This window comes from Paenibacillus sp. P13VS (assembly GCF_015143645.1).
GTDB lineage: Bacteria > Bacillota > Bacilli > Paenibacillales > Paenibacillaceae > Paenibacillus > Paenibacillus xylanilyticus_A.
The window spans coordinates 1-57,671 of sequence record NZ_WYEV01000016.1 but is presented as its reverse complement, the minus strand read 5'-3'; the positions used below and the strand labels follow the sequence as shown (position 1 = coordinate 57,671).

Below are 57,671 nucleotides of genomic sequence, written 5' to 3'. Positions count from 1 at the left end.
ATTCGGAAGCTGGGCTGGCTTTGCCAGTGGGTGGGTGTATTGGTTTTCCGAGCTGCTAATTATGGGAAGTCAGTTGACGGCCTTGTCCATTTTTTCGCGTTTTTGGTTCCCGAATGTTCCTCTCTGGATATTTGCAGCCGGATTTGGAATTGTAGGGCTATGCATCGTGTTCTTCGGAAATAAAGGGTTTGACCGGGTTGAAAATGTACTTGCCATTATTAAGATCGCAGCCATTCTTATGTTTCTGGTACTTGCTATCGCGCTTCTCGCAGGGTGGATTGGGGGAACGAAGTACGAGCATAACGTACCGCTGAGCATGACTGAAATTTTCCCGAAAGGTGGGATCGGTCTGTGGTCTGCATTCCTATTTGCTTTTTATGCCTATGGGGGAATTGAGGTACTCGGAATTATGTCCTACCGGCTTCAAAAGCCGGAAGAGGCTCCCAAGGCAGGCAAAGTGATGCTGATCTCGCTTTCAACGGTTTACGTTGTGTCGATCGGACTTGCTTTGACCATGGTTCCGCTTGGTGCCTTTAATCCCAAAGAGAGTCCCTTTGTACTGGCACTGAGCAGTGATCATTTGGCATTTGTTCCGCATTTGTTCAATGGAGTGTTGATTGTAGCAGGTTTCTCTACCATGACGGCGTCACTTTATGCGGTGACCTCCATGATGCTGACATTGGCACAGGAAGGAGACGCTCCGCGGTTGTTCTCGCGAAAATGGAAGAAGAAGTATCCATTATCCGCACTCTCACTGATCGGATGCGGCCTTATCGCAACCATCGTCATGTCTTTGCTGCTTCCTGGCAAGGTCTATGAATATGTAACAACTGCGGCTGGATTGATGCTCATGTACAATTGGTTGTTCATTTTGTTATCTTCTGGCCGCCTTCTGAAAGCAGGGAGGTTCAGCGTTGTCAAACGATGGATTGGGCTGGTACTGATTGGCCTCGCTGTAACAGGTACGCTTTTCCATCCCCTGAGTCGACCCGGCTTCTTTATCAGTCTGCTGCTTGTCTTAGTTATTGGAATTAGCGATATGATTGTGCAAAGGGTTCGGAAGAAGCAAAAGGAAGAGCCCACCAGCACAGCTCAGGAAGAAGAGCCGCATAACCCCCTGGAAAGTCCCAGCTTCCACATTACCGGGATGAGACTTCGCAAAAGCAAGCTTAAATGAAAAAAAGGAATTTAACGGCTTTCGCACCCTTGTCCAACTGAGCAGCATTGATGGGACCGATTGGGGCTGATAACGAAATCCCCAGTAAGATTTATCCTAGTACCATGAACGTTGTCCTCTCCTTTCATGTACTTTATCAGCTTATTCCAAGGAATACTTAAATAGGACAACATCTAGATTTTGGCATAATCTTTACGGAAATGATCCATATTAAACGGAAATAAAGGAGGTGAGATTATGCTACTCCGTTGGATGAAAAGAGTATTTCAATCACAACCGCTACCTCAGAAGAACGAGAAATCCTTTCAAAATCAAACAAAGCCATTTGCAAAACTGGATCCATCACTTTCAAATACACTTAGCTCCATTAGAGAAGCTTTTAAGAATAGTCCGGATTTTGTGGTTCGTGAATTTGCTGAATCTGCAGCCTATGATATCCCATTAGCGGTTTGCTATATTGAAGGTTTAACTGACCCAGTCCTGCTTGTAGAGCTAATGGAACATGTCGTCCATTTTGTTAATACTGCCCCATCTAATGAGGAATTACGAGCGGACGATGTCGTGAGAAGGATTTTACCTACGGGTCATATTGAAAATCTGGATTCACCAGATCTGATTTACCGCGCAATTTTAACCGGGCATGTGGTTGTACTGGTTGATGGTGAGCGTTATGCCATAGCAGTTCCCATTCCCGGAGGAGCAAGAAGGTCAGTGGAAGAGCCGACTTCTCAGACTGTAGTTAGGGGACCTAAGGAAGGTTTCACCGAAGAAATCAATACCAATATGACTTTAATTCGGCGAAAAATACGGACTCCTGATTTGAAATTTCAAATGCATCATATCGGAGACTATACACAAACATCGGTTGCTGTGGCTTATATTCAGGGCATAGCCAAGCCGGAAGTGGTAGCAGAAGTGACGAAGCGTTTAAGCGCCATTCATACGGACAGTATACTCGAGAGTGGTTACATAGAGGAGTTCATTCAGGACGCTCCGATCACCCCTTTTCCAACGCTGATCAATACCGAGCGGCCCGATACAGTAGCCGGCAGTTTGCTCGATGGACAAGTAGCGATACTTGTTGACGGGACACCATTTGCTCTTATTGGCCCCGTGACTTTTTTTAACTTTTTTCAAACGACAGAAGATTACTACCAGCGTTATGATATTTCTACTTTTTTGAGAGCCATTCGATTAATGTCTTTTTTGGTCTCTTTGCTGCTCCCATCTACTTTCATTGCATTAACCACATTCCAACAAGAGATGATTCCTACTACCTTATTAATTACACTTGCCGCACAGCGGGAGGGTGTGCCTTTTCCTGCGTTACTTGAAGCGTTACTTATGGAAATTACGTTTGAGGTCATTCGTGAGGCAGGCGTTCGGATGCCGCGAGCGATTGGGCCAGCGATATCCATTGTAGGTGCATTGGTTATTGGCCAAGCGGCAGTAGAAGCGGGATTGGTTTCCGGAGCGATGGTTATCGTGGTATCGTTCACGGCCATCTCCAACTTTGTTATTCCTTACTTCAGCATGGCAACAGCAGTACGTTTGATGCGTTTTCCATTCATGCTGCTGGCTGGTACCCTTGGATTGTTCGGTATATTGGTAGGTGCAGTGCCATTGTTGGTTCATTTGATATCGCTCAAGTCATTGGGTGCGGATTATATGATGCCTTTCAGCCCGTTTTACAAGTCAAACATGAAGGATCTGATCTTGCGGGTACCTTGGTGGGCGATGAAGACGAGACCGAATGAAAAAGCAGGGCCCAACAAAACAAGGCAATCGGCAAATCAATATCCCTCAGGCTCCAACAGTGTTGTAGAACATATTCAAGAACCTGAACCTGATAGATAAGAGGGAGGCAGTTTTGTGATCCGGTGTTTCTACATCCTTATACTCCTCGTTTCAGTGATCTCTATTGCCGGGTGTGGTAATCGTACGGAGCTGAATGAACTGGGCATTACGACTGCAACAGGATATGACAGAAAGAACGGTAACTGGTTGATTACCTATCAGATCATTGTTCCTCCTGCAAGCAGTACAAACGGATCTTCTGGTGGATCCCAATCCGCGGTGACTACCTTTTCATCTCAAGGGAAAACGATTAGGGAAGCGGTAGCCCAAAGCAGTCTGGAGAATCCCAAAAAGTTATACTTTTCACATACCAATGTCATATTAATTGGCCAAGAAGCCGCACAATATGGACTGTCAGAGATCTTGGATGACTACTATCGCAATATCGATGCCAGGGAATCGGTTAAGGTGATCATCGCAGATGGGCAGGCGAAAGATTACTTAAAGAAACTGGTACCACCAGAAAAACAACCTGGCCGGGCACTATCTCAGATTATAGAACGTAACCATGAGCTTGGATCCTATTATCCGGTCATGAATCTGCATGAAATTGCTTTGAAAATAACTTCCGACAGTGGTTCAGCGGGCATTCCCATCCTCACAGTAAAAGGGCAAGACACTAAACAACTGGAGTCCATCGATATTTTTAGGCAGACATCAACGCGAGGCAAGCTAAGACTTCAAGGATTAAGTGTATTTTATAAAGATAAGCAAATCGGTGTATTGAATCAAAGAGAGAGTATGGGCATTTCGTGGCTAACTGACCGAGTGAATAGAACTAATTTGAGTTATGTCAATACACATGGTGAAATCAATTCTTTTTTGATTCAAAAAGCAAGTGTCAAGGTTGAGCCCGTGAAGTCGGGTCATCATTACAGCATTCAGGTGAATGCCAAAGTCAAAGCTGAACTGAATGAGAGCACAACACTTGCAGATATAACAAGCCCACATATTATTGACGAATTGCAGCTGCAAGCTGAGCGAATCATTACCTCGCAGATGATGGAGGGGTGGAAAGCAAGTCAGCGGCTCCATGCCGACATGTTAAGCATTGCTAACAAAATTCATCAAAGACATCCAAAGGACTGGAAAACATTAAAAGAAAAGTGGCCGCAGGAGTTGGCACAGATGGAGATTAACGTAAACGTCGACGTAAGCCTAAGACGAACCGGGCTGCTGCAGGATTCATTCAGTCGGTTGCTTCATAAGGAAAGTGGAGAAAGTGAAGGGGAACATTAACGCCAAGGAGATGTGTAAATATGAATTCAGCCGGATCCGTTCGTGTATCCGAATTGGCCGCTGGTCTTTCCCTGTTCGAAGTTGGAAGTACAACCTTGTTTCTAATGGGCGGAGAAGCGAAGCAGGATGCATGGTTAGCGATGCTAATTGGAGCATTTGCTGGCCTATTGCTGCTAATTATCCATCTTACCATTCATCACCAGGAACCCGACCTGGATTTGTTCCTTTTGTTGAAACGCTACATGGGCAAGATACTGGGAACAGTAGTAAGCTTATCATTTATCGGTTATTTCGCTTATGAAGCTTCCCGGAATCTGCGGGATCTGAGTGAGGTTACCACGTTGACGTTGTTAAATAAAACACCCATGTGGTTGATCAGTATAATCAGTCTGCTGGTTGTAGCCAACACCGTGCGGTACGGATATCGTGTGCTGTTCCTCATTTGCATGATTTTGTTCCCTGTAATAGTTTTCGGTTACGTGTTAATCAGTATTCTTATTCCTGCCACTGGTCTTTTTCATACTGAATTGAGTTTGCCTGTATTGGAAAACGGGTGGGGAAACATATTCAAGGCTGCTATTCCAGAAATTATATCCTTTCCATTCGGACAAGTTGTTTTGTTTTTGGTCTTTTATCCTTATGGCCGTAAAGGAAAGAATCTGAACAAAGTCGTGATCATAGCATATATCGCTACCGCGGTCAGTTTAACATTTATCAATCAACTCATTATTTTCGTTATGGGACCCGACATCGCAATGTTTAGTACGCTCCCTCTGCTGCAAACCGTTCAATTAATTGACATGACAGAGGTGCTTGAACGGATGGACGCCCTGTTCACGCTGCTCCTGTTCTTGGGATTAGGGATTAAGATCGCTTTTTTTTTCCAAGGTGCTGTAATAGGGCTTGAAAGAATCACTGGAGCTAGTTACCGGAGATGGGTACTGCCTGCAGGGATTGTGTTGTATGGACTGTCATTCTTGTCTCCGAATTTTACAGAGCATCTTGAAGTTGGGCGAGGCATTGCGTTGATCTATTCTTCACCGTTATTTCAAATTGTTTTTCCGCTCATATTATTAATTGTTATTCTTATCAAGAAAAGAATGAAGATTAATAAGTGATGCTTTAAGACAATCATGAAGTTGGAATGAATATTAAATACATATTGGAATATAGGAAAATGTGGAATAGTGAACTACAAAACGACTCAGTAGACACTGAGTCGTTTAACTTTAACATTTTATTTGGAGTCCGCTAATTTCAAAGCCGTATCCGATTTTTCCAAATCATGCTCAACTTGTTCTTCGATATTGTAAGGATGATACATTTCATTTTTGATCATATAGTCGGCGATTTTTTGATGCGTATCAATTGCAGTGTCCAGTTGGGCCTTCAGCACTTTTCGAACTCGTGGTGTTGCCGTTTCGGTAAGAGCAATCGCATAAGTGCGTACAGCTGACTTGGCTGACAGAAGCATATCGGTGGCAATCGCAAGATCATCCATTGGCTTGATGGCCTTTACCAGCATTTCTTTGGTCATTGTCGTAGACATAATAAGAATCCTCCTTATTTCAATAGGGATTTCAACTCTTCAATCGCTTGGGATGAATTGTTCAGATCGTCTTCAATCAAGGATTTTAGTTTCTCGTCTTGGACCAGTTCCAGTATGGTAACCGCTTTAGTAGCACATGATGTTTTGAGCGTTAGCAGTTCATGAATTTCAAGTTTCTCGTGTACTGCAAGTTCTTTCGTCGCCATCGTGAAACACCTCCAGATATCGTTGTCTATTGATTAGTACCCAAAATAATAGAGTAGAAACGTAAAAGAAATGATATATATAATGAATACTTCAATGGGTTAACGATTATTTATCGCTCGCTTTTCCATCGAGGTCATGATGTAGTTCTGTGGCAGGAATGACAGGCTCGTAGACTTGCCCTTTTGGAACAGGATTGGAAACGTACACGAAATCCCCGGTACCATCTGGAGCACTTCCTTTCGCCCACAAACCTTCACTGGATTCTGTACCTTCGGAAAGATTCCAGAACTCATAGGCTTCAGGTTGAGATTCCTGCTCGGCCTCTGGTGGGAAGGAAGCAGGAACAACGACGCCGTTCTTTTCCTCCAATTCCTGAATGGCAGCCATCCATTGATACTGATGGTAACGGTCACGTGCCAACATTTTGCGGAACGTCGCCCGAACGCCTTCATCGGTAGTCATGTGATAGAGTCGTGCAACCTGGAGACGGCCCTGACTTTCGGCATGCAGGTTAGAACGCATATCTGCAAGAAGGTTGCCGCTTGCCACAATATATGAACCATTCCAAGGTACGCCAGTAGAGTTCGTAGGTAAACCGCCGAGTCCGCTCACCAGTAGATGTTGAGGATTGATTCCTCCCATAATGGCAGCAGTAACAGGATCCTCAGCTGCTTTTTGCTGTTCAGCAGGTGTGGCGCCATCCAGCAGCTGGCTGATCAAAGCGCAGAGCATCTCAACGTGGCCGATTTCCTCGGTGCCGATATCCATAAGCATATCTTTATATTTTTCTTCGCCACGACAATTGAATCCTTGAAAGAGGTACTGCATCATTACGGTCATTTCGCCGAATTGTCCACCCAATACTTCCTGGACCTGACGGGCAAATACGGGATCCGGGCGATCTACTTTTACTTCGAATTGTAATTCCTTTTGGTGTCTGAACATGTGAATCCCTCCAATGGTATGGTTGATTAATTCTAAATCTATATAACCTGTCCAATTAATTCTAAACAAAAGGGAAACACAAAAAAGACAAAGAGGGAGCAGAATGACGGCTCCTTCTTTGTCTTGAACGGGCATTGAATGTTCCTTAAATTAGGCGCTGCGTATGCTTACTCCGAATCTGGTCTTTTGATTTGAAGAGGAGGAGGAACAAGCCAGCCTTTTTCTTTGACCAATTGCAAAATGCGCACGCCTAGTGCCGTCTTGGTTACGTGATATTTGGCGAATAATGCACCGATATCTTCCCGGATGGATTGTCCCATGACCTGGCTCGCAGCAACCAGACCCAACGAGGTGTCTGCTGCGATTTTGGCTGCGATTTCAGGATCAGTAAACCTTGCGCCAGCGGGGATATCCTCCAATTTGACAGGAGGTCTTTCGGGCAGCATTGGGGCCGGAGCAATGCCATTCTCGGTCAACAAAGCATCGCACTCTTTAATTTCCAGTTTGGCCTGATCCAGCAGGTCATCAAGGATTTTTTTCAGATCCTTATCTCCTGCATGGTTCATGTACGCCTGGTAACAGGAAATGGAGCCTTTTGCCACCATGGAGCATTGCCACACGCTGAAGATTTCTCCGTAGTGCATGGGTTCGTCTTTGGGATTGCCACTCAATATACCCATTTTATCGTATCCCTCCAAATATTCAGTCGTTTTACCGGGTTAGGTTCTCCTTAATCAAAGAATTATATTCTTGCTCCGAATCCAATCATTGGGTGAGCTTGATATCACATAAATCCAGGAAGAAGGCAGAAACTAAGGCTGTAATTCACTTGAATGGAGGACAACCATGTTTTTTTATAGAGAAGATCTGATTAATATGATTGTTCCGGATAAACCGGATCCGGCAGCAGCCAAAGTGTTACAGGAAACATTGGGCGGACAATTTGGAGAAATGCGTACGATGATGCAGTTTTTCTTCCAGAGCAGCAACTTCCGCGGAAAAGCAACACAATACAGAGACCTGCTTCGTGGTGTATTTCTGGAGGAATTAAGCCACATCGAATTGGTACAGCAAACGATAAATCAATTATTGACCGGAGCAGGAGCGGAGGGGGCAGGCGATGCCGGCCTGGACGGAGCTCCACTCGACGAAGCCATCAAACATGCGAATCCGCATCATTATATTATGGGGGCACAGAGTTCTCTGCCTGTAGATGCAGCAGGTAACCCATGGCTTGGGAATTACGTCTACGATCATGGCAATCTGGTCAGCAATTTGCTTGACAACGTTGTATTGGAATCGACGGGAGTATTACAAAAAACAAGAATCTATGAAATGAGTACAAACAAAGCGTTTCGTGAAACGTTGGGTTTCCTGATCGTTCGTGATAATTCACATCAAAATGCATTCGCGAAGGCCCTCGAAACGTTGGGTGTAAATTGGGGAAAAGTGTTTCCAGTGCCGAACTACGATATCAACAAATACCCGGAATGCCAAAAATACGTTGACCTTGGCTTCCATAATGCCCAGTTTAACTTCCGGTTGGATAATACCCGGATTGCTGAAATATATAGCGGCCAATCACCTAGTCGTAATGGCGGCGAACTGAAAGTTACTGACCCTCCGCAGGGATTCCCACTCCCATATATGCCGGAACTTCCTAATGAGCATAGCCCTGGCCTGCATGACTTGAATGCCTGAGTACTTACTTACATGAAATAATAACTGCAAAAAAAAGAACCCATATCATTGGGTTCCTTTTTTTTATACATATGTTTATTGACGATGCTGGTTTGGATACTGTCCGAACGTTTGCCCAGTAATACTGACATTTGGGTTGTTATAAGGTTGTTCTAAGTATGAAACATGTTGAGAAGTCGTGCTCACGAGCTGTTGAGCGAGATTGGCGATTTGTTGTAATTGCTGAATAGCGGTTTGGTGTCCTTGAAGTGCGGTTTGAATCATATGAGCCGCTTGCTGCTCGCGTTGAGCCAATTGTTCAAGCTGCTGAGCATTGCTTTGCTCCTGTCTCAGCAGTTGTTGATACTGCATGGAAGCTTGCTGTGTTTGCTGCGTAAGCTGCTGAGCCAGATGGGAAATTTGTTGGGACTGTGAAAATTGATTCAAGTGAGTAGCCTCCTACATGTCATTTGGATTACTTGGAGTAGTATGCAAATCAGATTGGTGAAATATTCACTATTTACTAAGAAAAAGGGAGCTTAAAAGGTTACCTTAAGATGATCCAAGTTGAAAAAATTACAGACAAAATATAATTTGTTAATTGCTCCCATATTAATCCTCTTGTATACTAGATTCGTTCCAAATGTTTACTTTTTACGCAATAAAGATTAAGTAGATTTAATAGCTTACACTTTCATGAAGGAGGATTTCCATGCCGAACAAACAGACTAAATCACGAACAGAAAAACGTAAATCTCATCCCTACGTTCGCACGCTTACAGGGTTAACCGCAGCCATCATCGCTGTTAGCGGAGGGTTCAGCGCGATGCCTTCCCAGGCACTCGCGGAGAAAGCGGATATCTCCATCTACAATTGGAATTCATATTCCAATTTAACTGTACCTGAACGTAAACCTTCCTGGACAGTGAAGGTAGACTCTTATACAGATCAGAATGAAAGCTATCAAGGACAACAGGCTGTTGCAGAAGACGGTAAAGTATTTGCCTTTTCTAATCGCAAGCTGGTCGCCTTGGATGCAGCAACGGGCAAACAGCTCTGGACATATGGTAAAGATCTGACCCCTAGCATCGTTTATGACAATGGCGTTCTGTATGGTCTAACCTCCAGCCATAAGCCATATGCGGTAAATGCCAAGACTGGAAAGGCTGTATGGCAATCGGGCACATCCACATGGGTGGATACGCGTGAGCGGACCGAAGCATTAATTCCTACTGCAGATACACTATACGTCATCAAAGGAAGCACCACATATGCTTTTGATCGGAAGACAGGCAAGCTGCGGTGGAAGGCTGATGAAGCATTAGCCGAAGGCAATGGTACAGCGTATCTGCAGGAATCCGATGGAGTGGTGCTGCGAACCTTCTTTGTGCAGGGTGCACTGACTTCTGTGCAATTAAACGCTTATGACAAGAAAACCGGGAAAAAGCTATGGAGTGAGTTTGGACAGGGAGAGGCACTTCAAATTAAAAATGGATTGGTATATTCCGTCGATTATTACACTCCGCTGCTTCAAGATTATGAATCTGACCCGGACCGGAAGGTACAGGTGAATGCCTTTAATCTCAAGACAGGAACACGTAAAGGAAGTATGGACTTCACTTGGAAAATGTCCGGCGACCCGCCGTATGAGCACGGCCAAGGGAGTGCATTGGCTGATAATGGGAAGATATATATTGAACAGGCAGGCAAGATTGCTGAATATGATCTGAATACGTATAAGAATGGTGATGCTCCAACGAGGACGTTTCAGCCTCCTGGCGGGGTGAGTGGAGAACTGGTAGCGGTTGTTCAGGATCGTCTAATCTACAGGGACTCTGTTACAGATAGCGAATTAAAGGGTGTTAAGCTGGTAAACGGCAGTGCGGTTCAATGGAATGGCGATGCTCCAGTGTCGCAGGTTAGCATATATGGCAAAGGAATCTATCGTGCGCAGCGTAACGGTACACTGCTTGGAATCAATATGCTGACAAGCCAGCCTGTATTCCGTGTGAAAACCGGGGCTGATTTGCATGAAGCAACGCTGAAGACCGGCAGCATGATTATTATACAGGCCGAAGGCAAACTGATTGGCGTCAAGCTGCCAGCATCGCTGAAATAGTGGGCGATTGAAGAGTGGTGCCATGAGGGAAAATAAATGGAACTTAGAGGGACGGACATTTCCGTCCTTTTTTGCTGTGCGCGTAATCGTCTTATAAGCTGGGCAAATATGGATTGACGAATGAGTGCATAGTGTATATATTATATATACACACTATGCACTTAATAAACACCAACGAGGTGAATGACCATTAAAATTCTGATATCCAACGCTTCGAGCGATCCCATCTATATGCAGATATTAACCCAGATCAGGCAGAGTATTTTGAGCGGAGAGTTGGTTGCCGGGGATAGTCTTCCCTCCATCAGGCAGCTCGCCAAGGATCTGCAAGTCAGCGTGATTACGACCAAACGTGTCTATGAAGAGCTGGAAAAAGAGAAGTTAATTGACTCCGTCGTAGGCAAGGGCTGTTTCGTCTCAGGAGCCAATCAGGACTTTATTCGGGAGCAGCGGATGAAACGGCTGGAAGAGAAAATGCTGGAGATTATTCGGGAAAGTAAGGAATTAAGTATGACGGAGCAAGATGTAATTCAACTTTTCACTATGTTGTCTGAGGAGGAAACTTCATCATGAATGCCATTGAACTGCGTAACTTAAGCAAGGTGTATCCCTTATTTAAGGTGGATAATATATCTCTGGATGTAAAACAGGGGTATATTACTGGGCTCATTGGACCGAATGGGGCGGGGAAAAGCACCCTGATCAAAATGATCATTGGCTTGATCCACCCAGACTCGGGTACGATCAGGACATTGGGACATGAGATGCCCGCTCAGGAAGTAAATATTAAGCAGCGTATTGGTGTCGTATCGGATGAATGCTTTTATTATGAACATCTGACGATCCGTGAAATGAAAAAAATGATTGCACCCTTTTATAAGAAGTGGGATGAGCAGCAATTCAATGGATACCTGGAGCAATTCGAATTGTCGCCGAAGAAGAAGATCGCTGATTTGTCCAAGGGGATGAAAATCAAGTTCTCTCTGGCCATCGCTATGTCACACGATGCTGATCTTCTCATTATGGATGAGCCGACATCCGGTCTTGATCCTGTATTTAGAAGAGAGCTTCTGGATCTGCTCTCGGATCTGATACAGGATGAGACAAGATCCATTATCTTCTCAACGCATATCACGACGGATCTGGAGCGTATAGCGGACTATATTGCATTTGTTAATCAGGGCAAACTTGTGTTTAACGAAACGAAAGATGATGTACTGGAGAGATATACGATCGTAAAAGGAGATAGGGAGCTGTTAGATGGGGATACCCGAAATCAATTTATCGGAATTCGCGAGACAGCCGTTGGTTTTGAGGCACTGGCAGACAATAGGGAAGAGGCTGCAAGGTTATTCGGAAGCTTTGCCCTTTTGCAAAGACCTACCTTGGAGGATCTGATCTACTTTACGGCAAAAGGGGGACGCAAACATGCTTAACCTGCTTCGCAAAGATTTCATAGCGCTAAGAAGTTCACTGTGGACGATTGGATTATATCTCGTTGTGTTTAGCCTGGCATTCATACCCAACCATGAAATGTCGATGTATTTTGTCGGGATCTACACGGCATTTGGTTCCGTGATTCTGGCAACCATGATTGATATCAAAAACCATAATCATAATTTCCTGGTTACCCTGCCGGTCAGCCGCAAAAATATCGTGCAAGCCAAGTATGTATCTGCGATCCTGTATACCTTATTTGGTGTGCTCGCCTCGTTCGGAATTCACTGGCTGGTTCACTTGAATTTCCCTCAGCTGAATAAGCCAAGCTATACCTTCATGGACATTATGGTTTCCATAGGCATGGTATTGGTGCTGGTATCCATCTATATGCCGCTCTTTTATGCACTGAGTAAAAAGGGAGCAGGAATAATCAATGCTATATTTATGGTTGCACTCATTCTTCTTGCTCAGCCTTTTGCTGTTCTTATGACCATGGTCAATGAGAAAGGTCTGGATGGGCAACTTATAGCCATGATATCGATTGGGATAATATTCATCTTCGGTGCATCCTATGTGTTAACTACTTATTTGTTTGCGAGAAAGGATTTATAAGAAATTTAAACAAATGATATTAAGAAAACCCCGCCGCCTGATTCATCAGGTAACGGGGTTCTTTATTATTTTGGATCGGATTTCGTCACTTCAATCTGAAATTGATCGGAATAAGATTTGAGGTTGCCTGCAAGGCCAGCGAGCTGCCCGGAAATGTTCGATAGTTCGCTCGCGGATCGCTGCTGCTCCTCTGCACTGGCCGTAACTTCTTCCGCCATGGCCGAAGTTTCCTCTGTTGCAGAAGCGATATAGCTTAGGTGCTGTTCCACTTCCTGACGAATGGAATGCATATTCATTGTGCGGTTCTCCAAACGCTGAGCAAGCTCGTGCACTTCAGTCGATAATTGGCTAACCTGTCTGAACGCCTGAAGGCAATCAGCAATCTGTTGTTCCTGCTCTTTGACCGCAACCATATTCGCTTCAAAATGACTGCCCATCCGTTGGATTTCTTGAACAAATGAACTCAGAATCCCATCAATCTCCTGGATGGAACGTTCAGATTGCTGAGCGAGCTGGCCCATTTCACCAGCAACGACGGCAAAGCCTTTACCCGCCTCACCGGCACGGGCTGCCTCGATGGAAGCATTCAGCGATAAAATCTGGGTTTGTTTCAGGATATTATGAATTTGTCCACTAATGGAAGCAGCGAGCTCTGATTGAGTGGTTAAAGACCTGGAAATTTCCTGCTGATGCTCAACCCGCTTGGCATTTTCCCGGCCCTTTTCAAGTAGAACCTCATGTTCGCGTGTAACTTGTACTTGTACGGAAGATAGCTGCTCAGAAGTATGGGTGAACTGCTGCACGTATGTACCAACTTCATCCATAATCTTGCCGAGGTTCTCTGAATGCTGGACGGAGTGTTCTGTCTCTTCCGCCTGTTTCATGGAGCCTATGGCGATTTCCTCGATTGCTCTGGAAAGTTCCTCGGTCTGGCGCTGGTTTGTCTGAGCGGTTTCCGCAATATTTGCCGAAGACTGCTGCAGCGTATCAGACCCTTGCTGTATTCCCTTCAGTATGTTCGTCAATTGCGAAGCCATGACGTTAATCAGGTCACTGATGTCACCGAGCTGATCGTTGGATAGATGTTTGGATACCACTGTGAGATTCCCATCCGCGACCTGTTCGAGGCTTGACTTGATATCGCGCACTTGTTTGAGAATGCCTCTTACCACCAATAGCATCATGACCAGCGATAGAATCAATACAACCACAAAAATCGGAATAATGGTCCGATACGCATTATTCACCGATTCAGAGGATACTTGATTCACTGCTGCAGCAGAAATATCAATGCCCAAATAACCAACAATTTCATCTTGAGGATCCTTGATTGGTGTAAAGGAGGAGAGCAGCTGTCCCCAGGTTGGATCATCCACAATGCCTGTAGTCACGACTTCACCGTTTAGCAGGCGTTCCTGAATCTGGGGATTGAATTCCATTGCCGTTCCGTAAGGGCTATATTCCGTATCGTCCCAATCAGCTCCATCTATCGTGTACATCCAGCCGTCTGGCGTTTTGTTATACATATATACATAGAGGGCTCCCGATTGAAGCCGGACTTTAACGAGTTCGTCTCTAAGACTTTTGTATTCTTCGCTTTCCTCCGAAGCCGTGGAGTATAATGTCTTGATCGATTCTGATTCCTGGCCCAGCAGGGAGGCGGTGTTTACAGCTAACTGCTGATTGTTATGCTGCATGGTCAAAACAGATGCATTTTCACTGGAGTGGATGGTCGTCCACATAATGAGACCGCCCATGGCCAGTAGTGGCACCAGAATGATTAAATACAGTTTGAGTCTTAAGTCCATCTTTATCTTGCGAGTCTGTCTCACGTTCTGTTCCCCCTTGGAAGTAGTTAAAACAACGGGTTTTTCGTATAACCCCATACTATTTATCGTAAATTGTGAGGAAGAAATGAAGATCAGTCCTAGATTTGGATTGACAAATGTGAAGATGAGCTTCTCAGAAAACAGCGAAGAGCCTGATATAAACTGGTTTCAACTAAACGGTCTGGACCTCTGAGATAGAATGGAGGCTGTACAAACAAAAAAAGACCTATCCGGTTGGATTGGTCTTAAAAGGGTTCATGGAATTTTTCAGTTACTCAAATGCTGCACCAGCATCTCAACGAATCGTTTGGCGAATTTCAAATCGCTTTGAACGGTAACGTGATCTTCTTCTGAGGCCAGACTCATTTTCTGCAGCATACTCATCATGGTTACAAAGATAAAATGGGCTGTATTAAGGGGATCAGGATCAGGCTTCAACGTACCATCTTTATATCCGGTCTCCAGTGCATCTAACAGGAAATGTTGTTCCTTTTTACGTTTGATAAACTGATTGTATTGTTCTCTCAATTCTTGGCCTGAATCATAGGCATCATAGTGCAGGTCGAATAATAATACGAATTTGATATAACCGAGATGAGTGGAGGCGTAATGGACCCAGGCTTCAAGCATGGAAGCAAGCATCTCTCGGCCGTTCATTTCTGGTGAAGCAGCATTTTTCACGTATCCGGTCATACTCTCCAGAATTTCCACTTGTACCGCCAAAATAAGTTCGTCCATGGATTGAAAGTGCTTGTAAAAGGTAACCCGGCTTATTCCCGCTTCGCTGCATATATCTTTGATGTTCACATTAAGAAAGCTCTGCTTCATGCATAATTCTTTGGCTGCTGCAATTAGAGCTTCCCGGTTTTTGTTTTTAAAATTTTGGTGCCAGTTCTCAGTCATAGGAGATAACCTGTTCCTTCACATGGTTTTTTGCATCGTCCGTACAAGGGCGCGCCCAAGGATAAGTGCACCAACAATATAAGGAATATGAATGTGTTTGTCAAACAGCAATCAAGCAACAATAGTTCGATATTGATCCCTATACTGGAATAGGTTGTGTTAATCCTGCGGCATATCCCTGACGATCTCCGGCATAACTGGCGACCACAATTCTCAATAAATATGAATATATTAACATGTAATTTACATAAACATGCAAAAATCAACATATTCCTCTCGTATGATATAGCTGGCTAATCTAGTAATCATGAATGAAATAGCACTAGATGCACATTCATGCCAAATGAGAGGAGAACATGATGATTAACCCATTGTACAAAAAGATTCTGGCCATCCTGCTATCAACCGCGCTGGTTATTGGATGGTTTGGGGGACTGGGTTCGGCACCAGTAGTTAAAGCAGCGGAGGCAGTTGAATCTCAAGCAGACATCTTGCTTAGCAAAAATTCAACGTGGAAGTATTTTGATCAAGGTCAGGATTTAAAATCGGTATGGCAGGCTGTCTATGAAGACAATACCTGGGCAGTAGACAAAGCTCCTTTTGGTTACAAAGACAATGGTAGCGGCATATCAACGACATATTTCGGACCGCTTCAGACAGAAGTGGGCTATGGTGGTAACCAAGATCTGAAACACCGCACTACATATTTTCGGACAACGCTGACAGTTAATCAGGAGCAAATCCAAAATTATGGTCAAATTCTGGGTACCTTCGGCATTGACGACGGTGCTGTTTTATATGTAAATGGCACGGAAGTTCGCAGATTCGGTATGCCTGATGGGGAGATCAACTACTCTACCAAAGCAACATCTTCTATGGATCTGCCCGTTATGTATACCGATGTGGATCTGACCAAACCGTTTAAAACGCTCCTGCATGATGGGGAGAACATCATTGCAGTGGAAGTCCATCAGCAAAGTGATGGAAGCTCGGACCTGTACTTTGATATGGAGCTGAGAGCATTAGCTGACGCACCGGCAATCGATATTAGCAAAGTCACAGCTACGTTCCATGGTGACGCCAAAACAAGTAAAGGGTTTACCTGGTATACACCGCTTGCTTCGACCAATAGTCATGTGCAAGTGGTTAAAAAACAGGATGGAGCTCCCGATTTCAGCACGGCGCAATCCTATACCGGTGAAGCGATCATCTCCAGAAACTCTCCGGGAGAAAGGGTTCATAAAGCAGAAGCTGCAGGACTTGAAGCAAATACTTCATACTATTATCGTGTCGGTGACGAGACGCTTGGCCTCTGGAGTGAAACAGGAGAGTTCAAGACAGCTCCAGAGGGTGGAGCCTTTACCTTTGTTGATCTAACGGATACTCAAGCGAAGGATGAGGAAGAGGCCCGTTTATCCGCGGAAACGCTGTCAAAGGCACTAGCTACCGTTCCGAATGCAGAGTTTGTCGTGCACAACGGTGATGTTGTTGAGAATGGGACCTCGGAACAAGAATGGAACTGGCTGCTTGGGTATTCTCAAGAGGATTTGATGAGAACGACAATTGTACCTTCTGCAGGCAATCATGAGAACAAAAACTATGCATTCTATGATCATTTTAATGTAAAACAGCCGGAGAATGCGGCGACGGTCACAGGTGCTTATTATTCCTATGATTACAGTAATGCACATTTTATCGTTCTGAACTCCAATGAAAATTCGACGGATTATGCGAACTTCTCGAACGAACAAGTGGAGTGGATGAAGCAGGATGTGGAGCAGGCCAAATCTGCTGGAGCCGAGTGGATCATCGTCAATATCCACAAAGGACCGTATACCACGTCCAATCATGCGACCGACAGTGATATTATTGGTGATAACGGGGTTAGAAATAAAATTGCCCCGCTCATGAATCAGCTTGGCATCGATCTTGTTCTTCAAGGACATGATCACATCTATGCCCGGACCAAACCGATCAAGCAGGATGGAACTGCTGAAGAAGTTTCCACAATAGAGGAAACATTTCAAGGACAAAGCATTAAATACACCGTTAACCCGGATGGAACTATTTACATGATTCCAGGTACGGCAGGGGCCAAAGTATACTTTAAAAATACGAAACCTCAACTGGGCGATGCATATTTTAGCCTGTTTGAACGTGCAGAAGAGAATCATGCCCGTGTGTACGGGGATACAACGAGTGCAGCAAGAGGTCAGGTACAGAATTTCACCTCATTGACTGTTGATGGAGGCAAGCTTACAGCGATCGTTTATGAAATCGATCAGAATCGATTTAATGCTGAACCTTTTGTCGTTGATACATTTGGAATTACCAAGGATACACAATCCAATGGTGAGCAAGTGAGCAAAGTTACGGTTACGTTTAATGGAGATCCAACCACTAGCAAAGGATTTGCCTGGTACACATCCGAACAGGTTCCAGGAAGTGATCTTCAGGTTGTTGAAAAAACAGCTAATATTGCTGACTTCTCCAGTGCAATCTCTTATGAAGGACGTTCCGACCGCTCCGTGAATTCGCCTAATGAACTTGTACACAAAGCGGAAGCAACGAATCTGAAGCCAGATACGCTTTATTTCTTTAGAGTGGGCGAAGCTTCCAGCAATACGTGGAGCAAGACGGGCACGTTCCGTACAGCGCCGAAGACAGGAGCCTTTACATTTATTGATCTGGCCGATACGCAGGCGAAGGAAGAGGATGAAGCGATTCTTTCCTCCGAGACACTGGACAAGGCACTTGCAACCATTCCGAATGCACAATTTGTGGTGCACAATGGAGATATTGTGGATAAAGGTGTCAAAGAAGAGCAGTGGAACTGGCTTCTAGGACATTCTCAATCAAGCCTTCTGAATACAACAATCGTTCCATCGGCGGGGAATCATGAAGATGAAAACTTCGCTTTTATCGATCATTTCAACCTGGATGTACCGGAGGACTCGGCAACAGAGACAGGGGCTTATTATTCATACGATTATAGTAATGCACACTTCGTGGTGTTGAATTCAAACGAAGATTCAGAAGAGTATAACAATTTCTCGGCAGAACAGGTCCAGTGGCTGCAGGATGATGTAAAAGAAGCTCGCAAAAACGGGGCAGATTGGATCATTGTCAATATCCATAAAGGTCCTTATACAACGTCCAATCATGCAACAGATTCGGATATTATCGGACCAAACGGAGTACGTAACAAAATTGCTCCGCTGATGGCAGAACTGGATATCGACTTTGTGTTACAGGGGCATGATCATATTTACGCCCGCACCAAACCGATTGATAAGACAGGGAAAGCGAAAGATGCTGTCAAGATTACGGAAACAATGAACGGTAATAAGATTGAATACGCGGTGAATCCGGATGGCACCATTTATCTGATTCCAGCAACAGCCGGACCGAAAGTATATTATAAAAATCAGGATCCTGTTCTTGGGGATGCGTATTACAGCTTGTTTGAGTTGGCAGAAGAAAATCATGCTGCAAAGTATGGACCAGATCCAAATGACGATCGTCGACCGAAACGCGGGCAGGTTCAAAACTTTGTGGGCATCACCATCGATGGAAACAAGCTTACAGCGGTAACGTATGAAATTGATCAGAATATTAATGATGCAAAACCGTTTGTTATTGATCAATTTGGCATGATCAAGAAGTCGAATACGGAAACACCGAACCCAGGACCAGGTTCATCCAACCCAGGCTCAGGTGGCGGTTCTGGAAACAATGGCGGGTCTGGAAGCAGTACCCCAACACCTGGAACAGGTTCTGAAACATCGCAGCCAGGAACAGAGCAGGGAAGCAAGCCGGACACCAGTAATCCTAGTCAACCTGGCAATGGAACTGTTGGCGGCAGCAATGGAAATCTACCACAGCTGAAAGATACCGAAGGACACTGGGCGAAATCGCTCATCGATCAAGCTTTGACTGCAGGATTTGTACAAGGCTATGGCGATGGAAGCTTCCGTCCGGATCAAAAAGTAACCCGGGCGGAGTTCATTACCATGCTGGGCAGAGCCATGAAAATGAATACAAGCAGCACGGCAACTACGTATACCGATGCAAAACAAATTCCAATCTGGTCTGCTCCATACATTGTGGAAGCAGCTTCAGCAGGCATTATCAGTGGGTACACAGATGGCTCATTTAAGCCGAATAAACCACTGAACCGCGCTGAGATGGTGACCATGATTGCTCGGGCAAGCAGCACACCGGAAGGTTCCACGGCTTCGCTTTCTTTTGAAGACCGGGATCAGATTCCTGCATGGGCAGTGCCGTACGTGGCTTCTATGGTTGAGGCCGGCTTGATTGATGGTGTAGGCGGTAATCGATTTGCACCATTGCAAACGGCAACGCGGGCTGAATCGGTCAAATTAATCTTAAGTATTCTGGACGAAAACTAACTATTCGTTGATAGTCAGCCTGACCCTGCATGGTTATTTACCTGGGGTCAGGTTTTTTTTGTGTAACAGAACGATCCTTATATTTAAATTTCACAGATCGATAATCCATTCTCTGATACAATGATAGACAAGTGCGGTTAACCCATAATTAGGAGTTGAAATCATGTTGCCCATCATTAACTTGCAAGGAGTCTGGAGAATGCAGCTTGACGAGAACAAGCTGGGAATCAATACTCCGTATGACGACACGATTACCATGCCAAATACAACGTCTCATGCCAGAAAGGGAAAGAGAAACGAGCTGGCCGAGGTTGGGGCGCTCACAGACGAATACGCTTTCGAAGGGTGGCTCTGGCTGGAGCGGGAATTTGAGGTACCGGAGGAATTGGAAGGAAAGTACTGCTGTCTGCATCTGGAGCGTACACGGGTTACAACAGTCTGGGTTGATGATATTCCACTAGGTACACGCAACAGTCTCAATACGCCCCATGAGTATGTGCTTAAGGAAGGGCTCTCTGCCGGTACACATACCGTTCGAATCAAGGTGGACAACACCAGCTACCCAACCAAAGGCGGGCATATGACTTCCAAGGATACACAGACGAACTGGAACGGCATTACGGGTAAACTGGAATTGAAATTCAGCAATGAAGCACGGATGAGGGATGTGCAAATTTACACGGATGCGATGCATAAATCGATAACGCTTTCGGTAAAATTGGATGGAGAGCTGCAGAACACCCAAATCGCCGTGTCTGCCCAAAGTTTCGCCATTGATGAACAAACTTCCGGCCTAGAAGAAGCTGTACATGAAGTTGGAGAGCGTTTGTACCCGGTTGATCATAACGAGATGAGTATCTCTTATGCGTTGGGAGATAAAGCGCTCTTATGGAGTGATGATGCACCTCATTTATATACGATTGCCATCACGCTGCGAGAAGAGAGCGGGAGAATCATCGATGATCGAGACATCGTAATTGGACTGCGGGATTTCAAGGCGAGTGGAGACAAGTTTACAATTAATAATCGACCCACCTTTTTACGAGGCAAGCATGATGGATTGATCTTCCCGCTAACTGGCTATGCACCAACGGACGTGAACGAATGGGTGAGAATCCTCAGCATTTCGAAATCCTACGGTATTAATCATTATCGTTTCCATACTTGTTGTCCACCTGAAGCAGCATTTGCTGCAGCTGATATGCTGGGAATCTACATGGAACCCGAGCTGCCATTTTGGGGCACGATTACGGATGAGAGCGATGCGAACCATAACCAGGCAGAACAGGACTATTTGATTGAGGAAGGCTTCGCCATTCTGCGCAGCTTCGGGAATCATCCTTCGTTTGTCATGATGTCACTGGGGAATGAGTTGTGGGGGAGCAAGGAAAAGCTAAGTGCTATTCTGAAAGATTATAAGGCATATGATCAGCGCCATTTATATACTCAAGGCTCAAACAATTTTCAGTTTACCCCGGTTATTCTGGAGGAAGAAGATTTCTTCAGTGGTGTGCGGTTCTCCCGTGACCGCTTGATCAGAGGTTCCTATGCGATGTGTGACGCGCCGCTGGGGCATGTACAAACCGATCTGCCTGGTACGATGAAGGATTATGATGAGCATATCCACCCTCAGCAGCACACTGGACTAGAGGATTCCCATTTGCAGGAACAGGAGATTCAGATCCAATACGGGACAGTCTCCAAAACGGTGAAAGCGGCTGCAACAGACAAGGAGCTCATTCCGCATCTTCCTGTGGTTTCACACGAGATTGGGCAGTATGCCATGTATCCGGATTTTGCAGAGATTGAAAAGTATACAGGCTCGATCAAAGCTCATAACTTTGAAATCTTTCGAGAACGATTACAGGCTAAGGGGATGGGGCATCTCGCTGAATCGTTCTTCCGTGCCTCAGGTCAATTGGCCGTAGATTGTTACAAGGAAGAGCTTGAGGCAGCTTTCCGTTCCGAGCGACTTGCAGGCTTTCAGCTGCTTGATTTGCAGGACTTTAGCGGACAAGGAACGGCCCTTGTCGGCATATTGGACGCATTTATGGACTCCAAAGGTTTAATCAGTGCTGAAGATTGGCGAACCTTCTGCTCGGATGCTGTTCTCTTGGCTCGCTTTGAGAAGTACAACTATGCGGCTCGTGAGACATTCAACGCATCGGTAGAGTTGAGCTATTATCGTCAGTTCCCTCTGAAAGGGGAAACGTTGCGATGGGAATGTACTCTAGGAGACCGCGTTATATCCGAAGGAGAACAGCTCATTACAGAGGATCACATGAAGCCTTACCAGAAGCTTGGGAACATCCATGTAACTCTGCCCAATGTAGATAATATGTCTCAGGTATCTTTTAAGTTATCCATATCGAATACGGATATTTACAAATCCTATAACATTTGGGTCTACCCAGAGCAAGCGGATCGTCAGTTTGCTGATGCGCCTGTGTTCAAGGAGCTGACAGATGCAGCCCTGCAGAGGTTGGAAGAGGGGGGCTCCGTTCTTCTGCTGGCTTCTCCCGGACAGGTTACCAACGCTATTGAGGGCTTATATAGTACGGATTTCTGGTGTTATCCCATGTTCCGCTCTATCTCGGAAAGCATGAATAAACCTGTTCCGGTAGGTACGCTTGGTTTGCTAATTCAGAATGATCATCCGGCTCTTCAGCATTTCCCAAGCGAGATGCACTCCACTTACCCATGGTGGAATATTGTTACCCATTCGAGTTCCATCATTCTGGACGACCTTGCGTCTGATTTACAGCCGATTGTGCAGACGATCGATAACTTTGAGCGTAATCATAAGCTTGGACTGTTATTTGAGTGCAAAGTAGGCAAAGGCAAAGTTTTAGTTGGGTCATTGGATTTTGCCCAGTTGCTTAGTCAGATCGAAGGGCGACAATTTATTCATAGTCTGCTGCAATATATCGAGAGTGAGGATTTTGAACCGACTCACGAGATGACTGTTCATGCAATGAATCAACTGCTGTTTAAATAAAATGGAAGTAGGAAAGACCGTCTCTTGTGATGGTTTTTCTTTTTTTACAGCATACGTTAACCAAAATTTATACCGAATATCTTGAAGAACGAAACTTCATAATACATTAGTCTGCGAAATGGGACAGCCAAAAATAACAGATTAATGGGAGGTAATTCCACATGCAATTGCAAAATCATCAAAACATTGAAACAGGTACAATCCCACCACAATTTAACCATGGCGGACATGAGATGTTTGATGTCCATGAGGTGCTTGCTGGAGCCATTAATACGTTAAATACCTATACGATGCTGAGTCAGCATGTCCAAGATCCGGAACTGCGCGATATTTTGCTGCGTCAAAAACAATTTATGTCCGAAGAGTACAACATTACGCTGGAATGCTTCAGAACTGGACAAGATCCATCCAAACCGACGCAAAGCTATAAGATGTCACAGGGCAACGACTTCACATATGGCATGAAACCAAGCCAACCGAAGAAGCCAATGCTCTCTGCAACTGAAATTTGTGATCAAAGCATCTCTCTGAGCATGTTAAATGCAGTGAAATCGGGAGCAGTAATGAAAACAACGGCTGCGCTTGAATCAACAAATCCGGTGGTGCGTCGTGTACTGGCAGATTCGCTGCCAAACTGTATCGAGATGGCATATGAGATCTCCATTTATCAGAATAAAAATGGTTTCTATCAGGTGCCACAGCTGCCTCAGCAGGATATGCAGCAAATGCTGAACGGGTTTGCTCCATCCATGATTGAATCACAAATAGGTGGAAACTTGCCGCACTAATCTGTAACGTGTAGAACCCGGCCCCATAGAGGACATGCTCATGTCTACTATGGGGTTTGTCATGCGCTTTGTTCATATACTTAAATATTAGAGACCTTAACCTTGAGTAATGTTTGGCGAGTTAAATTATAAAAAAAAGAACACCGGGCTGAACGCCAGATGTTCCTTTGCGAATACAGGTCTTAAAGTTACAAGAAAATAAGCAATAATGTTCCGGCAATAAAACAGTAGTAGGAGAAATATTTCAAATTTCCTTTGGCCATAATGCCCATGAACCATCTCATTGAGAAATATGTGACTACGAGTGTCGTTATGAAGGCAATCAGATAAGGAATGGCAAGCTCTGACCGATTGGGATCGTTTGCGATATCGGATGCTCCCAAGACCAGACCCCCCAAGCTAATGGGGATATACAGCATAAAGGAGAATCTTAGGGCCGTTTCCTGCTTCATGCCGACCGCTATGGAAGCTATTACGGTTGCTCCGGAACGGCTGATCCCCGGAATCAGGGCTACGGCTTGAGCCAACCCAACCAGAATCGCATCTTTGGTAGACAGATCTCCATCACGTTTACGGCCGCGCAGATTGCGAATGAGCCATAAGGCAACACCGGTAACTAATAGAGCAATGGAAACGGTATGTACGGAAGCAAAAACTTCTTCAATGCGATCCTTGAACAGCACTGCAGCGAGCGCAGCAGGAATCGTGCCGATAATAATGTATAACACAAACATAAATTCTGCCCTGTATTGCTGGTCACGTGTACGAAGGTATTGAATTGCGCCAATAATCAGCTTCTTGATATCTTCACGAAAGATAAAAACAATAGCTATTAGTGAAGCTGTGTTGGTTAGAATTTCAAACGATAATCCGTTTTGTTTGATGCCCATCAGCCGCTGTGCAATGATCAGATGTCCGCTAGAAGAAACAGGGATGGGTTCCGTTGCTCCTTGGACCACACCCAAAAACAAATACTTCAACCACAAAATAATGTCTTCCATCTTCTCCTCCTTGACGTTATTTCCAGAAAAAACACATAGGTTCTCATTCTATCATGATCATAGCTTGTTCCCTTGTTGAGTTGCAAGTTTTAATAAAAGTTGTACGAATTCACTTGAAATCGTTGGTTGATTTTAAGGGAGGTTAGCGGCTATACTAGACCATATCTTTTGAATTGAGGTGAAATGATTGTCTTATCGTATCGTTCGAAGTAACTAGTTTTCGGGCCGGATCAAAACGCGTACCGGCTATCAAGGGGGGCGTCTGCCCATTTGATCGCATGAAACTGGAAACTTCGGATGGTGCCCAGGCAATCATTTTGTTCGCAGGCCAGGACACATCAGATCGATGGAAACTACAATGACCTTCTCATAGAGAAGGACTTGCACAGGTCCATGACTGACTCGTCCTGGCCTTTTTCTCATTTTAAAAGATAAAGGGGCAAGAGAACGGTGTTAAAACAATGTTTATTTCAGTTAAAATGGTGGATTTTCCTATACATTGCCTTAGGCTGGGGCATTCAGCTATTCAGCAGCCTGGGGATATTCTTCTTCCAGAAGATATTGGATACGGCAATACAGGTAAATCGGATGGACCAGATGATCCATTTGATCATGATCTACGGAGCACTTCTGGTGGGGACGGTCATTCTGAACTACATGGATGAGTACCCGAGCGTTTATCTGTCCAAACGGTTGACTGAGCAATTGAAGATCATGGCACTGGCCAAAATAGCAAAAATCGACTATCAGGCCTATCAAAACGTGGGGACTGGACAAATGATCAAAGTCATTGAAAATGGTGCAGAAGCAGGGAATGAGATCATTTATGGTTTTTACCTTAAAACATTGCATGAACTGCTGCCGACGATTCTGTTCAGTCTGCTGTTTATCAGCTTCTACGATCCACGGATTATGATTGTTATTGCGGCGGGTTATGTCGTCGTATTTGGAGTAACGAACCTGATCTTGAAATTTCTGTACCGAATGAAATCAACGATATTGAACGAACAGGAGTCCATCTCCAGATATTCAATACGCGGATTCATGGAACTGGTCGTATTTCGGACGAACAAACGATATGAGAAGGAAATGGCGAAACTCAGCGCATCAGCAAGGCTAATGATTAACAAAAGCGCGCAGCTGCGGATGATTCATGAAGCTTTTTTTGCGATATTTGAGGTGTTTATCACCATCATTAAGCTTGTGATCCTGTTCTTTGGAGTTAAGAGCGTTGTTACAGGTGAATCCTCCATTGGCGTTATCGTGGCATTGTTTCTTTTCATAGAAAAGATATACTCACCAATCGCCATATTCAATGTGCTGTTTGTGGATTATCGGCTGAATCAAGTGACCTATAAGCGGTTTGAAGCGTTCATTCAAGCTCCGGAGGACCGCAACCTGGATCGTGGTCATGAAGTCATGGGGCTCAAGGGGAATGTGGAGTTTCGCGACGTGTCATTCGGTTACGGTAAGAACAGCATCTTACATGAGATCTCGCTGACCATTCCTCAAGGGTCTTCAGTCGCATTGGTTGGCATGAGTGGGAGCGGAAAATCAACGTTGATCAAGCTGTTAACCGGCCTGTTAAAAAAGAACAGAGGCAAGCTGCTGGTAGATGGTGTGGATATCGACGAGCTGAAACTGAATAGCTACTATGATCATATCTCATACTTGTCACAGGAGACACCAATCTTCGATGCGACCATCCGGGACAATATTTGTTTTGATCAATCGGTCTCGGATGAAGCTCTCTATGAATTGTTGGATAAAGTTCATCTTAAACAGACCATTCTGAAATGGCCGGAGGGATTAAACACGCTTGTAGGCGAGAGAGGGTTGAAGTTGTCCGGCGGGGAACGTCAGCGGCTTGCCTTTGCCCGAATCCTGTTACAGCGTAGAAACGTGTTGATTCTGGACGAACCGGTGTCGGCTCTGGACAATATTACGGAGAAAAGCATCATGGAAACGATTCTGAAAGAGTTCAGCGGCAAAACGGTCATTATCGTCGCACATCGATTGAATTTCATCCGGCAGGTCGATCAGATCGTGGTAATGGACCAAGGAAACATTGTGGGTCAAGGACCTTTCGATAAATTGATTCAGAACTGCGAACCATTCCGGGAGCTGTGGCTAAGAAAGGACGAGGAGCAAGTTTTGCAGCCGATTGAATGATAGTGGTGGGGGGAGATCCATTTCAAATATATCTTAGGTTCGGATTGTTCCAGAACTGAAGAGAAAGATATAACAACAAAAAAAGGATTTCCGTCATTGGACGGAAGTCCTCTTTTTATTTTACTGCTTGATCCATATCTTAGAAATGTCCATAAAACCAAAGTCCGACGTCTGCAAGCCTGACAGGCTCTGATTAAGATGAGCCCTTTTGTTCACATGAGCACCATGCAATATCCAGGAATTACGGCGTAATATATCCTCAGCTTCATTCAACAGGCTTATCCGATCAGGTTCATCCAGCTGTGCAAAAGGCTCCAGCTTATCATCCAATATGGAGATCTGCTCAGGTGACATGCAGGCATTGAACTGATTGGACGACGTCTTGAAATAGTGAATCATGCCATATTGCCAATCCTGCTCCAGAATCTCCTCGGCCATGATTAAATCCGCAAATGATGTCTCTTCAGGCTGGAGGTTATCGATAGAAGCAGCGACCTCAATGTGCAGTCCAATTGCTGCTGCACGTTGCTGTATCCAATGTGCAACACGCATATCCTTGTTAGCGGTACAAGACAGAATGAGGGTCTCGCCCTGATAACCGCTGCTGTCGAGCAATGGATGAGCATGATCAAGCGATGCTTCCGACCAATGCTGCTGTACACTTCTCCATGGGAGAAAGCTGTTAGCGGGTCTAATCAGATTCTCACCCAGTTCAGCGACCAGAGCTGCAGAGTCATACACCATTCTCAGTGCTTGCCGAAAATGGGGATGATGGTGAACGCCAGGCTTCTGGAAGTTAAACAGCAAGTACTGGCATCCGAGTGCAGGATAGTCAATATCTGTTGGCGTTACATCGTTTGCAGACTTCTTCAAGCGATCGGTTCCTTGCAGTTCATAATATCGGTGCTGGCTGCCCAAGTCCGGTACAAACCAGATATATACCTGATCGAGGAGGGGACGAAGCCCATAATAGCTGTCAAATGCATGAAGTACGAGCACTTCATTATTCAGTTCACCAATCTGAAAAGGACCTGTACCGATTAGTTGGTTCGAACTGTCAACATCATAGGGAAGAATGGTCATGGGAATGCAGCTGAACAGGTGCAGAAAAAAGCGATTGGGCTGATGGAGATAAAAACGAATGCAGTAATCACCATCTAATTCGGTGTGCTCGATATCCCGGTACAGCCATAGCGAAGGACTTTGCACGTCATGCAGACGCTGCCACGTTGACTGCACATCTGCTGAAGTCATGATGCGTCCGTGATGAAACCGGACACCCTTACGCAGATAAAAGACCCACATTTTGTAGTCCTCACTGCATTCCCACGAGTGTGCAAGACCTGGCTGAAATGTCCCTGACTGAGCATCAAAGGTAATTAAAGTATTGCATATCTGACCAAGCAGATAAGTCTCAAATGCCGTATAGACTGAAGCCGGGTCCAGATCCCCCAAACGGCGAGAACGCATCATTCGAAGTACATCCTGACCCGAGCTTGTTTCCATATGGCTGTGAAAACCCATCTGCTGGTTCAACAGACGCAGCAATCTCTGCCTGATCACGCCATTCCAGTCCCAAGATTCCAGCGAACCGATGAGTTCGACAGCTTCCTTCATTTTGCCATTGCTTATTAAGCCAAGAAAGTGATCTTCCATTACTTCGTCCATACTCTTTAGAAGTGTTAATTTGGAGTGATGTCCCCTGCCAATCCCCGGCTGCCAACAAATGAAACCAGCCGCTTCCAGCTTACGCAATATGAATTTGACATTCCGAGGAGTACAGAATAGCGCGGTCGAGAGATTTTCTATGGTTATCGCAGCAGGTTCATTCATTTTAAGCGACAGCTGCGCCGATGTGACAAGCCGAAGATAGTGTGTGATGTATGTATCCATAGGTCTGCTCCTTTATAAAAGGTGAAACGCAAAATAAATTACTTACACTTTTATTTCCCCCTTTGATCCTTACAATTATAACTAATGAAAGTGACATGCGCAGTCCTTTTTTAATCACCCGGAATAGGAGATATACCTTATGAAGCAGCTTCTTCGGCAAATACATCCTTTGGCGTGGACCATCATTATCGGTACCAAATTCGGACGTCTGGTGACATCCATGAGCATTCCGTTCTTATCCATCTATCTAACTCGCGTATTGGAGGCTTCACCGACAGAAACGGGCCTAACCGTTGCAGTAAGCTCTCTGGCTGGCGTACTCATTAGCTTCTACGGAGGATACATTTCGGATCGGATAGGTCGTCCAATGGTCATGCTGGTCTCGGTGTTTAGCTGGGCAGGCGTTTTTTTCATCTTTTCATCGGCGCAGCATTTATGGGTATTTTTCATTGCCAACACCCTAAATGGCTTATGCCGTGCTTTTTTTGAGCCGACTTCACGGGCGTTATTGTCGGATATAACGCCTTCACAGCATAAGCTTCTCGTTTTTAATCTGCGCTATGCCGCGATTAATCTTGGTGTTGTTTTCGGCCCAATAATCGGACTCTACCTTGGATCAGCAGAATCAACGTTTCCGTTTATCATAGCAGGCATGGTATATGTAATGTACGGACTGGTCTTGTTGTTTCAGTTTAGCGTTAGGCATACCGATCTCCCTAGGCCAGTCCACGCTCTTGCACCTAGCCTGAGAGCTGCTCTGAGTACAACCACTAGAGACCGGGTATTCCTGATGGTCCTCATTGGAACAACGTTCTGCGAGCTGGGTTATGGACATTTCGGTTCAACGTTAGCGCAGTATCTGACCCTGAATCCGAATATAGAGAACGGAAGCCAAATATTCTCCTATATGTTCTCTCTTAACGCCATGACTGTGCTGCTCGTACAATACCCGATTGTACGGACGGCCAGGCATTATTCGCCAATTGCCTCGCTCATTCTTGGTAATATTCTTATCGCTGGAAGCTTGCTGCTGTTCGGATGGGCAGACGGACTGGTGCTGTTATTCATTAGCGTCATCCTGTTTACCATTGGAGAAGTGCTGCTGTTTACCATGATGGACTTGTTCATTGACCGGATTGCTAAGCCGGAGAACAAAGGGATCTATTTTGGAACCATTGGCTTTAATCATTTGGGCAGTGTGATAGCGCCTGTGTTTGGTGGTCTGCTTCTTGGCCATTTTGGGGCAGCGAATGGGGTTTTCGTCTTTGTTCCGCTGGCACTCGCAACAGCGCTGGGTCTCCCTTTTCTATGGAAGGCACGTCAACATCAAATTTCGCGGGAACGTCAAGAAAAAGTGTTTCAAGCGAGTGCTTAAAAAGGTAATGGAAGGTGCGGCTGTTGACAGTTATATGTACATGGTTGAGACAAAACATTTTTGATTGAAAGAGGAATTATTGTAAATGATAAACATATTCCAGATGAATTCCGTAAGAAAAAACACAAATTCATCACTCTCCAAAAATTGGCCGAGTAGTGGAACGAAAGAAAGAACGAGTGCGCTTTACAACGGTAAATAAAGAGTGAATGCGATAAGAGCCTTCACCCGTCACACGGGAAGCATCCTATTGGAAAAGAAATCAATACTTAAAATTTAAAATGTTTATTTTCACAAAAACAATATGACTGTATAATGGGCAATACGTCTGAAAAAAATGTAACACAGTAACGTAGTAGACCGAGAAGGGGAGGACATATGAAAACAACAAAGGTCTCGTTTTTTGTACTTTCGCTAGTGCTGCTCTTGGTGACCGGACTATCCGGTTGGGCGGGGGCTGCTGATGCAGAGTCCAACACCAGCAAAACCTATGTCATCGGCACAGACATTACCTTTGCTCCGTTTGAGTTTGAGGATGTAAATGGTGATTTTGTCGGAATCGACATGGATTTGCTTGATGCCATTGCCAAAGATCAAAATTTCAAGTATCAAATTAAAGCTCTCGGATTCAACGCAGCCGTACAGGCACTGGAGTCAAACCAGGTGGATGGCGTTATTGCGGGGATGAGTATTACCGATGAGAGAAAACAAAAGTTTGATTTTTCTGAATCATATTATCCTTCTGGTGTCGTAATGGGTGTTAGTGTCAACAACGATACCGTGAAAAGCTACGAGGACCTCCGAGGCCAAAAAGTTGCCGTAAAAACCGGAACAGAAGGGTACAGTTTTGCTGAATCCATCGCTTCAAAATATGGCTTCACAATTGTTCCGTTTGATGATTCATCTCAGATGTATGATGATGTGAAAACCGGAAATTCTGTTGCTTGTTTTGAGGACCATCCTGTTTTGGCGTACGGTGTTAACCAAAATAATGGTTTGAAAATCGTAACCGAAAAAGAAGAAGGAGCATCCTATGGTTTTGCAGTAAGTAAAGGGAAAAATCAGGAACTCCTGAAAATGTTTAATGATGGGTTGACAAATATCAAGGCTAACGGAGAGTATGATCGGATCACCGAAAAATATTTAGGTGAGAATGCGCCGACAACTGCCAACTTGGGTCGCTGGGAGTTGGTTCAGAAATCTCTTCCATCCTTGATTAAGGGCCTGGGTAACACGCTATTATACACCATCGTTTCACTCTTTTTCGCATTTATTCTGGGCTTGGTCTTCGGATTTATGAAAGTGGGACATAATAAATTCCTTCGCGGTGTTGCTACCGTATTTGTGGATGTTTTCCGCGGGATTCCATTGATTGTCCTGGCTTTCTTCATCTACTTCGGGATTCCGCAGGCACTGGGCTTCACGATGCCTCTGTTCCTGGCCGCTATTCTGACGCTAAGTCTGAATGCCGGAGCATACGTTACCGAAATTATCCGTGGGGGGATTCAATCAATTGATCGTGGACAGATGGAAGCTGCCCGTTCACTGGGCCTGCCTTATCGCAAAGCGATGATGAAGATTGTTATCCCTCAGGCCATCCGGATTATGATTCCTTCTTTCATTAATCAGATGGTTATTACACTGAAAGATACGTCAATCTTGTCCGTCATTGGTCTGGTGGAGTTGACGCAATCGGGTAAAATTGTCATCGCAAGAACGTTTGCCTCCTTTGACATCTGGTTAACGGTTGCGATCATGTATCTGATTGTCATCATTGCATTGACTAAAATCGCTGACTATCTGGAGGTGAGAGTTCGCCGTGGGTAAAATTAAGGTTGAAGGATTGAAGAAAAGTTTTGGCTCTAATCAGGTTCTGAAAGGAATCGATATGACGGTCTCCGAAGGTGAAGTGGTCTGTGTCATCGGACCGTCCGGTTCAGGAAAAAGTACGTTTCTGCGCTGTATAAACCAATTGGAAGAGATCACGGCAGGCCGGGTTATCGTTGATGATCAGGATCTGAATGATCCGAAAACCAATATCAATAAAGCTCGTGAAAATATCGGAATGGTATTTCAGCACTTTAACTTGTTTCCGCATTTCAGCGTGCTCAAAAATATCATGTTCGCACCAAGAGAGCTTGGTAAGCTGAATGAACAGCAAGCTCGGGAAACCGCGCTGCGCTTGCTTGAGCGGGTAGGCTTGTCGGATAAGGCGGACAGTTACCCTAACAAGCTTTCGGGTGGTCAAAAACAACGGGTTGCCATTGCTCGCGCACTTGCGATGAATCCAGACGTTATGTTGTTTGATGAACCGACTTCCGCGCTAGATCCCGAGATGGTTGGTGAGGTTCTGGGCGTAATGAAGGACCTCGCAAGCGAGGGAATGACGATGATGATCGTAACCCACGAGATGGGATTTGCCCGTGAAGTTGCCGATCGGGTGATCTTCATGGATGGCGGATACATCATCGAGCAGGGTACACCTGCCGAAATCTTCGGTAATCCGAAGCATGAGCGTACGATCAGCTTTTTGGAAAAAGTACTTTAATATTTGGCGGAAAAACCTTCAAGACACGGTGCTTGAAGGTTTTTTTGTTATATGTAAATCAGAAATCGAGAGGTTAAATATGGTAATATTAGAAGGGTTTTATTTTTCTGATAAGTTGTTTTAAATCACAAGGGGGTTCGGAGATATTGAAATTTCAAATAAAACGACGGAGTGGGATACCTTTAGTTGTGATTATTCTCTTGATTTCCTCATTTTTATCTTATGTCTATCTTAACGATAGACCGGGTGGATTTTCAGATCAACGGATGTCTAGATTGCTGGGATTGGATGAGACCATACATATCCCTACCGGGAAAACTCCAGAAATAGCGATTCAAAAGTATAGAACAGAACAGTTACCATCACAAATTATCCATGAAGAGCCAGTGGAAGGCGGTATGATTGTATTTACACAAAGAGCAAGCTCGGAATCCAGCAACCTTCAGATAGAATATGTACGAAAGAGGATTTTCGGTTGGAAATGGGGATGGGGTGGAGGATACGGGATTAGTAAATATTCTTCAAATTCACCCGCAATGGACTATATGAGTATGCCTCGTTTGGAGCATATCGAATCTCCTTTTCCCATCATATTCGGAAATGTACTAAACCCTGCAATCAAGCGGATAACGGTCGAAACGAAGGAAAATGGAGCACAGATTTCTACTGAAGCTAAATTGGTTGAGGTGGGGGCTGAAAGAAACATATGGTTTGTATTGCTTCCCTCGACTGCAAGCACTCCACTCAACATAAAGGCATTGAACGAGGAAGGAATACTTATTGCGAGTAAGGAGATACACGATCCAAACGACATCGGAGCTCTACTGATTGGAGACTAATTGCACTCAGCCTGATAAGAAATGCAAACCGAACAAAAGCATAACTGCTGCGTATCTAAGGTCGCCTTATATGGCGGCCTTTTTGTGATTTTTCCCGTACCAACCGATTCTCCACCGAATGAACCAATCCTGCAAAAGCTTGCTGTGTAAGCGATTGGTTCATGATTTGGCCGATTGCACGATTGTTGATCCCGCTGCTCGCCCATATGATTTGAACAGAGGATCCTGCTCATCAATCACATGATTAACTGTTAAAGGGGGCCCGAGATCGTATGGCTGAGCTCACGGAAACACCTGCACGGCAACCCGGAGTTACAGTGGGCAAACGCGTCAAAGAAGGGTATTTGCGAAACATGAGGAAACATTGGATGCTGTATGTCATGATCTTACCCGGTATATTGTTTTACATTATTTTTAAGTATATCCCTCTGGGAGGAAGCGTCATTGCATTTCAGAATTTTCAGATCATGAAAGGGATCTGGAGCAGCCCATGGGTGGGCCTGGATAACTTTAAGTTTATTTTTACGTATCAGGACTTCTATAATGTACTTCGAAACACAGCTCTGATTGCGTTCTACAAGCTGGTCGTCGGGTTTCCAGCTCCCATCCTGCTTGCGCTGCTGTTTAATGAGGTACGGAAGATGCTGGCCAAACGTTTCCTGCAAAGTCTGTTCTATTTACCGCATTTCCTCTCTTGGGTTGTTGTAGGTGGAATCGTCTTTGAAGTTCTTGCCTCGGGTGGTTTTGTAAACGCTGTCCGTGGATGGTTTGGCTTCGAGCCCATTCTGTATATGCAGCAGGAGCAATATTTCCGGCCCATTGTTGTCTTATCTTCGATATGGAAGGAAGTCGGGTGGGGGACCATTATTTATCTCGCAGCCATCAGCGGTGTTGATCCGACCCAGTATGAAGCTGCCGTTATGGACGGAGCTAATAAGTGGAAACAGGCAATTTATATTACGCTGCCCGCGTTGTTCCCAACGATCCTGATTCTGTTCCTGCTGAATATCGGCAATTTCCTGGAGCTTGGTTTCGATCAGGTGTATAACCTGCTGACACCAATGACCTATTCGGTAGGGGATATTATTGAGACATATGTATACCGCTCAGGTGTGCTGCAGGGGCAGTATAGTGTCACGACAGCCATTGGACTGTTCCAATCCGTCATCGGGTTTATCCTGCTCTGGGTCTTCAATCGATTGGCCAAAAAGACAGGGGAGGGGTTGTGGTGATGAAACAAACCTTTGGTGAAAAATGCTTTCAAGTCGCCAATTATGTGTTCCTGACAGCAGCTGCCCTAACCATGATCCTACCATTGCTTCACCTGCTTGCTGTATCTTTAAGTTCGCCAGTTGCAGCCGATTCTAAGGAAGTTTTCCTGTGGCCGGTCGGCTTTACGATGGCTTCCTGGAAACATATTTTACAGAGCTCGGGCCTTTGGCAATCGTTTGGCGTAACCGTATTCATAACAGTAGCAGGGACAGCGCTGAGTATGCTCTTTTCCGTGCTGACCGCCTTTCCGTTATCACGCAAAGAGCTTCTAATCCGCAAACAGGTCATGCTCGGGATTGTCATCACGATGATCTTCAATGCGCCAATGATTCCCTTCTTCCTGACGGTCAGAGAGCTGGGTATGATGAATTCCATATGGGCACTGATTATTCCGGGGGTCATCGGTACGTTCAACATGGTCATTTTGCGCACGTTCTTCATGAACTTGCCGAAAGAATTGGATGATACTGCCCGGATTGATGGCTGCCATGATTTTCGAATCCTGTTCCAGATCTATCTGCCGCTGTCCAAACCGGTTCTTGCCACGATCAGCCTGTTCTATGCCGTAGGATACTGGAATACGTTCCAACGCGCCGTACTCTTCGTTCGGGATCCTGATCTATGGCCGCTTCAGATGAAGCTGCGTGCCTATTTGACAAGTCCGGAAGAGTTGGCACAGGTCAATATGTTCCTTGATGATTACGACTTCAACACGACCACATTGAAAGCAGCGACGATTCTTTTTGCAAGCGTTCCCATTATATTGGTGTATCCTTATTTACAGAAATATTTTGTCAAAGGTTCGCTGCTTGGATCGCTAAAAGAATAAATCATGATCAAGGGGATGATTCGATGAGAAGACGACTGACCCGGAAGTTTGTACCGATCGTACTCAGTATGGCCATGCTGGTAGTCGCCGGCTGCAGTTCCAACACCAGCGATTCAGGGAGTGGTTCTGCTGAAGGCAGCTCCGGTTTCCCAATTGTGAAAGTATTCAAGAGTCATATGGGCATCGGGAGCATGCCCGCAGCTGACGATCCACACGTGAAATATGTTGCTGAGAAGACGGGCGTCCAATACGAGCTGATTACGACGCCTCCCGGCTCGGAACCCTCGGAATATCTGAACCTGATGATCGCTTCCGATGAGCTGCCGGATATTTTGCGCCCGATCGGAGGCGTTGAACAAACACTGATCCAACAAGGAGGAGCCTTGCCCCTGGATGATTTGCTCCCTGAATACGCTCCACATGTCTGGGAAAGTATCCCCCAGGAAGCTTGGGATATTGTTCGCTCAGCTTCTCCCGACGGCAAAATTTATTATGTACCTAAAGTATTCCTCGTCCCGGAACGGGCACCTTTGATCCGGAAGGATTGGCTGGATAAGGTAGGCATGGAAATGCCAGCAACCGTTGATGAATATGTTGAAGTACTCAAAGCCTTCCGTGACAAGGACCCGAACGGCAATGGCAAAGCAGATGAACTGCCCACGAGCGGAAGGGAATTCGGGAGGTGGATGGACCATCTGTTTGCCATGTACGGAGTCGCCATGTGGGAAGGATATCCGGAATGGGACGAATACAACGGCAAGATTCAGTATGCGGGGACAACGGATAACATGAGAGAAGCTATTAAATTCATCCGGATGTTATATGAAGAAAAACTGCTCGATAATGAAACGTTTTTGAACAAAGGGGAAGTATGGCAAGCCAAAATTAACAATAACCTGGTGGGCAGCTGGTACCACTTGCCGGCGAATGTGCGCGATCGACTTAATGCCATGCAGACACAGGCACCGGATGCTTATATCGCAGCGATGCCGCTGCCCAAAGCCGAAGGCTTCGAGGCGTTTGTGACGCAGAAGAGCATGGGTGAGCCGGAATGGATGATCCCGGCCGTGAAGCAGGATAATGCGCCAAATGCATTGAAGTTGCTGGATTTCTTTTACAACCCTGAAAATGATGAATTTGTCCGTTTCGGCCTGGAAGGGGAGCAGCATGAAGTCAAAGACGGACGCAAAGTTATTCTTCCGCCTGCCGACAACAAACCGCTTGCGTTGGGAATGAAGAATCTGACAACTGCAGAGGACATGAACAAACGTATTGAAGAGACGTATCCGGAGGACCAACAGCAAATGGTGAAAGATATGTTCGTTGTGAGCACAGCCGATGCCCGGCAAATTGCGGGTGATGGTCTCCCGGCTTCCGTGTATGAAGGGTTTCCTGATATTCAGTCACATAAGCTGTTTCAGGAAGTGTTGACCAAGATCGTTATTGGTGAGCTGCCTCTGGAGGCTTATGATGAATACGTGAAAAAGTGGAATGCCTCAGGAGGCGAAGTGGTCACCCAGCGGGTCCAGGAATGGTATGAGAAGGTGAAAAAGTGAAAGTGCAATAAGTGCGTGAACATTTAATTATATTAAATGATGGTGAATACAGTCAGAACAGCGGGCAAGTGTGAGATCAAAATGCTTGAAGAAGTCAAAATAGGCAGTAAGGCCGGGTCGCACCGGGCAGGTCGAAACTGTATAATTGCGGTATATTGCACATAAGGTGGGAGATATCAGTGACCCTTTCCTTTTTGAAGTGGTTAAAATTCAATTTCACCAATTCCCAGACCCGGCTGCTGCTTATTTTGACCATTGTAGTCTTCACAATTATTATCGCAGTAGGCATGACAACGTATTATTCGGCCAAGTCGGTATTACAACAAGAGCTCAGTGAACCGCAGCACCAGATGCTGCGCATCAGCATGAATGATATTGATGAAGTGATACGAGAAAGCGACCAGATCGCTGTGAAAATTGCACTGAATAACCATGTGTTTAAATTTCTCACGAGTGAGGTGCAGGGGTCATACCGCAATATCACCGAATTGGTACAGTATCTTGAAACCTTGACGAGCAGTACTCCTTTTATTAAAAGCGCTTACATTTATGATGTGGAAAGGGAAAGCATGGTCGCTTTTCCCCAGGGATATAGTTCAAGCAAAGTTAATTTTCCCGATTCGGGCTGGGTGGGTGTGGCTGCTGAATTAAATGACCGCCCCATGCTGGTAAAACGGCGGGAGACTGCTGCAGGTTCAGGAGTTCCTGCCTCCCAGATCACACTTTATCGCAAGATTATGCTGGCGGGTCAACTCAAAGGGATCATTGCCATCAATTTCAAAACGGATCAAATCTTCAAGCACATGCTTCTCTCTTCTGTCTCTGACCTTGATAATCATCGTTTCATTCTGGATGCCAACAATAAGCCATTATATGATCTTGGAAATTATCCAATAGGAGAGGAAGCGGTGGACCAGGTCCTCGCGACTCTGGAAGGCGAAAAGCTTGGTGAGTTCAAGCACGAGGGCCAAGTGCTGCTCGCTTCACAAACGATGTCCCCATATACAGGTTGGCGCTATCTTTCAATTATTTCCCAGGAAAGTTTACTGTCCAATGCCCAGAAGATTAGGAACATTGTATTCTTCGTTTCCCTGTTGGCACTTGCTGCAGGCGCCGCTACGATTGCTTTTTATAACAGAGCAGCCTTGAGACCGGTGAAACGGATGAGACAACTGCTTAGCGGATATGACCATCACCGTATCAGTCCAGAGTTGATTGATCTCGAGAAAATAACAGGACAACTGCTGACCGACCATGCACAGCAAGCCATTAATCTCAGACAAACACTTCCTGAAGCATGCTCCAAATTTCTGACCGATATCTATGCGGGACACATGACGGGTTACCGTGAAATTGGTGAAAAGTGGAATCGATACTTCAAAGAATGGAGTGATCGTCCACTGACAATGGCTATGTTGTCTATTGATAATTATCACGCATGGTGCGAAAGGTTTAAGAAGTCGGATCAATCCCTTCTGAAATTTGCCATTGCCAATATCATTGCAGAACTGCTGTCAGGAGAGTGGCGTCTCCTTCCTGCAGATCTGGGTAGGGACCGAGTCATCATCATGCTGCAACCGCTTGATCCCAGCAGAGAGACGGATGCATGCACATCAATTGATGAAGCGCTGAAAATGATTCCGAAACTGCTCAAGTTCCAGGTCTCCGCAGGCATAAGCGAGAACCACGATGGATTCAAGGAGCTTCAACAGGCGATGCAGCAAGCAGACAGCGCTCTGAATTTCAGGTTGTACCGCGGATATGAACAAGTGATACGGTTTAGGGACATCTCTGGTCACGAAGAACATGTACGTGCAGAGGAAAATGAACTCCTGTCCCAATTGATTGAAACGATCGAAGCTGGAAGTGGTGAAGAGGCCATCAGGCTCATGGAAAAAACACTTCACCGAATGAAGAGTGAACGGTGGCATCCGTCCTCGGCGATAGTATTTCTTGAATCTGTAGCGGAGACGCTGGAACGAATTCACATGAAACGGGATCCTGAGGCTTGTGGGTTCCGGATTTCCGGTATGCGGACGATGAATCTAGAGTCTGCATGGTCACTTCTGCGTAATGAGGCAGAAGTGCTCGCAGCATGGTATGACAGCATGCAGCTCAGGAAGGACTATATCATCTGCCAAACGATGATTGCTTTTATGAATGATCATCTGAAAGACCCGGTTAGCATACAGGACATTGCTGAGCATGCGGGTATCGGTTCGAGTTTGGCAAGTCAGCTGTTCAAGCAGGAAATGAACGACACCATTCTTGGTTACTTTACGAAGCTGCGTATGGACCGGGCTTGTGAGCTCCTGAGGGAAACCGACTACAGAATATCTGAAATCGCTTCTATGGTGGGATATCAGCATGAGAATAGTTTTATCCGTGTATACCGGAAAACCAAGGATATTACACCGGGGAAATACAGAGAGAGGACGCGGGCCCGCAGGGATTCCTTGTTGGAATCCTAGTCCCCCATCCAATGAAGAGAAGGAGGAACAGCTTACATGAACCGTAAAACGATTGTCACTCGAAACCATCCGGTATTGACCCAGCTTGAGCCCAGGTCTCCTTTGTCTGTTGGCAATGGCGAATTTGCGTTCAGTGCTGATTTTACCGGCCTTCAGACTTTTCCGGAAGCATACGAAATCCCTCTTGGCTCGCAGTCCAATTGGGGATGGCATTATACCGGAGGGCATGAGGTATTTAGCGATCAGGATATCGTCTACCAGTCGTTTGAAACGTATGGACGGAAGGTGGCGTACCCCATGAAACCTGAGAACCGAGAAGAGGCGTATCACTGGCTGCGGCAGAATCCGCATCGTCTTCAACTGGGACGCCTTGCGTTTCGGATACTAAAAGAAGATGGAGAAGAAGCAGATACGTCACATGTGAATCCGGTACGACAGGAATTAAATCTGTGGACAGGTACAATTTACAGTGAGTTCACCGTAAATGGGGTCAAGGTTCAGGTGGAGACTGCCTGTGATCCGGAGAAGGATGGCATCGGTATTCGTGTACATTCAGAGTTAATCCGCAAGGGACGTCTGCATTTGTTCCTTATTTTCCCCTGTCCGGATATGACACATCGAAGCTGGTCCAAGTCCGTTTTTCCTGATTGGGAACAGGACAGCAGACATCGCACCGAGCTAGTGGCGAAGGATTCGATCTCAGCTTCACTCAAACGGATCTTGGATGAAGACGAATATGGTGTGAGGTGGATCTGGGACAAGGGGAGTCTGGAGCAGACCGGAGCACATGAGTTTACGCTTATTCCTGAGGCAATGGAGCATTCAGATAGCTGGTCTTGCAGTGTTGCTTTTGCTGCGTCGAGCCCATCTGTTCAATCAGCTGAGGCCGTATTCCACGCCAGCTCGGTCCACTGGGAGCGATTCTGGAACAATGGAGCAGCTATGGATCTATCCGGCAGTAAAGATCCCCGAGCAGAAGAACTGGAGCGACGAATTGTACTGTCCCAGTTCCTGTGTGCCATACACAGTGGCGGCTCCATGCCGCCTCAGGAAACGGGCTACATGTATAATAGCTGGTTCGGTAAAATGCATCTGGAAATGCACTGGTGGCATGCCTCACATTTTCCTCTATGGGATCGTACACATCTGCTTCGCAAAAGTATGGATTGGTATATCGCCATTTTGCCCAAGGCTCGTGAACTGGCACGTTCACAGAAATATGCTGGTGCGCGCTGGCCCAAAATGGTCGGGTATAACGGTGAGCAGAGCCCTTCACCGGTTGCACCAGGGTTAATCTGGCAGCAGCCTCATCCGATGGCACTTGCCGAGATGTGTTATTTGGCGGAGCCTGAGAGGGCTGTATTGGAAAGGTATAAGGACATCGTATTCGAGGCAGCTGACTTTATGGTTTCCTTTGCCCACTGGGATGCAGAAAAAGAGGCATATGTACTCGGTCCGCCGTTGATTCCGGCTCAGGAAAATCATGCCATGAGTGAAAGTCTGAATCCGCCATATGAGCTGGAATACTGGAAATTCGGCTTGGAAATCGCCGCTATGTGGGCAGAGCGGCTGGAGCAGCCTGCGAATCCGGAATGGAAGAAGGTTGCGGCTCATATGGCAAGTCCTGTGCATGAGAATGGAGTGTATCTTGCGCACGAGAATTGTCCTGACACATTTACGGTCAAAAACCATGATCATCCTTCCATGCTCGGAGCGCTAGGCCTGCTTCCCGGAACGCTGATTGACAACAAAATTATGAAAAATACTCTTCTTAAAGTGAAAGAATGCTGGGATTGGGAATCCGCATGGGGCTGGGACTTTCCGATGTGTGCGATGACAGCTGCGAGGCTGGGTGAACCTGAGCTGGCCATTGACTTTTTATTGATGGATGCCACCAAAAACACCTATTTGCCCAATGGACACAATTATCAAAGGCCAGGATTATGGGCTTATCTGCCTGGGAATGGTGGACTGTTAACTGCAGTAGCGATGATGGCTGCCGGATGGAGTGGTGAGGAAGGCAGGAACAATCCGGGATTTCCGCAGGACGGGAGCTGGTCCGTTCAATGGGAGGGGTTGCACCCCCTGACCTGATCGGATTAGGTGATCGTTTGTTCACACTTTGAGGTGTCGGGAATGGCTTGGCAATAAAACGCGAGCGAAAAAGGAGCGATTACGTTGGTTGAAACGTTAACAAAGGACTCTACTCAGAATCGCAGAATGTCTGCCAAAATTGCGGATACGCTGGTCTCCGAATGTCGGGATGGCAATCACCCCAAAATTGCCGGGAAATGGGGGTACGTTGCCGGAATGACGCTTCTGGCCCTCGAACGTGCGGCGGTATGGAACAGTGAATCTCGATATCGTGAACTGGTTCTCCATCATATGGTCGGCCTGATCGATAAAGATGGTACCATCCGAAACTACCAGCTTGAGGATTATAACCTGGACATGATCAATGAAGGCAAAAATCTCTTTTTTATGTGGAAGCATACGGGGGATGAGAAATACCGTCAAGCCATCCTGCGACTGGTCGACCAGCTGAAAGGGCAGCCTCGAACCAGTGAGGGCGGATTCTGGCACAAAAAAATATATCCATTCCAGATGTGGCTTGATGGGATCTATATGTCTTCTCCGTTTCTGGCCGAGTATGGGCGTGTGTTCGATCACCGTGAGAGCTTCGATGAAGTCGCGCATCAGATCCTGCTAATTGAGCGGAAGACCCGGGATCCGCGAACGGGTCTGCTGCATCATGCATGGGATGAGAGCAGGGAACAGCGCTGGTGTGACCAAGACACGGGTCAATCGTTCCATGTCTGGGGCAGGGCGATGGGGTGGTATGCGATGGCTATAGTGGATGCATTGGAGCATTTTCCAATGGATCATCCCCAGCGCGGCCAGATCATGGGCATCTTCGAGAGAATGGCCTATGCAATCGCCCGTGCCCAGGATCAGGAGAGCGGGCTGTGGTATCAAGTCATGGACCAGAACGGCAGGGAAGGCAACTATTTGGAAGCATCGGCTTCGTGTATGCTGACCTACGCCCTCGCCAAGGGTCAGCGTCTGCATTATTTGGCTGAACTGGATCGCAAAGTTGTTGATCAGGCGTATGCCGGTATTCTCCGTCACTTGGTCACGGAGGATGAACAAGGGGTACACCTGCACCGCATTTGTCATGGGGCTGGACTTGGAGGCAAGAAATATCGTGACGGTTCTTATGCTTACTATATAAGCGAACAGATCGTCAGCGATGCCCAAATGGGAGTAGCGCCATTCCTGCTGGCCAGTATTGAAATGGAAATGCGGGGAGCAAAAGCGTGAGGAGATCAAACAGATCTCATGCGGGGAGACCCGAAAAAAACAAGATGATTCTCAAGTATCCTGCTTCATGGTGGAAGGGGATGTGGAGGGAGGCGCTTCCTTCCGGTAATGGAAAAATGGGTGCCTCTGTGCGAGGTAGTATACATCAAGAAGTGATTTTACTGCAGCATGGTGAACTATGGCATTGGGGAAAAAAAGATGAACTCCCCGACGTCAGTCACACATTGCAGGAGACCCGGAGACTTATGGACGCTGGGGAATTTTCGGAGGCAAGTTGGCATCTGACCCGTGCCGTGCAAGCAGAAGCATATGCATCCAAACTTTCCTCCCGGTTTCCAATGGCTGAACTGACACTCACCATGCATTGTGACAATGCTTTTCACCATTATCGCAGGGAACTGGATATGGAAACGGGAGAAGTTCATGTGTGTTGGGAGGAAGGGGAGCGACAGATTTCAAGAAGTCTTTTTGTCTCTCGTGCAGATGATTGTGTTGTGTACAGAATACACGCTGAAATACTGAGCAGGAGCGATTCGGTACAGGTACGGGAAACCGGAAGAAAGCCAGTCATAACGGGAAGTGTGGGTTTTCAATTTCCGCCGGGTGAACCTGAGCGGGATGATGAAGAGTTTAAGGAATTGAAAATGTCCGTTACGGCCAGAACGGATGAAGATGAGCAATATGTTTTTTATGGTGGCAGAAATGACGATGGGCAGGATTATGGCGCTGTCATGCGGCTAATCTGTGTGGGAGATGAACTTGGGGCTGGAATGATGGCTTCCCGTATGGCATTACATTTCCCGGGAAAAGGGGTTGACATTTCAGACAAAGAACAGCGAAATGACAGCGGAAAACAAGCAATTCACGCAGCAATCCCGTTTGAAACGTCGGGCGATGTGCTCGTTCTCGTGAAAATGTTTGTTACAGGCAAGCGAGAAGAGGAATGGGTACGGCTGAAGCAGGAGCTGGCAGGACTAGAGGCTGATTATAATTCAATACGATCCAGACATAAGGAGCTTCATCAGCCCTTGTTTCACTCCGCAGAGCTTGATTTGGATGATACGGCTGATGACGGGCGCAGTAATGAAGAGCTTCTGTTAGATGCCTATGAAGGCGAAGCTCCCTTGGGATTGATTCGGAAGATGTGGGCGTATGGTCGATATCTATTCATTAGCGGAACCTCTGAGGAAGGCAATATGCCTTTTGGGCTTTACGGGCTGTGGGGAGGAGATTACCGATTAATCTGGGGTCATCACATGGCGAATGAAAATGTTCAGATGATGTATTGGCATTCTGCGGTTGGCGGATTATCCGACATGAACCAGTCTTTATTTCGGTATTATACTGGTTTGATGGATGTCTTCAAGGAAAATGCACGCAAGCTCTATGGCTGTCGCGGGATCTACATCCCTGCTGGAACTACGCCCGGTATAGGCATCCCTAATCAGATTGTTCCTGTAATCATGAACTGGACCGGAGCAGCCGGGTGGCTGGCCAGACATTATTATGAGCATTTTTGGTATACCGGTGATATGCAATTTCTGCGTGAGCAGGCGCTGCCCTTTATGAGAGAGGCATTACAGTTCTATGAAGATTTTCTGGTGCTGGACGAAGAGGGCATGTATATGATATATCCGTCCGTTTCACCCGAGAACACACCGCAGAATTTCATGCCTCAGGATGGTAAACAGCTCGCACATCCCATGCCTACAGCCATTAATGCGACAATGGACGTCGCCATCATCAAGGAATTATTGCAGCATACCATACAAGCGAGTCGGATACTCGGTGTTATAAGCAGTAAAATACCAGAGTGGGAAGGCATACTTGAACGACTGCCTTCCTACATGTTGAATAAGGAGGGAGCTGTCAAGGAATGGCTTCATCCTGCGTTTGAGGATCGACAAGATCATCGACATCTGTCCCATCTATACCCTATTTTTCCTGGACAGGAAGTCAGTAGGGAAGAGGAGCCACTACTATATGAAGCCTTCGAGAAAGCAGTACACCAGCGGAAACTTAGAGCACAGAGTGGGTGGTCCCTGGCTCATATGTCTTCAATCTATGCCCGGCTGGGCGACGGAGAACGGGCTCTGTGCAGCCTGGATCATCTTGCCCGTTCCTGTGTTCTATCTAACGGATTCACACTCCATAACGATTGGCGTAATATGGGAATTTGCCTGACGTTAGATGCAGCTCCAGTTCAGTTGGATGCGAATATGGGCTGGGTTAATGCCGTACAGGAAATGCTGCTTCAGGTCTTGCCTCAGCGGATCAAGCTGCTTCCGGCACTACCTGCCAGAATGCTGCGTGGAGAGCTGCACAATTGGCGTATACCCGGAGGCGTTCTGTCACTAGCATGGGACCGCAAGTCAGGGACATTTCAAGCCGAGATAGCTGCCACTCGGCGAATATCCTCGAAAGTTCAGCTCCCTGACTGGATCGATATCTCTTTGTGTAAACAGCACGGAAATAAGAATTTTAAATCAATCTCCATGGGGGACGGTGCATTCCTGCTTCATTTAGAAGAGGGGGAAAAGTGGTCTGTCCAAATTGAACACGATGTAATATGAGACGCTTAAGAAGTCGCCCAAGTGGCGACTTCTTTTATTGTGTTAATAGACCATAGAATCTCTGATAGATTTGTAAAAGTTAATATTATTAATATATTTACACTGTTTATATTAAGAAAATAAATTGAAAAACGCTTAAAACTTTATATTGTTAACTCCGAAATTGTCTGTTATACTTCGATTCATAACAAGTTAGATAATATAACATGGTAAGTTGACAGGAGGAGTTATGAATGGGGAATCGATTGAAATGGAAGGTTTTCGCTGCTTTATCCATTGGTTCACTGCTTATATCAGGTGTAAATGTAGTTAATGCTGACATCGATCAAGTGTCTGTTAAGCCAAAGACACATGTTCTGAAGGCAAATTCCGAAAATGTCCGGTGGGGCAATATCGGCAAGGGTGAAGCAGTACTCACCGTCAACTCCGGGGATATCGTTACGGTGGATGCGATTACTCACCATTCCGGCGACGACTATGAACGAATGATCAAAGGTGACGCTGGCGTCGAAGACATTTTTCATTGGACCGAATCCGAGAAGACGGAAGCAGATCGTGGTCCGGGAGTACATATCATGACAGGCCCAATCGCGGTTGAAGGAGCAGAACCGGGAGATGTGCTGGAAGTGAAGATTTTGGATATGAAACTTCGTCCTAATGGCAACGGCGAATATGCAGGCAAAACATATGGTTCCAACGTGGCGGCAAACTGGGGATTACTATATGGAGAGATGGAAGAAGAACCGGTGACACGGGAGGTTGTGACAATATACGAAATGGATTCAGAAGGCGGTACGGATTACGCCAAGGCACTATATAGCTACAGATGGACGCCTCAAACCGATCCGGATGGAAATGTGCATCCTACAATTGATTATCCTGGTGTTGTGGTTGATCATACAACGGTGAAGGAAAATCACAATGTTCTGAAAGACGTTCGAGTGCCTGTAAGGCTCCATTTTGGTACCATGAGCGTAGCTCCAAAGGAAGCAGATATCGTTGGTTCGGTTCCACCTTCCTATTATGGCGGAAATATCGATGACTGGCGTGTTACCGAAGGAGCAACCATGTACTATCCGGTTTCTGTTCCGGGAGCACTGCTGTCGATCGGTGATCCACACGCAGGACAAGGAGACTCTGAGTTAAATGGAACAGCCATTGAAACTTCTGTAACTGGTGATGTTCAGATTATTCTTCATAAAAAGGATAAGCTGGATAACAAATTAAAGTCGTTAAACTTCCCATTGCTGGAAAATGAGAACGAGTGGGTGGTCCATGGTTTCAGCTACGCCAACTATCTTGAGGAACTGGGTGAGGATGCCCAGAAGGAAATCTTCGAAAAGTCTTCCCTCGATAAGGCGATGAAAGATGCTGCGCATAAAACCAAGGCTTTTCTAATGAGAGGCATGGAACTAACCGAAGACGAGGCATACTCTTTAATGTCGGTAACTACCGATTTTGGAGTTACACAGGTAGTCGATGGGAACTGTGGAGTTCATGCGATTATTGACAAAAAGTTGTTTGGAGAAGCTGAACGAAATATGACACCATTACGCAGCAGCTTTGAACAATTTGGCGCCAAGATCGAATGGGAGCCAAAATCGAAAAGGGTATCCATCCTGTATAATGGCAATACACTGTCAGCGAAACTTGGAGAAACGAAGGCTTCATTCAATGGAGGAACCATTAGATTGATTGCTCCTATTCAATTAAATGTCCAGAAGTCAGCTGAGGTAAGTGAGTATTTCGTCGATTTCTACCAAGCCAAGCTTTCCAAGACAAACTAACTCATTTCATAAAGCAATAATTCCTTCATATTCATAAGAAGAACCGTTGGTCTTTATGCCTGACGGTTCTTGTTTTTTTATATATTCAATCCATCCTGATTTTTGTGTCGTTTCATCAGAATCTGTGTTTCAGCACGGACGATACCTCTCAGCGAGTAGATGGATTTGTTCATGAATTGTTCCATCTCTTCAATGCTCTCGACTAGAATATGTATATGGAGGATGCAGGGACCGGTCATTTCGTATAACACAGCAACTTTATCATTTTGTTTCAACGCTTCTATGATCTCATTCAAATATGCAGGCTCCACTTCAAGCTCCAAATAGGCCGATATCTTTTTGCCGAGCTTTTCAGCGCTGATTACAATGGAGAACTGTTCAATGATTCCTTGATTGACAAGCCGGTCTATGCGCTCTTTGACGGCAACACCAGACAATCCAACCTCTTTAGCCAAATCGGTATAGGATATACGGCTGTTTTGAGCCAGTCTTCGTAAAATATGACTATCAATTGAATCTAACATGTGTTTCACTCCTTTCCGCTTCATATTGTAACAGAAAAAAAGACAACCCGCCCGTGCGGGGTACATAATCCCTGAAAATTGGAACACACTAACGACCGTAGTGGGATGAAGTGTAATTGCTGAGTTGCTTCCATATTTCCGCTTAATATTACTCGGCATGTTAACTGGTAAATATATAGTAGCTTGACAATACTCATTAACAGGAGTACGATTAATTGTGTCAAATAAACGACAAAACTTACGTTTTAACTAAATCATATGATTATGGTTACATATAAAGTCACGTTAGTTTTGTCTAAAATTCAACAATTACTGGAGGAATCACCATGACTAATCTTAAAGACAAAGTAGCAATCATTACAGGCGGAGCTTCCGGAATTGGTTTGGCTACAATAAAAGCCTTCTTGGATAAAGGATCCAAAGTTGTTATTGCAGATTACAATGAAGAGCACGGCAAAGCTGCCGAGCAGGAATTAAAACAAACATATAGTGATAATGTCGTGTTCATCAAAGTTAATGTTGCCGACGAAAAACAAGTTGAAAACCTGGTTACAGAGACAGTGAAGCAGTTTGGTAAACTGGATGTCATTTTCAATAATGCAGGTATTGGTGTTCAAAAACCTTCGCATGAATTAACGGACGAAGAATACAAACGTGTCATTGCAATCAATCAGGACGGCGTCTTCTACGGTGCGAAATATGCGATCCGTGAAATGCTGAAAACGGGCGGAGGATCTGTAATCAGCACTTCCTCGATCCTGGGTTCCGTTGGTGAACCAACATCGATGCCGTATGCGGCTAGTAAAGGTGCAGTCAACCAAATTACGAAATCACTCGCGCTGGAGTATGCTGACCGTAACATCCGCGTCAACGCAGTTGCTCCTGGATTTGTGGAAAGTGGCATGGTTAACAAAGAAGCTCTTGGTGAGTTCTATGATAGCCTGGTTGCCAAACATCCACTTGGACGTCTGGGCAATCCGGAAGAAATTGCACATGCCGTCGTATTCCTGGCTGAAAATGATTTCGTTACAGGAACAACCGTCTTCGTAGATGGCGGATACCTGGCTAAATAAGATTCTAATAAAAAGGAGGCTCCCTTAATGGGAGCCTTTTTTTAATACCTGTTATTTCAACTTCCGGGCGGAAACCGTTAGAGTTGTTGTTATTGAGGAATAAGCTTTAGGAAAGCTTTGCTGTCAAAATCATCAGCTTGTATTAGCCATTTACCATCTTTGTTTACAAGGGAAAGTCGCCCCTCCAATGGAACGCGTTCCAGATTTCCGTTTTGCTGATCCAATACCAGATCCATCGTGTAGTCCAGATCGACATAATCTTCGAGCTCCTGATACACAGTGAACTTCATGTTTTCGGGTTGAAGTGAAGCTTGTTGAATCTCTGCAGCTTTCAAAGCCAGCAATACATAACTATAATTCACTGGTTTATCTGCATAACGTTCAGCATAGTAGGGCTCCATCTCAGCATACCGCTCCAGAAGGGCATCTTCAGGTAAGGGCGATTCCGGGACCTCGCCGATCGTATATTCTTTTGTCTTAAAGACTTCAGCTGCAATGGTGGCCTCTTGTATAGGTGTCATCGCAATTTCATTAGGTACAGGTTGCTTGGTATCTGCCTCGGTTTGAAGACACCCTGTCATCATTAAAATGATAGACAACAACATGAACACAGCGAGCCAAGAATGTCGTTTCATCCATCAACATCTCCTTTCGACTAGAATGACTAACCATCTTATACGTTTCAGATGGGAATGAGTCTCCTAATTTTTGCTAATGGAGTCATTGTTGGACGAGAAGACCATTTCTAATATCAGTCTTATACTTAGTTGGGTCCAGTGCTCGTTCGATTGGCTTTGACATATTTAAGCTGGGCGACAATGATGACGCTAATGATTACGAGTAGGAACCAGGAGCTGATTTTGCTGAAACTAACCAATTGCCAGGCATCGTGCTGGTCAGGGTATTTCCAGCCATTAAAGAATGTAGCAATATTCTCGGCAGCCCAGATAAAGAATCCTACAATGATAAAAGCGAGCGATAAGGGCATACGATATGTCTTGGTCCGTACTCGGTAGATGATCCATGTTTTCCAAAAAACGATAAAGACCAAAGCCGTCAGCCACCAACGAAAATCAGGAATGAAATGGTGGGTGAAGAAATTGAGATAGATGGCGCCTCCGAGGAGAAAGGAGGGTACGAAACCTGGCCATCCAGTCATGTCCATGCGTAATCTGCGCCAGATCTGGCACATGAAACTTGCCACACTCGCATACATGAAGCCGCTGTATAGCGGCACTCCAAATACTTTGGTGAATCCAGGCTCTGGATATGCCCATGAACCCATGCTTACTTTGTACAGTTCAAGAACCAGGCCAATAATATGAAACACACATATGACTTTAATTTCATCCCGGGTCTCCAACCCACTTCGGTACATGAGATATTGAACACCAAGCAAGATCAGTAGAATGGCGTCGTAACGATAAAAGAATGGAACCTCGATTACGCTGGTAATGGCTAGGGTTCCGAAGATGGCCACAGGGAAAATGCAGCTCATCGCTTGATGATAGCCGAAATGCAGCAATTGAATAAAAGCTTTCAAATCGGGAAATCTCCTTCCGGTACTTGTTCTAAATAGTTGTTGAATTCATGTTTGTCTTCTATAAGTACATTTGTAGAGCTATCGTTAATCATACAAAGTCGAAACCGAAGAAAAAAGAGAAATTAAATGATGAATCTCTTCTTGTTTTTCGGTTAGGCATATACGTGTCAAATGGCCCAAAAAGGTTTAAATCTATATACAAAAGTTTCTTCATGAGAGAAAATTAGGATTTATACATATGAGAGAGAGGAAGATTGAGTTGAAGAAATGGCATTACCCTTTATTAACATTTATGCTTATAGGATTACTTGTTGCTTGCGGAGGGCAGAAGGGGGTAACCCCGGAAGTGTACAAGCAGATTCAGGAAGGTATGAGCCAGCAGGAAGTAGAAGAATTGGCGGGTCAGCCCGCTGAGAAAGAAGCCAATAATCCCTATGATGTATGGATTTATAATGGACAAGATGGAATTGAACGAGGCGCAACGGTGCGAATCGAATTTTCCAAAGAGGATCAGGTTCTGTTCAAATCTCAGAAAAAGCTGTTTGAGGCGCCCAAGGCCGAAGAGAAAAAGTATAACCCGGAAGGAGAACTGAAGGAGTTCATCTCCACATTCAACAACCTTGTCAGTCAAAACCAAGACATGGAGTTCCTTCAGCCGATTTCGACGGAAGGCCTGGATTTCAAAAGAACAACCTTTTACGATGGACAAGGCACGATTATTACGGTATCCGACCCAGCAATGATTAATGATGCGAATCAATATTCGAACAAGATGCATTTTGAAATCAAAGAGGATGGGACTTTAAACGAGATTTATTATATTGGTGCAGATCTTGAATATCCTGTTCTGATGTTACATGCGCTTAATGTTAGTGAGGAAACCATTGATCAAATCCTGGCGAGTTATAAGGATATTGATGTGGAAACGTTGGAAAGTAAAAGTTTTAACTTTAATGAGGGTCGCTATTCCATCGTCGTTAAGAACGATACACCCCGAACGTTAGTGGTGACCATGAATGACAAGTAACGCAATAACGATATTTATTTCGGCATGTAATATGTCTAGAAACGGCAGATGATGATAGGATGAAGAAAAATTCCAAGTTGGTCTGGATATGCCTAGTCGTTCTTCTAATCCTTATGGGGTTCTACAACTATCAACTCCATGCGGCGAGAGAAAAGACAGAAAATTTTAAAAAACTGTATCAAACCAAGAATGATAGTGGCTTTTTGACGCTGTTGAGAGAAGGACATTCCTATATCCCATTGGCGGAATCACTCGAGAAAATTAGTAAAGTAACCGACGAGGAAGATCCTGCTAAGGTGCAGAAACTCATCGAACTGGCCAAGAGCCAAGCAGACGAAGCTGATTACTATCTTCGAACGCTTATTCAGTTTAGTGATAGTTATGTGAATGATGTTAATCCTCAATTCATGGTTAATCAAACAGTTATGAATTCAAAGAAGCAGGAGGAGCTGTATCTTCTTACTTCGCAAGCAGGTGTCTTTATGCCCATGTACGAGATTAGTTACAGCTATTGGAAAGATAAACCCAAACAGATTTCACCGAAAACAAAAGAAATGCTCCATTCCATGGCCAAAGAGCTGAGAGCCCTGGATGATACCCTGCAGGAGTTCAAGGAAAAGGCTGTTTACACGATGGAGTGGGGAGAATTTTCAGACAAAGAGCAGATTAAGGATCTTACTCAGAGAGCCATTAAGCCTCATTTAGAGAAGCTAATCCAATTGAAGAGCGAGTTTGGAGGATAGTCCAGATCGTGTCACTGAAAGACGTATAATTGTTCCATAAACAAAATAGATACCAGATACATCGTTTACGATACAAGTCGCCGAAATGGCGGCTTTTTTCGATGGTGTCGACAGTTTCGTATTTTTTCCATAATAAATGTGACGTATGAATATATATGCTTTATAGTAGAAAATAAAAGCAAGATCCGAGGAGTCCTTATATGAACAAACAAGCAGTACCGTTAAATTCGTTGACCAGTGTCACGGACGGAGGCCATATCATTTATTTGTTCGAGGATTTCGATCGTTATGTTGATAATGCGGTATCCTATATTCTAACGGGTATAGATCAAGGTCATCACATCTTATTGATAGAAGAAGCGGACACATATCTTGATATTTATAACAAGCTCAACGATGTTATTTCCAGTGACCAGCTTCAGTATCTTCATTATGCTAACAACGTGGATTATTACGGTTCACGGGGGGATTTTAGTTTTCAGCACATTCTCACTCATTTTCATCAGGTGATGGGGACGGTACAAGAGACTAACATGTCCATTCGTACGTGGGCCAATGTAATGACGTGGGGGGAGCATAGCGAAGACAAGATCCAGGGGAATTTGGTGGATTATGAGCGAGAAACTTGCAATGTAGTCCGTGAATACGGGATGGTATCTGTATGCGCATATAACTCAACTACCATTTCTTCGTCCTTGCAGCTTAAGATGATGAGAGAGCATGAATATATGATGACTGACGTGGAATTTGTGAAATCACCCTTATATAGTCATCTGTCTTCGGACGAGATCGTATTCCCTTCCCTTTCAGTACAGAGAAGATTGCTTAACGAACAGAAGCATCTCTTGATCGAGAAGGAAGCCATGGAAATGGCCAATCAGGTGAAGAGCGAGTTTATAACCACCATGAATCACGAGATTCGGACCCCGATGAATGGTGTGTTGGGAATCACGGATCTGTTGGCTGCAACCAATCTTACCGACAAGCAGAAGGAATATGTGGCCACACTGAAAAAAAGCGGGAAGTCTCTGCTGCGTATTGTCAATGATGTTCTGGATTATAGCAAATTGGAATCAAATCATGAACAGCTTCTTAAGGAAGCCTTTAGCATCAGAGAAGCCGTAACGGATACGCTGGATATTCTTCGTGTTGGAATTTTGAATAAGAAACTGCAAGTCCACCTTTCCATTGATCCGGATATTCCAGAGATTCTGATAGGGGATGATGGAAGATTCAGACAGGTGATTCTTAATCTGCTGGGAAACGCAGTGAAATTCACGGATGAAGGCGACATTTCCTTGGTGGCCAGACTGCTCTCCACAAATGCTGGTAAGGTCCGGCTTCATTTTACGGTCAGGGATACAGGGATTGGAATTCCTCAGGATAAACGTAGTCAGCTGTTTATTCCATTTCACCGAGTGGATAACAGTGTTACTCGCAGGACAGAAGGTACAGGTCTCGGATTAGCGATATGTCATCGAATTGTACAGTTAATGAATGGTGAGATTGCTATTGAAGCGGAAGATCTGACGGAGCGTGGGACCACAATTACCTTCACTGCGGAATTTGATGCGTATACAGCTTAAGGAATGGAATAAACCTAGTCACTTAGACGCTCATTTAGAGGACATATTGGTGCTCACTGATGCATGTAAGCGGTTAGGTGATTACGAATTGTTATTTACCCATGGACATATGGTAAAATGGATGAAGTATTTATCTTTCAGACCACATAAGGAGATCACTATGCAACTTATACAACCTCAAGATGTCCAAGCCCGGCTCAATGGTTTCATTGATCAGGATCTATACTTACACCTCGAAATGACGACAGGTGCGTACGCCAATCACTACGATAGCACACGTCACCCTGCCTCGGCTTTCATTTCGAATGCAAACATTCGGTACACACAGGGATCCATTTCAGGCACGAACCCATACCGGGTAGGCTTAAAAACGACGACGGGTTGGGTTTATGCGGAAGGCCTTACCCATATTGATGAAAATGAAAAGGATCGATTGATTTTGGCTGGTCATGACAGCCAGGGAAAATTGGTTGTGGCCTTTCAACTTAGTCGGGAGAGTTTCTGATGGAAGCGGAGGATCGAAACAGCATGAACAATAAATCACACGAAAATGAACGCATTTTAGTAATATATCCCCATCCTGACGACGAGGCTTTTTCCGTTGCCGGAACGCTCGCAAAATATATTGATGGCGGTGCATACGTTACGTATGCCTGCCTGACTTTAGGCGAGATGGGGCGCAATATGGGCATTCCGCCATTTGCGAACAGGGTCACTCTGCCTTGGATCCGCAAGGTGGAACTCGAAGAGTCTGCTCAGGCGATTGGTATTCAGGATTTGAGAATGCTTGGTTTTCACGACAAAATGATCGAATTCGAGGATGCACATCTGCTTGATAGCCGCATCATGGATTTGATAGAGGAACTCAAACCAACCATCGTTTTTACCTTTTATCCAGGTTATAGCGTGCATCCCGATCATGATGCTACGGGTGCTGCAGTCATACGGACGATTTCCCGGCTGCCGGCAGAAGAGAGGCCCATCGTATATTGTGTTGCTTTCTCCAAAAACCATGAGCAAGCCATCGGAAAGCCAGATGTACATGTTGATGTAAGGGGATATCTGGAGCAAAAAATGGGAGCCATTCAGGCTCACCGTTCGCAATTTCAGGCTGCAGAGCTTGTCGGTAACCGGAAATTGGATGATGAAGAAATCCAGTGCAGATTCGGCAGAGAAGCATTCTGGACGTATCGCTTCGAGTAAAATATCTGATCTCTGTTCAACCCAAGAACAGCGTAGCCGCCTTTATGGCGGCTTTTTCATTTTAACCGAGTAGGGCGTAGGACTCAGAAACATTAGATTGACAAAGGTTCAAATTAGGGATATTCTTCTTAAAGTATATTAATAGGCTATGCTAGTATTTCAGGGAGGGCTTAACCTGATGTCAACTCATCAAGAGAAAGATCCCATTGGATTGTTATTATCCAGAACGTACTTTGTCCACAAAAAAAGAGTTACCCATCTGCTGCAGGATTACGGCATTACCCCTGAACAATTCGGGATGCTTGAACAACTGTATCAGAACGAAGGCATTACACAGAAAAAGTTATCCGAACTTCATGGGAAGGATCAAACGAGTGTCGGCAAGACATTGGAGCGGTTGGAACATAAGGATCTTATTATTCGAAGCACCGATCCTGTGGATCGGCGAGCCATCCTGCTGCGGCTTTCCGAGGAAGGGAAAGAGCTTTATTTACAGGTAGTTCCCCTGATAAATGATATGGATCAGTCCTTGAGAGAGTTAATTACCCCGGAAGGGGCAGAACAACTTGCCGTACTGCTCAACAAAATTTATGAAGGAATCTCCAGCTGATTCGTCAGCTGACTTTTTTTGCAGATATACATGCACAGCCTATTATATGTTAGCCTATTAATTTGAAATTGGAGCCATATCCAAGAAGGAGAGAAATACATGTCTGTTTTTTCAGTACTAAAGGATTTTATGAAGATTCTGCAAACCAAGATCGGATTGGTCTTTGCTTTGGTTGTTCCATTGATATTCACCATTGTCTGGTTAACGGGATACAACGGAGCAACGGAACGAGTGGACCAACTTAAAATAGGTATTATTAACTCGGACGGCGAGAATGGACAGCAAATAGAAAAGATCATTCAGGAAACAGTCCCTTTCCAAACAGAGAACTATGCATCTCTTAAAGAAGCGGAGCAAGTCATGAATGATGGGGATATTGGCATGATTGTAAGCATTCCTGCCGAGTTCGCTGCGAATCTGGACAAAGGGGAGGGGCAATTAACGTATTATGTGAATCAGGCCGCTTCGGAAGTTTCCAGATCCATACTGGAGGGTTCGGCTGAAGGGATATCTGCCAGCGTAGGCGCTCAGCTAACAGGAATCGTTCAAAAAGAAGTGGTCACGACAAATGTGGTCAAGTCTAACAACATCACCAATTTTGCACTCAGCATGCTGCCTATGATCCTTGGATTTATCACATATATCGCAGTGATGACCATGAATATTCAATTGAATCTGTCAACCATGATCCTTAGCCACAAGTACGACCGATGGAACATTTTCTGGGCCAGACAGCTTCTGTTATTGATGGTGTGTATCGTAGCGCCTCTCATTATAACGACTGTAGCCATGCTGTTTGTCACACCTGTCGCTTCCTTCTGGCAAATGTGGGGATTCCATATTCTCGTATATATTGCCTGCGTATGCCTGACTCAAATGTCATTTGTACTATTTGGTGGATTGGGAGCACTGTTTAACGTAGCCATGATTCCTTTCCAGCTCATGACAGCTGGCAACATTATCGCAACCGAAATGCTCACACCATTCTATCGTCACATCGGGGATTTCCTGCCCGCATCCAACGCTGTTCGGGGATACGTCCGACTCATCTATAGCGGAGCGCCAGTGAGTTCAATCGTGATTAACCTTATGTTGATTGCACTGGTTACATGGGGAATAACCTGTGTACGTGTAGCTTTGCATAGAGCACCAGCACCTGGCGCAGCAACCAGTAACGCTCATTAAACATGACAAGCAATATATACGCACAGAAATAGTAAATATGTTTGCATGATAAGTCGCCTAGCAGGTATTATCCCCTTTTAGTAGACATGAGAAAAAAGACATCTGTTAAGATGAACTTAATCATGTGAACGAAGGGGATTTTTTCATGGCTAAAAAAGGACAAACATACCGGCGGTACTCCTTGGAGTTGAAATTGGAGGCCGTCCGGCTGGTCAACGAAGAACATATGAGTATACGTGAAGTAGCGACGCGTTTAGATATTCAAAATAAATCTCAGGTACAAGTGTGGGCAGCCAAAGCGAAACAGGGAATGAGTCTAGAACCTGCTACACCCAAACGGGGACGCCCTAGAACCAAGTTTTCCAGTATGGAAGAAGAGATGGCGTATTTGCGGGCGGAGATTGAATACTTAAAAAAGCAGTATCCAAATCTACACAAGGAGTGACGAGTAAAGCAGCCAGATTTCAAATCATTGAGGACCTGAGAGCACGCCTTGGTCTGGCTTGGCTCTTGAAGTTAGCTGCGGTTTCCCGCTCGGGCTATTACAAGTGGAGAAAAAGCATAGCAGCCGCAAAAGAGCGTAGACACAAAGAACATGAACTAGAATCCCATTTGCTTGCCATTCATCGCGTGCATCCTTACTTTGGCTATCTTCGAATGACCGTTGCTTTACGACGGGAAGGCCTTCGAGTCAACCACAAAAAGGTGTACCGATTAATGAAACAATTAGGCATCTGTTCTGTCATTCGAAAAAAGCGTCGATTCTTTGGAAAACAAGCCTCTGT

Annotated in this window: 47 protein-coding genes and 1 pseudogene (1 of these 48 running past the window's edge); 35 read left to right on the top strand and 13 right to left on the bottom strand. The window is 45.2% G+C overall.

Annotation, left to right across the window (positions count from 1 at the left end):
* Positions 1 to 1,177, top strand: partial view of an amino acid permease gene (locus GUA98_RS26475; protein WP_153978359.1) — the 3' portion only. The gene continues 254 nt to the left of window position 1, outside the view; 1,177 of the gene's 1,431 nt are visible here — the last part of the coding sequence; its start codon lies off the left edge, out of view; its stop codon occupies positions 1,175 to 1,177.
* A gap of 19 nt (positions 1,178 to 1,196) precedes the next feature.
* On the opposite strand, the pseudogene GUA98_RS29835 reads toward GUA98_RS26475, so the two are convergent.
* Positions 1,197 to 1,268: pseudogene (locus GUA98_RS29835) on the bottom strand (amino acid transporter); the annotation flags it as partial.
* 146 nt (positions 1,269 to 1,414) lie between these two features.
* On the opposite strand from GUA98_RS29835, the gene GUA98_RS26470 reads away from it, so the two are divergent.
* From GUA98_RS26470 to GUA98_RS26460, 3 genes are read left to right on the top strand one after another with little or no spacing between them, the layout of a single operon-like run.
* Entirely contained in the window at positions 1,415 to 3,034 is a 1,620-nt protein-coding gene (locus tag GUA98_RS26470) for a spore germination protein (protein ID WP_153978360.1), read from the top strand.
* A 15-nt stretch (positions 3,035 to 3,049) separates the two neighbouring features.
* The gene (locus GUA98_RS26465) at positions 3,050 to 4,273 is read left to right on the top strand and encodes a Ger(x)C family spore germination protein (protein ID WP_193724928.1); all 1,224 of its coding nucleotides are present in this window, start codon (positions 3,050 to 3,052) and stop codon (positions 4,271 to 4,273) included.
* A gap of 20 nt (positions 4,274 to 4,293) precedes the next feature.
* Positions 4,294 to 5,391: a GerAB/ArcD/ProY family transporter gene (locus GUA98_RS26460; protein WP_193724927.1), complete on the top strand. Its 1,098-nt coding sequence runs from the start codon at positions 4,294 to 4,296 to the stop codon at positions 5,389 to 5,391.
* Between the two features lie 119 nt (positions 5,392 to 5,510).
* Here the strand turns inward: GUA98_RS26460 and GUA98_RS26455 are convergent, their stop codons facing one another.
* The 4 genes from GUA98_RS26455 to GUA98_RS26440 all read right to left on the bottom strand — a co-directional run bounded on the left by GUA98_RS26455 (position 5,511) and on the right by GUA98_RS26440 (position 7,654).
* Positions 5,511 to 5,822, bottom strand: coding sequence for a spore coat protein (locus GUA98_RS26455; RefSeq protein ID WP_153978363.1), 312 nt, complete (start codon positions 5,820 to 5,822; stop codon positions 5,511 to 5,513).
* 14 nt (positions 5,823 to 5,836) lie between these two features.
* Positions 5,837 to 6,028, bottom strand: coding sequence for a spore coat protein (locus GUA98_RS26450; RefSeq protein ID WP_153978364.1), 192 nt, complete (start codon positions 6,026 to 6,028; stop codon positions 5,837 to 5,839).
* A 106-nt stretch (positions 6,029 to 6,134) separates the two neighbouring features.
* The gene (locus GUA98_RS26445) at positions 6,135 to 6,974 is read right to left on the bottom strand and encodes a manganese catalase family protein (RefSeq protein ID WP_095287311.1); all 840 of its coding nucleotides are present in this window, start codon (positions 6,972 to 6,974) and stop codon (positions 6,135 to 6,137) included.
* Between the two features lie 167 nt (positions 6,975 to 7,141).
* Complete coding sequence (locus tag GUA98_RS26440) at positions 7,142 to 7,654, bottom strand: DUF3231 family protein (RefSeq protein ID WP_153978365.1); 513 nt, start codon at positions 7,652 to 7,654, stop codon at positions 7,142 to 7,144.
* 166 nt (positions 7,655 to 7,820) lie between these two features.
* Between GUA98_RS26440 and GUA98_RS26435 the strand changes: the two genes are divergently transcribed.
* Positions 7,821 to 8,675, top strand: a complete 855-nt coding sequence (locus GUA98_RS26435) for a manganese catalase family protein (RefSeq protein ID WP_153978366.1) — start codon at positions 7,821 to 7,823, stop codon at positions 8,673 to 8,675.
* A 75-nt stretch (positions 8,676 to 8,750) separates the two neighbouring features.
* On the opposite strand, the gene GUA98_RS26430 is transcribed toward GUA98_RS26435, so the two are convergent.
* The gene (locus GUA98_RS26430) at positions 8,751 to 9,101 is read right to left on the bottom strand and encodes an AMP-dependent synthetase and ligase (RefSeq protein ID WP_153978367.1); all 351 of its coding nucleotides are present in this window, start codon (positions 9,099 to 9,101) and stop codon (positions 8,751 to 8,753) included.
* A 265-nt stretch (positions 9,102 to 9,366) separates the two neighbouring features.
* On the opposite strand from GUA98_RS26430, the gene GUA98_RS26425 reads away from it, so the two are divergent.
* The 4 genes from GUA98_RS26425 (at position 9,367) to GUA98_RS26410 (ending at position 12,825) form a co-directional block, all read left to right on the top strand.
* Positions 9,367 to 10,773: a PQQ-binding-like beta-propeller repeat protein gene (locus tag GUA98_RS26425; RefSeq protein ID WP_153978368.1), complete on the top strand. Its 1,407-nt coding sequence runs from the start codon at positions 9,367 to 9,369 to the stop codon at positions 10,771 to 10,773.
* Positions 10,774 to 10,962: 189 nt separating this feature from the next.
* A complete protein-coding gene (locus GUA98_RS26420) occupies positions 10,963 to 11,346 on the top strand; it encodes a GntR family transcriptional regulator (RefSeq protein ID WP_095287751.1) in 384 nt (127 codons plus the stop codon).
* The gene (locus GUA98_RS26415; protein WP_193724926.1) at positions 11,343 to 12,209 is read left to right on the top strand and encodes an ABC transporter ATP-binding protein; all 867 of its coding nucleotides are present in this window, start codon (positions 11,343 to 11,345) and stop codon (positions 12,207 to 12,209) included. Before GUA98_RS26420 ends, GUA98_RS26415 begins: the two co-directional genes overlap by 4 nt.
* Entirely contained in the window at positions 12,202 to 12,825 is a 624-nt protein-coding gene (locus GUA98_RS26410) for an ABC-2 transporter permease (RefSeq protein WP_153978370.1), read from the top strand. Before GUA98_RS26415 ends, GUA98_RS26410 begins: the two co-directional genes overlap by 8 nt.
* A gap of 65 nt (positions 12,826 to 12,890) precedes the next feature.
* Here the strand turns inward: GUA98_RS26410 and GUA98_RS26405 are convergent, their stop codons facing one another.
* Together GUA98_RS26405 and GUA98_RS26400 are read right to left on the bottom strand one after the other, a co-directional pair.
* Entirely contained in the window at positions 12,891 to 14,633 is a 1,743-nt protein-coding gene (locus tag GUA98_RS26405) for a methyl-accepting chemotaxis protein (protein ID WP_227780141.1), read from the bottom strand.
* 288 nt (positions 14,634 to 14,921) lie between these two features.
* On the bottom strand, positions 14,922 to 15,557 hold the full coding sequence (locus tag GUA98_RS26400; RefSeq protein ID WP_193724924.1) for a TetR/AcrR family transcriptional regulator: 636 nt from the start codon (positions 15,555 to 15,557) through the stop codon (positions 14,922 to 14,924).
* Positions 15,558 to 15,916: 359 nt separating this feature from the next.
* Between GUA98_RS26400 and GUA98_RS26395 the strand changes: the two genes are divergently transcribed.
* The 3 genes from GUA98_RS26395 (at position 15,917) to GUA98_RS26385 (ending at position 23,755) form a co-directional block, all read left to right on the top strand.
* Entirely contained in the window at positions 15,917 to 19,969 is a 4,053-nt protein-coding gene (locus GUA98_RS26395) for an S-layer homology domain-containing protein (protein ID WP_193724923.1), read from the top strand.
* A 163-nt stretch (positions 19,970 to 20,132) separates the two neighbouring features.
* Complete coding sequence (locus tag GUA98_RS26390; RefSeq protein ID WP_193724922.1) at positions 20,133 to 22,967, top strand: glycoside hydrolase family 2 TIM barrel-domain containing protein; 2,835 nt, start codon at positions 20,133 to 20,135, stop codon at positions 22,965 to 22,967.
* A gap of 161 nt (positions 22,968 to 23,128) precedes the next feature.
* Positions 23,129 to 23,755: a spore coat protein gene (locus GUA98_RS26385; RefSeq protein ID WP_193724921.1), complete on the top strand. Its 627-nt coding sequence runs from the start codon at positions 23,129 to 23,131 to the stop codon at positions 23,753 to 23,755.
* Between the two features lie 188 nt (positions 23,756 to 23,943).
* Here the strand turns inward: GUA98_RS26385 and GUA98_RS26380 are convergent, their stop codons facing one another.
* Positions 23,944 to 24,756, bottom strand: coding sequence for an undecaprenyl-diphosphate phosphatase (locus GUA98_RS26380; protein WP_193724920.1), 813 nt, complete (start codon positions 24,754 to 24,756; stop codon positions 23,944 to 23,946).
* A gap of 450 nt (positions 24,757 to 25,206) precedes the next feature.
* On the opposite strand from GUA98_RS26380, the gene GUA98_RS30230 reads away from it, so the two are divergent.
* The gene (locus GUA98_RS30230; protein ID WP_193724919.1) at positions 25,207 to 26,928 is read left to right on the top strand and encodes an ABC transporter ATP-binding protein; all 1,722 of its coding nucleotides are present in this window, start codon (positions 25,207 to 25,209) and stop codon (positions 26,926 to 26,928) included.
* A 120-nt stretch (positions 26,929 to 27,048) separates the two neighbouring features.
* Here GUA98_RS30230 and GUA98_RS26370 read toward each other — a convergent pair whose 3' ends face one another.
* On the bottom strand, positions 27,049 to 28,821 hold the full coding sequence (locus GUA98_RS26370) for an ABC transporter substrate-binding protein (RefSeq protein WP_193724918.1): 1,773 nt from the start codon (positions 28,819 to 28,821) through the stop codon (positions 27,049 to 27,051).
* A gap of 139 nt (positions 28,822 to 28,960) precedes the next feature.
* Here GUA98_RS26370 and GUA98_RS26365 point away from each other — a divergent pair, with 139 nt between their 5' ends.
* The 12 genes from GUA98_RS26365 (at position 28,961) to GUA98_RS26310 (ending at position 47,392) form a co-directional block, all read left to right on the top strand.
* Positions 28,961 to 30,196 (top strand): MDR family MFS transporter, encoded by a 1,236-nt coding sequence (locus GUA98_RS26365; protein ID WP_193724917.1) that lies wholly within the window; start codon positions 28,961 to 28,963, stop codon positions 30,194 to 30,196.
* 378 nt (positions 30,197 to 30,574) lie between these two features.
* Complete coding sequence (locus GUA98_RS26360) at positions 30,575 to 32,023, top strand: amino acid ABC transporter substrate-binding protein/permease (RefSeq protein WP_193724916.1); 1,449 nt, start codon at positions 30,575 to 30,577, stop codon at positions 32,021 to 32,023.
* The gene (locus tag GUA98_RS26355) at positions 32,016 to 32,744 is read left to right on the top strand and encodes an amino acid ABC transporter ATP-binding protein (RefSeq protein WP_095358210.1); all 729 of its coding nucleotides are present in this window, start codon (positions 32,016 to 32,018) and stop codon (positions 32,742 to 32,744) included. The genes GUA98_RS26360 and GUA98_RS26355 overlap by 8 nt, the downstream gene beginning before the upstream one ends.
* Positions 32,745 to 32,890: 146 nt before the next feature.
* The gene (locus GUA98_RS26350; RefSeq protein ID WP_193724915.1) at positions 32,891 to 33,583 is read left to right on the top strand and encodes a hypothetical protein; all 693 of its coding nucleotides are present in this window, start codon (positions 32,891 to 32,893) and stop codon (positions 33,581 to 33,583) included.
* 272 nt (positions 33,584 to 33,855) lie between these two features.
* A complete protein-coding gene (locus GUA98_RS26345) occupies positions 33,856 to 34,815 on the top strand; it encodes an ABC transporter permease (RefSeq protein WP_193724914.1) in 960 nt (319 codons plus the stop codon).
* Positions 34,815 to 35,684: a carbohydrate ABC transporter permease gene (locus tag GUA98_RS26340; protein WP_193724945.1), complete on the top strand. Its 870-nt coding sequence runs from the start codon at positions 34,815 to 34,817 to the stop codon at positions 35,682 to 35,684. Before GUA98_RS26345 ends, GUA98_RS26340 begins: the two co-directional genes overlap by 1 nt.
* 23 nt (positions 35,685 to 35,707) lie before the next feature.
* Positions 35,708 to 37,240 (top strand): extracellular solute-binding protein, encoded by a 1,533-nt coding sequence (locus GUA98_RS26335; protein ID WP_193724913.1) that lies wholly within the window; start codon positions 35,708 to 35,710, stop codon positions 37,238 to 37,240.
* A 194-nt stretch (positions 37,241 to 37,434) separates the two neighbouring features.
* Positions 37,435 to 39,711, top strand: a complete 2,277-nt coding sequence (locus tag GUA98_RS26330) for a helix-turn-helix domain-containing protein (protein ID WP_227780140.1) — start codon at positions 37,435 to 37,437, stop codon at positions 39,709 to 39,711.
* A gap of 36 nt (positions 39,712 to 39,747) precedes the next feature.
* Entirely contained in the window at positions 39,748 to 41,805 is a 2,058-nt protein-coding gene (locus tag GUA98_RS26325) for a glycoside hydrolase family 65 (protein ID WP_193724911.1), read from the top strand.
* Positions 41,806 to 41,931: 126 nt separating this feature from the next.
* Positions 41,932 to 43,032, top strand: coding sequence for a glycoside hydrolase family 105 protein (locus GUA98_RS26320; protein WP_193724944.1), 1,101 nt, complete (start codon positions 41,932 to 41,934; stop codon positions 43,030 to 43,032).
* 44 nt (positions 43,033 to 43,076) lie between these two features.
* Positions 43,077 to 45,605, top strand: coding sequence for a glycosyl hydrolase family 95 catalytic domain-containing protein (locus tag GUA98_RS26315; RefSeq protein ID WP_193724943.1), 2,529 nt, complete (start codon positions 43,077 to 43,079; stop codon positions 45,603 to 45,605).
* A gap of 233 nt (positions 45,606 to 45,838) precedes the next feature.
* Entirely contained in the window at positions 45,839 to 47,392 is a 1,554-nt protein-coding gene (locus GUA98_RS26310; protein WP_193724910.1) for an acetamidase/formamidase family protein, read from the top strand.
* 77 nt (positions 47,393 to 47,469) lie between these two features.
* Here GUA98_RS26310 and GUA98_RS26305 read toward each other — a convergent pair whose 3' ends face one another.
* Entirely contained in the window at positions 47,470 to 47,916 is a 447-nt protein-coding gene (locus tag GUA98_RS26305) for an Lrp/AsnC family transcriptional regulator (protein ID WP_193724909.1), read from the bottom strand.
* Between the two features lie 326 nt (positions 47,917 to 48,242).
* On the opposite strand from GUA98_RS26305, the gene GUA98_RS26300 reads away from it, so the two are divergent.
* Entirely contained in the window at positions 48,243 to 48,989 is a 747-nt protein-coding gene (locus GUA98_RS26300; RefSeq protein WP_193724908.1) for an SDR family NAD(P)-dependent oxidoreductase, read from the top strand.
* An 89-nt stretch (positions 48,990 to 49,078) separates the two neighbouring features.
* On the opposite strand, the gene GUA98_RS26295 is transcribed toward GUA98_RS26300, so the two are convergent.
* Positions 49,079 to 49,624, bottom strand: coding sequence for a hypothetical protein (locus GUA98_RS26295; RefSeq protein WP_193724907.1), 546 nt, complete (start codon positions 49,622 to 49,624; stop codon positions 49,079 to 49,081).
* 128 nt (positions 49,625 to 49,752) lie between these two features.
* Positions 49,753 to 50,532 carry a DUF817 domain-containing protein gene (locus GUA98_RS26290; protein WP_193724906.1) on the bottom strand — a complete coding sequence of 260 codons (780 nt, stop codon included), beginning with the start codon at positions 50,530 to 50,532 and terminating at the stop codon, positions 49,753 to 49,755.
* 292 nt (positions 50,533 to 50,824) lie between these two features.
* Between GUA98_RS26290 and bamE the strand changes: the two genes are divergently transcribed.
* From bamE to GUA98_RS30225, 9 genes are all read left to right on the top strand, one after another.
* Positions 50,825 to 51,559, top strand: coding sequence for an outer membrane protein assembly factor BamE domain-containing protein (gene bamE / locus GUA98_RS26285; RefSeq protein ID WP_227780139.1), 735 nt, complete (start codon positions 50,825 to 50,827; stop codon positions 51,557 to 51,559).
* A 59-nt stretch (positions 51,560 to 51,618) separates the two neighbouring features.
* Entirely contained in the window at positions 51,619 to 52,302 is a 684-nt protein-coding gene (locus GUA98_RS26280) for a hypothetical protein (protein WP_193724904.1), read from the top strand.
* Positions 52,303 to 52,502: 200 nt separating this feature from the next.
* A complete protein-coding gene (locus tag GUA98_RS26275) occupies positions 52,503 to 53,888 on the top strand; it encodes an MEDS domain-containing protein (protein WP_193724903.1) in 1,386 nt (461 codons plus the stop codon).
* 160 nt (positions 53,889 to 54,048) lie between these two features.
* Positions 54,049 to 54,393 (top strand): YojF family protein, encoded by a 345-nt coding sequence (locus GUA98_RS26270; RefSeq protein WP_193724902.1) that lies wholly within the window; start codon positions 54,049 to 54,051, stop codon positions 54,391 to 54,393.
* Positions 54,394 to 54,416: 23 nt separating this feature from the next.
* The gene (bshB2, locus tag GUA98_RS26265) at positions 54,417 to 55,091 is read left to right on the top strand and encodes a bacillithiol biosynthesis deacetylase BshB2 (protein ID WP_193724901.1); all 675 of its coding nucleotides are present in this window, start codon (positions 54,417 to 54,419) and stop codon (positions 55,089 to 55,091) included.
* A gap of 178 nt (positions 55,092 to 55,269) precedes the next feature.
* On the top strand, positions 55,270 to 55,701 hold the full coding sequence (locus GUA98_RS26260) for a MarR family winged helix-turn-helix transcriptional regulator (protein WP_193724900.1): 432 nt from the start codon (positions 55,270 to 55,272) through the stop codon (positions 55,699 to 55,701).
* Between the two features lie 99 nt (positions 55,702 to 55,800).
* A complete protein-coding gene (locus GUA98_RS26255; RefSeq protein WP_227780138.1) occupies positions 55,801 to 56,886 on the top strand; it encodes a YhgE/Pip domain-containing protein in 1,086 nt (361 codons plus the stop codon).
* A gap of 145 nt (positions 56,887 to 57,031) precedes the next feature.
* Positions 57,032 to 57,331 carry a transposase gene (locus GUA98_RS26250; protein ID WP_227780137.1) on the top strand — a complete coding sequence of 100 codons (300 nt, stop codon included), beginning with the start codon at positions 57,032 to 57,034 and terminating at the stop codon, positions 57,329 to 57,331.
* Positions 57,328 to 57,671, top strand: a 344-nt coding sequence (locus GUA98_RS30225; RefSeq protein ID WP_193724899.1) for an IS3 family transposase, incomplete at its 3' end; no start/stop codon positions are given. The genes GUA98_RS26250 and GUA98_RS30225, both read left to right, overlap by 4 nt.

What these genes read in the sequence shown, in the direction of transcription:
- GUA98_RS26470 (WP_153978360.1), top strand. Translation starts at nt 1,415, where the DNA reads ATGCTACTCCGTTGGATGAAAAGAGTATTTCAATCACAACCGCTACCT.
- GUA98_RS26460 (WP_193724927.1), top strand. Translation starts at nt 4,294, where the DNA reads ATGAATTCAGCCGGATCCGTTCGTGTATCCGAATTGGCCGCTGGTCTT.
- GUA98_RS26455 (WP_153978363.1), bottom strand. Translation starts at nt 5,822, where the DNA reads ATGTCTACGACAATGACCAAAGAAATGCTGGTAAAGGCCATCAAGCCA.
- GUA98_RS26450 (WP_153978364.1), bottom strand. Translation starts at nt 6,028, where the DNA reads ATGGCGACGAAAGAACTTGCAGTACACGAGAAACTTGAAATTCATGAA.
- GUA98_RS26445 (WP_095287311.1), bottom strand. Translation starts at nt 6,974, where the DNA reads ATGTTCAGACACCAAAAGGAATTACAATTCGAAGTAAAAGTAGATCGC.
- GUA98_RS26440 (WP_153978365.1), bottom strand. Translation starts at nt 7,654, where the DNA reads ATGGGTATATTGAGTGGCAATCCCAAAGACGAACCCATGCACTACGGA.
- GUA98_RS26435 (WP_153978366.1), top strand. Translation starts at nt 7,821, where the DNA reads ATGTTTTTTTATAGAGAAGATCTGATTAATATGATTGTTCCGGATAAA.
- GUA98_RS26425 (WP_153978368.1), top strand. Translation starts at nt 9,367, where the DNA reads ATGCCGAACAAACAGACTAAATCACGAACAGAAAAACGTAAATCTCAT.
- GUA98_RS26415 (WP_193724926.1), top strand. Translation starts at nt 11,343, where the DNA reads ATGAATGCCATTGAACTGCGTAACTTAAGCAAGGTGTATCCCTTATTT.
- GUA98_RS26410 (WP_153978370.1), top strand. Translation starts at nt 12,202, where the DNA reads ATGCTTAACCTGCTTCGCAAAGATTTCATAGCGCTAAGAAGTTCACTG.
- GUA98_RS26405 (WP_227780141.1), bottom strand. Translation starts at nt 14,633, where the DNA reads ATGGACTTAAGACTCAAACTGTATTTAATCATTCTGGTGCCACTACTG.
- GUA98_RS26400 (WP_193724924.1), bottom strand. Translation starts at nt 15,557, where the DNA reads ATGACTGAGAACTGGCACCAAAATTTTAAAAACAAAAACCGGGAAGCT.
- GUA98_RS26395 (WP_193724923.1), top strand. Translation starts at nt 15,917, where the DNA reads ATGATTAACCCATTGTACAAAAAGATTCTGGCCATCCTGCTATCAACC.
- GUA98_RS26390 (WP_193724922.1), top strand. Translation starts at nt 20,133, where the DNA reads ATGTTGCCCATCATTAACTTGCAAGGAGTCTGGAGAATGCAGCTTGAC.
- GUA98_RS26385 (WP_193724921.1), top strand. Translation starts at nt 23,129, where the DNA reads ATGCAATTGCAAAATCATCAAAACATTGAAACAGGTACAATCCCACCA.
- GUA98_RS26380 (WP_193724920.1), bottom strand. Translation starts at nt 24,756, where the DNA reads ATGGAAGACATTATTTTGTGGTTGAAGTATTTGTTTTTGGGTGTGGTC.
- GUA98_RS26370 (WP_193724918.1), bottom strand. Translation starts at nt 28,821, where the DNA reads ATGGATACATACATCACACACTATCTTCGGCTTGTCACATCGGCGCAG.
- GUA98_RS26365 (WP_193724917.1), top strand. Translation starts at nt 28,961, where the DNA reads ATGAAGCAGCTTCTTCGGCAAATACATCCTTTGGCGTGGACCATCATT.
- GUA98_RS26360 (WP_193724916.1), top strand. Translation starts at nt 30,575, where the DNA reads ATGAAAACAACAAAGGTCTCGTTTTTTGTACTTTCGCTAGTGCTGCTC.
- GUA98_RS26345 (WP_193724914.1), top strand. Translation starts at nt 33,856, where the DNA reads ATGGCTGAGCTCACGGAAACACCTGCACGGCAACCCGGAGTTACAGTG.
- GUA98_RS26340 (WP_193724945.1), top strand. Translation starts at nt 34,815, where the DNA reads ATGAAACAAACCTTTGGTGAAAAATGCTTTCAAGTCGCCAATTATGTG.
- GUA98_RS26335 (WP_193724913.1), top strand. Translation starts at nt 35,708, where the DNA reads ATGAGAAGACGACTGACCCGGAAGTTTGTACCGATCGTACTCAGTATG.
- GUA98_RS26325 (WP_193724911.1), top strand. Translation starts at nt 39,748, where the DNA reads ATGAACCGTAAAACGATTGTCACTCGAAACCATCCGGTATTGACCCAG.
- GUA98_RS26320 (WP_193724944.1), top strand. Translation starts at nt 41,932, where the DNA reads ATGTCTGCCAAAATTGCGGATACGCTGGTCTCCGAATGTCGGGATGGC.
- GUA98_RS26315 (WP_193724943.1), top strand. Translation starts at nt 43,077, where the DNA reads ATGATTCTCAAGTATCCTGCTTCATGGTGGAAGGGGATGTGGAGGGAG.
- GUA98_RS26310 (WP_193724910.1), top strand. Translation starts at nt 45,839, where the DNA reads ATGGGGAATCGATTGAAATGGAAGGTTTTCGCTGCTTTATCCATTGGT.
- GUA98_RS26305 (WP_193724909.1), bottom strand. Translation starts at nt 47,916, where the DNA reads ATGTTAGATTCAATTGATAGTCATATTTTACGAAGACTGGCTCAAAAC.
- GUA98_RS26300 (WP_193724908.1), top strand. Translation starts at nt 48,243, where the DNA reads ATGACTAATCTTAAAGACAAAGTAGCAATCATTACAGGCGGAGCTTCC.
- GUA98_RS26295 (WP_193724907.1), bottom strand. Translation starts at nt 49,624, where the DNA reads ATGAAACGACATTCTTGGCTCGCTGTGTTCATGTTGTTGTCTATCATT.
- bamE (WP_227780139.1), top strand. Translation starts at nt 50,825, where the DNA reads ATGCTTATAGGATTACTTGTTGCTTGCGGAGGGCAGAAGGGGGTAACC.
- GUA98_RS26280 (WP_193724904.1), top strand. Translation starts at nt 51,619, where the DNA reads ATGAAGAAAAATTCCAAGTTGGTCTGGATATGCCTAGTCGTTCTTCTA.
- GUA98_RS26275 (WP_193724903.1), top strand. Translation starts at nt 52,503, where the DNA reads ATGAACAAACAAGCAGTACCGTTAAATTCGTTGACCAGTGTCACGGAC.
- GUA98_RS26270 (WP_193724902.1), top strand. Translation starts at nt 54,049, where the DNA reads ATGCAACTTATACAACCTCAAGATGTCCAAGCCCGGCTCAATGGTTTC.
- bshB2 (WP_193724901.1), top strand. Translation starts at nt 54,417, where the DNA reads ATGAACAATAAATCACACGAAAATGAACGCATTTTAGTAATATATCCC.
- GUA98_RS26260 (WP_193724900.1), top strand. Translation starts at nt 55,270, where the DNA reads ATGTCAACTCATCAAGAGAAAGATCCCATTGGATTGTTATTATCCAGA.
- GUA98_RS26255 (WP_227780138.1), top strand. Translation starts at nt 55,801, where the DNA reads ATGTCTGTTTTTTCAGTACTAAAGGATTTTATGAAGATTCTGCAAACC.
- GUA98_RS26250 (WP_227780137.1), top strand. Translation starts at nt 57,032, where the DNA reads ATGGCTAAAAAAGGACAAACATACCGGCGGTACTCCTTGGAGTTGAAA.